Genomic DNA, 52,444 nt, shown 5'->3' with positions numbered 1-52,444 from the left:
TTCTTACTCAGGTCGCCGCGTATGATGCCGCCATGGGCATCCATTATTACTTTTTTGGCTTCAGTACCTCCCCGGACTGGCTTTCTTTGGCTGCGAGGAGGTACACCAGCGAAGCTGTTCCATCCATAGTGGGTTCGTTCGTACTAAAGTCACCTGTGTCATCATGATATACCGCGAGCTGCGACTGGAATTCGGCATACTCATCTTCTTTTTTCATATTAATGCCGAGTAGGTTGCCGAAGATGCTTCCGTAAACGGGACCGTCTACCAGTCCGCCATCCAGCGGGTAATTGTGGAGCACGGTGAATGAAGAGTGCGGATCTACCGGAGTATCGCCATGCGTGGGCAGGCCATAAACCATGGATGTGCCCCAGGGATTGAGTCCGAAGAGCCAGTCGAACGCCGCTTGTTCAAGTTGAAGATAGGAATTGTCTCCGCTCAGTCTGCGATACAAAACGCATTGGATCGCAAAAGCAGTAGTGAGGTTATTGGAACACCAGATAAAGGGAATGCCGCGGTAAAAAGCGTTGTCTTTCGATTTTGCCCATACTTTTTCAATGCCCTCTTTGTAGTAACTGATCAGTTTCGCTTTGTTTGCGGCATCGCTTTTTACCGCCAGCTCGTAGTGGCCGAAGTTATGAAAGGGGTACCATTGGTAATGCCTGGCGGTGTCTGCGCCCATCCAGGGAGTAACTTTCTCCTGTGCGCTATAGTTGAGGGCCTGGTGAAAATATTTTTCGTCTTGTGTAAGCTGAAAAACCGCTGCTGCACCGAGTTCCATGTCGTCTACCCAGTTGTCTTCTTCGTAGAAATAAGGAGCAGAACCTGGCGCCGTTTGCGACACCCCGGGTTTGATCAGGCCATACTGGTAGGCGGTGAGTGACTTTTTTTTCAGCTCCTGTGCCAGGGCATTATCCTGTTTTTCGAAGAGCTGAGCTCCCAGAGCGAAGGCACTGGCAAACTTTCCTGCGGTGGAAGATGTGCCTGTAGCCCTGTTTTTATATTTGTTGTAACCCTGCAGATCTCCGGTAATAAAATAGACAGGGCGACCTTTACCTCTGCCATATCCGTAGTCGACAGCGTCTTGATTGGGCAGGCGGTAACCGGCATGGTCGCGGTCGTCTGCAATCTGATTGAACATCCAGTCGCTCCGGGGGTGCATCTTCATCAGCCAGTCTAGTCCCCATTTGGCTTCATCCAGTACATCAGCTCTCCCATTGCCGCCCTCCAAACCGTTGCTTTGATGCTGGTCTGAAAAAACGTCCTGAAAATCGCGGTATGCGGCAAGCAGGTGATAGGTAGCGTTTGCCGATGTGGTAGAATATTGCAGATAATCGGATGCGTCGTGCCAGCCGCCAACCACGTTGACAGGCGTTTTTTCAGGCATCGGACCATATAGGGAGTAGCCGTCGTGTGTATGGCAGGAGTCTTTCAGGTAGGGGTTGAAGCCGCATCGCTGCTGGCGCATGTAGCGGAGGGCGAAGTCGGCAGTTCCTTTATACACCTGTTCAGAAATATTGAATTCTGGCGAACGTGCGGAGCCGACTTTTATATAATAGGTGCCAGACCTGTCAAAGTCAGAGAAGTCCAGACGGAATGACGTACTGAAGGGGCCATAAGCACCGAAGTTTTTACCTGTCTTTCGCTTGAGTACAGACTTTCCTCCTTTGGCATCTATGAGTTCAAAGAACTTCAAGTTACGGGATCCTTTATATCCCAGAACGGCTACTTTGACTCCTCCGGGGGTGTAACCCAACTGATTTATTCTGATCCAGGAGTTTTCGGGTGCTGCTGCGGAGATATTTGCAAGAAAAAGCAGCATTAAGGCAAAAAAAATAGAAGACCGGTTCATTAGCTTGCAGTTTTATGCGACAGTTTACATTTACCATATAAAATAACGCAGAAAACAGTGCATAAACAAGTCTTCTATCCGGGTTTTACCATAAAAGATAAGATCCTATAAGACCTTTTTGCATTAGATTTTTTCCGCCTGGTATCCTACAGCCTCCAGAGCCGCTACTACTTTTTCCGCAGGAACAGCTTCAGAGATGGTCAATGTCCGTTGGGGATCCTTTAAGTCAACTTCCCAGTTGCTGTCTCCTACTGCATTGTTTAGTGCATCGGTTACTTTTGCCACGCAGGCATCACACTTGATATTGGTTTTGAACTTTGTTGTTTCCATGATATTTATAATAAATTGATTTCGTATTTGTTTGTATTTGCTGCTTTAGAGCTTTGTTGTTTTGAGCCGAAGACTATTGCTGACGACAGAAACAGAACTGAGAGCCATGGCCGCCCCTGCGATCATCGGGTCCAAAAGGAAGCCGTTATACGCATAAAGCACGCCGGCTGCAAGCGGAATCCCGATGATGTTATAAATAAATGCCCAGAACAGGTTCTGGTGGATGGTTTGAACGGTTTTCCGGGATAGCCGCAGCGCCTTGGGGATAGACTGCAGATCTGAAGTAATGAGTGTTATCTTCGCCACGTCCATCGCTATATCCGAACCCTTGCCCATAGCGATGCTTACATCTGCCTGCGCCAGGGCATGGGAGTCGTTTATTCCGTCGCCCACCATGGCAACCACCTTACCCTGCCTTTGAAGTTCTTTAACGAAGTCGGCCTTTTCTGAAGGAAGTACTTCTGCCTTATACCGGGAAATCCCAACCTCTCCGGCTATCGCAGCGGCGGTTTGTTTGTTGTCCCCGGTGAGCATATAGACGTCTATTCCCATCTCTTTCAAGGTTCGGACGGCGTTTTTAGATCCGGCTTTGATTTTGTCAGAGACGGCAATTAACGCCAGAACATTGTCTTCATCTGCGAAGTAAATGACCGTATTCGCTTTTTCATGAAGCGCCCTTGCCCGGTCGGCAAGAAACACATCCAGGTGGATGTGTTTTTCATCAATCAGTTGCCTGTTTCCTGCAAAGTATGCCTCTCCAAGAAAAGTCGCCCGCACGCCTCTTGCTGTAAGGCTCTCAAAGGAGTCGTATGGAATGGCGGTGGCTCCCTTTTCCTTTAGATGTCCGACAATGGCTTCTGCCAGGGGATGTTCAGAGTGCATCTCCAGGCTATATAGAACATTACTTACCTGCTTTTTATCCATGTCAGAGAGCGCGCTCCAGACCACTTCGGTAACCTGAGGCTTTCCTTCGGTGATTGTACCGGTTTTGTCCAGGACCAGCGCATTCACTTTATGCCCAAGCTCCAGACTTTCTGCATCTTTGATCAGGACGTTATTTTCCGCCCCTTTCCCTACTCCTACCATGATCGCCGTAGGCGTGGCAAGACCCAGGGCACAGGGGCAAGCGATCACCAGCACGGTGATGGAGGTGAGCAGGGCGTGGGTAAAGGCATCCTCTCCGCCAAAGATCATCCAGGCGACAAAGGTCAGGATCGCTATGGAGATGACCACCGGCACAAATATCCCCGCCACTTTATCGACCAACTTTTGTACAGGAGCCTTGCTGCCCTGAGCCTCGCCGACCATCTTGATGATGTGTGCCAACAGGGTTTCACTTCCGACCTTTTCTGCCACGAACTGCAGACTGCCCTTCTGATTGATCGTTCCGGCAAAGAGCTTATCGTCTTTCTCCTTCCTGACAGGCACCGGCTCTCCTGTAATCATACTCTCATCAACATAAGAGCTTCCGGACAGGATAAGGCCGTCGACTGGAATACGTTCACCCGGACGCAGGACGATGACGCTGCCTGTTTGCACATCGCCGATCGGCACTTCCTTTTCTTGTCCGTTTTCAAGAACCCTTACCGTGTTTGGCTGCAGCCCCATCAGCTTTTTAATAGCGGAGGATGTATTTGACTTCGCTTTCTCTTCGAGCAGCTTGCCCAGGAGGATGAAAGCGACAATGACAGCGGCCGCTTCGAAATATACGTGCGGGTGTATTCCCCTGCTATGCCAGAACTCCGGATAGACTGTATTAAACACGCTGAAAATATAGGCGATGCCGGTGCTGAGGGCTACCAGCGTATCCATATTGGCCTTCCCATGCTGTGCCTGCTTCCAGGCATTGATATAGAAAGAGCGACCGAACCAGCATAATACCGGCAGGGTCAGCACCATAGAAACCCAGTTCGCATAGGGCATATCCATAAAGAACATGCCTATAAGGAATACCGGAAAGGCCAAAGCAGAGGCCCATATCGTACGCTGACGTATTTCCTTGTAATGCTGCAGCTGCAGGTCGCTCTGAACTTTTGACGGATCTTCTACATTGACGATAATATCATAACCCACGGAGCGAACCGCCTTCTGAAGTTCGAGAGGGTTCGTCTGCGTGTCATCAAATTCTGCCCAGGCGGTTTCATTAGCGAAATTGACTCCTGCATCCTGCACTCCCGGTGCTGTCTTTAAGATCGATTCTACGCTTGACGCACAGGAAGCACAACTCATCCCGGTTACGGGGAATGTCTGTCTGACGACTGATTTGCTTGCTGATGATTGATTCTTCATACCTGTTATCTTACACTACAAAGTTACGAACAGAGCGTGCCGATGGTTTTACATAATTCGTATGAAGCCTTATATCTTATTTTGATCACGACTAAAGAGCGCTTCCGGAAGTTTTTTAAAAAATATTTGAATTGTAATTAACACATTATCTTGATGTTGATTCCCGAAAGGAGTTACACACCTGTTTTTAGCGCTAAAATGTTTTGGAAAACCCAATAAAGCGCTTACATTTGCTCCCGCTGAGAGAGAAACAAAGCGTTTTAAACAGCAAAATATATTTTAAAATATATTTGCAAGAAAAAACAAAGTTAGTATCTTTGCAGACCCTCAACAAAGAGATCATTTAAAGATCAAAAGAGTTGAAATTCGGGGTGTAGCGTAGCCCGGTATCGCGCCACATTTGGGATGTGGAGGTCGTAGGTTCGAATCCTGCCACCCCGACATCAGGGAATAAAATCCGGAAAGATTAAACCTCTAAGTTTTATTACTTAGAGGTTTTTTTTGTGCCTGCCCCGGTAACAATACTTACCAATTCTTCACAAAATAGCGGCGTAACATACTCATAAAGACCTTAGTAACACCCTAAATAATATATTCGCCCTGAAAACTACAATGTCGCACATGATCAAAGTCTGCTGGATAACAAAGGGGCCATCGAATTACCTTACTGATGAATTCTCTGTAAGCTATCTGAAAAGTAAAGATATCGGGTACACGAATAACCTGTTGGCGGCCGATATTTTATTGGCTCCGAGTCAATTGTCACGCCGCTTCAAATTACTGCACAGTTTGCTGTTCTTTAAGAAGAAGATCGTGTGGACGAATGAACCCGCGTTTGATCGTACGTTTGAAAACTTCAGAAGTAAGGGAAAGACGGTAATGAATGCGTACAGTGGCAATGTTTTCATGCATAATCTTCATTTCCTGGGTTCATATCACTACGACTTCGATAATGACCTTGGCATAAATTTACATGATCCGCCCTCAAAACTGATGACGATAAACGATCTGAAGAAAAAGAACCAGAAGTGTCTTTGTGTCTACGGCTACCGCAATCCGGAGGAGGCTTCTATAATCTATCAGGAAGGAGAAATAAGTCTGAACGAAGCCAGACAAGATGCTGCACAATTTCTCTATGACAAAGGGATGGCCGATATAATGGGTAAAGGATGGCCTAAAGGCATTCAGATCATCGAACAGAGCGGTTACGACAGCGGTGAAAACAAATGGTGGATAAGGAAGATCGATATGCTAAAAAAGTATAAGTTCAACATTTGCTTAGAAAATACGGCCTTCCCCTATTATTGTACAGAAAAAATCTGGCATGCGATTGCTGGTGAATGCCTCCCTGTTTATAGTAGCGCCGGCAATGCTATCTACGATACATTTCCTAAAAATTCTTTCGTCGACATGTCTGAATTTGCATCTTTGGAGCAGCTGTATAACTTTTTGAAAGACATGCCGGACGAGGAATATGTGGAGAGGTATAATAAATGTCTTCAGGTGTTAAGGGAATCCTGCCGAAACAGAGTGCAAAATCCCAACATGAAGACCGACATACTGGAGAACTTTGTTCAGGAAGTTCGCGCACTCGCAGGTAAGGCTGATCCCCTGCCGAACGGCAACCGGCAAATGAGGCTCCATTCAGATATCGGTACTTAAGCAGGGCATGATTGCTCCAACCAACGTCACCACAAGCTGTCGGGACAGTGTTTCTATACCGGTTATTTCACAAGCACATGGACAGTGAGAAGAAGGTTGGGGAGAGGTTCTCGCTTGTTGTGTACTTACTTCTGATTAAAGGTCTGTAAATTCAACCATGATTTCGCGATAGTGTCATCATACGAACAACAATAACCGACCAAAAATAAACCAATCATTTATAAAGGCATCCGTCAACATTAGAAGCCGAAACTACTATGCTTTTTAACTCATTGCATTTCCTCTTCTTCTTTATCGTCGTTACACCCGCCTTCTTTCTATTGCCTCATCAGCACAGGTGGAAGCTGCTGCTAGCGGCAAGTTGTTATTTCTATATGACGTTTGTTCCGGTCTACATTTTAATCCTGGGATTTACGATCGTGGTAGACTATTTCGCCGGGATATTCATAGAGAATAATAAGGGCAGAAGAAGAAAATTCTTTTTGGTTTTAAGCCTGATTGCCAATATCGGAGTTCTCGCCATTTTTAAATACTACAACTTCCTCAATGAAAATATATCCCTCTTTTTGGGAAATACCGGCTATACAAACAACATCCCGTATCTGGATATCTTACTACCTATAGGACTCTCTTTCCATACATTTCAGGCAATGAGCTATACCATTGAGGTATATCGTGGTAATCAAAAAGCAGAACGGCATTTTGGAATCTATTCGCTATATGTGATGTTTTATCCCCAGTTAGTAGCAGGACCAATTGAACGGCCTCAGAATATCCTTCCACAACTGCATGAAGAAAAGCACCTGGAATACGAGAACGTAGTAGAAGGATTGAAGCAGATCATTTGGGGATTGTTTAAAAAAGTAGTCATCGCAGATAGATTATCGCTCTATGTGGATGCTGTCTATAATAATTCCGATCAGCACAGCGGAATAACGCTTATCGTTGCCACTGTCTTCTTCGCATTCCAGATCTACTGTGACTTCTCCGGGTATTCTGACATCGCGATAGGCTGTGCCAGGGTGATGGGCTACCGGCTGATGATTAATTTCAGGCGTCCTTACCTTGCGGCCAGTATCAAAGAGTTTTGGTCCAGGTGGCACATCTCTCTCTCCACCTGGTTCAGGGACTACCTCTATTTTCCTCTGGGCGGAAATAAAGTATCTCAGCTAAGATGGTACCTTAATCTGTTTATTGTCTTTATGGTGAGCGGTCTCTGGCATGGTGCTAACTGGACCTTTATCATCTGGGGAGCGCTACACGGGATTTATCAGATCTTCAGTGTATCGTTCAAGAATCTAAACGAACGTAATATACTGGGATATCGGCCCCTGAGCAGTGCCTTTCATGCGCTGATCACTTTTACGCTGGTCTGCTTCGCCTGGATATTCTTCAGGGCTAATGATGTTCACCAGGCATTTGCTATCTGCAAAAGTATTTTCACTTTTAAGCCTGGCGGGTTGTTTATTGGCACCCCGGAAAGCTTCGCCTATTCCCTGATCTGGATTTTGTTCCTACTGGGCGTGGAATACATTTCTGAATACTATTCTGATATCATCAAGGTGTTTAATCATCCCAACCGGGCACTGCGATATGCCGGGTATACTATCATTGTATTGTGCATCATCTTGTTTGGGGTCTTTAACGGAGGGCAGTTTATCTATTTTCAATTTTAGGCATGAAAGCATTCTACCAATTATCGATAAACGGGATTCTGCTGCTGGCTCTGTTCATCGCGGCAGACAGGGGGCTTGGAAAATTAATCGAACATTATTTCTTCACCGAAAAACAGGGAGATTCAGCTGTAACCACTCACGGGGTACTGCACACCCGTGAAGACATTCTTATTTTTGGCAGCTCGAGGGCAAGCCATCATTATATACCTGAACTTATCGGCCAGCAGACCGGTCTGTCATGCTATAACCTTGGTCGCGATGGGATGAAAATGAAGTATTACGAAACGCTCTTGAAAGCGGTTTTAAGCCATCACATACCCAAAGTTGTGATACTGGACCTGAACCTGAATGATTTTGAAGATGAAGATGACGAAGGCCAGCGGCTGACGACTGTATTCATGCCTTATATCAACAAAAACAGAGAAATCCATGATTTGATCTATACCGAGAGCAAAAAGGAATATTCGCTGGCAAATATCTCTGCCCTTTACAGGGTTAATTCTTTACCCTTGTCCATCTTACAGCACCACCTGGAAATCGGACAAAAGCAGTTTAATGGATACGAACCACTTGTGGGTGCGATGCCAAAGATCAGCAGGGCAAGGCGTATTGACAACAAACGTTATAAGGAGTCGGCCGCCAAATTAGTCGCGTTTGAGAATTTTGTTAAAGAAACACAATCCCGCAAGATAAAGCTCCATGTTTTGATCTCTCCCGGAATGAAGATTTACAAGCATAACGCCCTCAAAACGGCAGACAGCATCTTGAATAAATACAACCTGAAAGCGAACAACTATCTGGAGCTGTTCAAACCGGATGCTTATGACATGTTTTACGATGGCGCTCACTTAAACGAGGATGGTGCAAAAGCATTTACGACGACCATCGTTGCGGCACATCTTCTCTAATGTAACGATCTCCTTATGCGGGACGCAGGTTTAGCCTGATTTTTCTTGCTGACTAATCGTTGAAAGAAACCGCGGCTGGTATAAATACAGGAGACTCCAGATAGCCTGACTAAACATTTGTACCATAAAACGGATGAAAAGTGTCCTTTTTACAGATGCACGTCTGTTAAATTTGGCCTTAATTACAACCATTAAGACCTGACAACGTGAAAGAAAAAGCAGTACTTTTTACGATGGCGTTTGCGGCTCTGCTATTAACCAATTGCAGCAGCATCAGCAAGACATCGGAAACCAAACAACTATCCACTTTAAAGGATGCCTTCAAGGACGATTTTCTGATTGGAACGGCGGTTAACGTGAACCAGATTCAAGAAACGAACCCCCAGTTAACAGAAGTTGAGGTGGCGCATTTCAATGCGGTTACGCCCGAAAACATCATGAAAGCGGAGGTATTACAACCAGAAAAAGGAAGGTATGATTTTGAAATGGCCGACCAGCTGGTTGATCAGGCAAAACGACGGAACATGGTTGTCAACGCCCATGCGCTGATCTGGCATAGCCAGTTGCCGCGCTTCGTTAGACGAATGAAAGATGCTGATTCGGTCAGGCACTTTTTCAAAGATCACATCACCACCGTTGCCACACGGTACAAAGACAAAGTTTATTCATGGGATGTGGTGAACGAGGCTTTAAATGAAGACGGCACGATGCGGAAATCGATCTTTTTAGATAAGATGGGCGAAGATTTCGTCGTCGAGGCATTCCGGCTGACACAGGCCGTTTCACCCCAAACGAAGCTGTACTATAACGACTATAACATAGAACAACCAAAAAAGCGAGCTGGTGCTATCCGCCTGATTAAACAAATCCAGGCGGCTGGTGTCCGTATCGACGGTGTAGGCATACAGGGTCACTGGAATGTGAATAATATTCCGATGAAAGATATTGAAGATTCTATTCTGGAATTTGCTGCACTGGGTATTGACGTGATGTTCACAGAGCTTGATATCAGCGTGCTGCCAAATCCGTTCGAGTCTGCAACAGCAGATGTAGGCGCGCGTGCGGAATATAACGCTAAGATGAACCCTTATGCTAGCGGCTTACCTGACAGCGTTCAGAACAAGCTGGCAAAGGGCTACGAATCACTGTTCCGCCTTTTCCTGAAGCATAAAGATAAGATAGGACGCGTTACGTTATGGGGCGTTAGTGATGCCGACTCATGGCTTAATGACTGGCCGGTAAGAGGAAGAACCAATTACCCTCTGCTTTTCGACAGGGAACTAAAGCCTAAGGCTGCTTTCCATCAGCTGATGAATATTAAAAAAGACGTATCTTCAAACCAGCAAACTAACCATGTACAGCTCAAATAGCGAAACCGCGAATTCTGAAAAAGCCAGGAATGAACTACTGCCTCCAGAACTTCAGAAACTATCTGTAGTAGAGAAAATCGGCTATAGTCTGGGAGATCTTGCAGCCAACCTTATTTTCCAAACACTGATGGCATTCCTTGCCTTCTTTTATACGGATATTTACAAGATACCACCTGCCGCTGCCAGTCTGGTGATTTTAATCGGTGGTGTGGTAGGGGCCTTTTTTAATCTGGCGATGGGTGCAATTGCAGACCGGACCAACACGCGCTGGGGGAAGTTCAGGCCGTGGATATTGTGGACGGCTATTCCCTTCGGCGTTATTTCTTTACTTGCGTTCTCTACTCCCAACTTTAATGAGAGCGGAAAAATCGCGTATGCTTTTATCACGTACTTCTTGCTGGTGCTGGTTTACTCTGCCAATAACCTGCCCTATTCAGCGTTGAGCGGTGTACTGACGGGGAGTATGAAAGAGCGGAACAGCCTGGCTTCCTATCGCTTCACCGCGGTAATGGTGGCGCAATTTATCATTCAGGTACTGCTGCTTCCGTTGGCCCTATCCCTGGGCGACGGGGATAAGGCGAATGGCTTCGAAAAGGTGATGTTGGTGTTTGCGGTGACGGGGGTTATTTGTTTCATTATCACGTTCTTCACGACGAAGGAAAGGGTCGTTCCGGCGAAAGAACAGAAAACGCCGATTTTACAAGATCTGGCCGACCTCTCGAAGAACAAGCCCTGGATCATTATGCTGGTTCTTACGATATTGGTATTCATTACGCTTGCGACAAGGGGCGGCATGAACATTTTCTATTTTAAGTACTACCTCTCAGAAGCCAGCCAGGTACAGTTTCTGGAGCTTATCGGCTTTGAAGGTATAATTGGTTGGTTGGGTACCATATTTACGCCCGAAGCATTTGTGGAATTCTCGAAATCAGATAATGCGCCTTATGCGGTTGCGAGTTTAAGCAGCGCATTGAGTACCATTTCGATGATCGTGGGTATTGCCTTTTCTAAGCCGCTTGCGGATAGGTTTGGTAAACGAAACGTCTTCGGCTGGTTTCTGGCAGCGTCGGCGTTCACTTTAATTGCGATCAACTTTTTGCCGACAACCGCCGTGATCGCGGTGTTTGTTGCCCAGATTGGATTTGGCTTCCTTTATGGCATTACGACTCCTTTGTTGTGGACCATGATAGCAGACGTGGCCGACTACAGTGAGTGGAAAAATAACAGAAGAGCTACGGCCATCATATTTTCGGCCATGATATTTGGTCTGAAAGTAGGATTAAGTGTTGGCGGAGCGCTTTCAGCATGGTTGCTGGGCGTGTTTGGCTACATACCGGACGCAACCGCCCAACCGGAATCGGCTATGACCGGAATCCGGTTGCTGATGAGTGTTATTCCTGGCGGCATATTTCTGGCAGCGGCATCCTTGCTGTTCTGGTATCCGATCCGTAAAGAAACGGAGCTGGAGATAGAAAGGGATCTTGCGGCGCGGCGTTCCCAATATGCGGCTGACCAAGTGATTTAAACATAGTTCCTAATTAAAATTAATGATATGCCTGAAGATAATATTGACCATATTGATTTTGTAGAATTAAACAAGTTAGCCATTTCCAGCCCTCTGGTTAAGCATATTTATACAGCAGACCCCTCAGCCCACGTCTTTGAAGGAAAGATCTACATCTACCCTTCTCATGATATTGATGCGGGAGAGGCTTTTGATGATCTGGGAAGCCACTTTGCTATGGAGGACTATCATGTGCTTTCTATGGATAGCCCGGACGGCGAAGTAACCGATCATGGTCTTGCCCTGCATGTGAGGGATGTGCCCTGGGCGGAACGACAGATGTGGGCCCCTGATGCTGCAGAAAAAAACGGAACATATTATTTGTACTTCCCGGCAAAAAAAGCGGATAGCCTATTCCAGATTGGGGTGGCGACAAGCAGTTCGCCAGCGGGTCCTTTCGTTGCCGAGCCGGAAGCCATTGAGGGCAGCTATTCTATTGACCCCGCTGTTTTCCAGGATGATGACGGAAAGTATTACATGTATTTCGGCGGAATTTGGGGCGGACAGCTGCAGCACTACCGTGACAATCACTATAATGCAGCGTATCTGGAACCTGAAGCGCATGAAGTCGCCCTGGGACCACGTGTTGCCTTGCTTACTGACGACATGAAGCAGTTTGCGGAGCCTGTCAAAGAGCTCGTTATCACGGATGAAGACGGAAATGCGCTGTTAGCAGGAGACAATAGCCGCCGTTTTTTTGAAGCCGCCTGGATGCATAAGCACAATGGCAAATATTATTTCACCTATTCGACCGGCGATACGCATCTGATCTGCTATGCCATAGGAGACAACCCGTATGGGCCATTCAAATATTCGGGCGTGATCCTTACGCCTGTTGTAGGATGGACTTCCCACCATTCCATAGTTGAATTCAAAGGCAATTGGTACTTGTATTATCATGATTCATCCTTGTCCAGCGGGGTTACTCACCTTCGCTCGGTAAAGGTAACCCCCCTCGTTCATCAGGAAGACGGTACAATTCAGACAATAAACCCATACAGACAACCGGTTTCATAATAAGATATCTATTAATGAAAGTATTTATTCTCGCAGCAATCCAATGGTTGCTGCTTTCAACCCTTATGGCCCAGGAGGCCGTAATTTCCAGTCCGAATAAGCTTCTGACGCTGCAGGTACATGTCCGGGACGGAAAACCGATGTACGCTGTCACTTACCGGGGAAAAGTAATGCTTGAACAATCGCCGCTCGGTCTGAAAACCAATGAGGGAGACTTCAGTTCCGGGATGACGTATTTGACCAAGAAAGAAGGCTCTGTCAATAAAAAGTACAGTCAGGATAGAATAAAGCAATCGGAAATTGAATACATCGCAAATAGCCTGACCTGTACGTTTGAGAACGCACAAAAGAAACAAATCAGTATTGTATTTCAGGTGAGCAATAACGATGTCGCTTTCCGGTATGAACTGCCCGCTTGGGGAGAAAGGATGTCGTGTGTTGTAGAAAGTGAAAGTACAGGATTTAAATTCCCGTCCTCGACTACTACATTCCTGTCGCCGGTGATGAGTCCCATGACCGGTTTCGCGAGAACGGCACCAAGTTATGAAAGCTCCTATGCGGCAGATGCTCCAATGATCAGGAGCAATCCGCACGATAGAGGGTACGTCTTTCCAGGACTTTTCCGGTTAGCTAACGACGGATGGGTACTCTTGTCTGAGACCGGCGTAAGCAGTTTATACTGTGCATCGCACCTTAGCGAATATTCCAAAGATGGCGTTTATACTATTGAGTATCCTGATAGGAAAGAGAACAATGGATTCGGAAGTTCGGGAGCTGCTATCGCCCTGCCCGGGGCTACGCCATGGAGAACGATCACCCTTGGCGAGAACTTAAAGCCGATCGTTGAAACAACGATTCCTTTTGATGTGGTTGATCCTTTATATGAGCCGTCTCAAAAGTACAAGTTCGGACGTTCTACCTGGAGCTGGATCGTATGGCAGGATGCCAGTATGAACTACGAGGATCAGGTAAAATACATTGACCTGGCTGCTTCTCTTAAGTATGAGTACATACTTATAGACGCACTCTGGGACGCCAACATCGGCAAAGAGAAGATGGCGGAGTTGATCAAATATGCGAACGCTAAAGGGGTGGATGTATTTCTTTGGTATAACTCCAACGGCTCGTTTAATGATGCCCCGCAAGGACCGCGAAATAAGATGAACACCGCAATCGCGAGGAAAAAGGAAATGAAGTGGCTGCAGGACGTCGGCGTTAAGGGTCTGAAGGTGGATTTCTTCGGAGGCGACAAACAGGAGACTATGCGTTTGTATGAAGATATTCTGTCTGACGGAAACGACCATGGTTTGATGATCATTTTTCATGGAGCTACCTTGCCGAGGGGCTGGGAAAGAATGTATCCTAACTTCGTAGGAAGTGAAGCTGTCGTAGCGTCTGAGATGCTTATTTTCGTTCAGAACGTTCGCGAGGCGGAAGCCTATAACGCAACCTTACACCCTTTTATAAGGAATGCTGTGGGAAGTATGGAGTTTGGCGGAACCTTGCTCAATAAGTACCTGGTTAAAAGCAATGAAGGTAGAAATAAACGTTTAACAACTGATGCTTTTCAACTTGCTACAGCCGTATTATTTCAGAATCCTGTTCAGGTGTTTGCCCTTACACCGAATAATTTGACGGATGTTCCTGCTTTCGAAATTGATTTCATGAAGCAAGTGCCCACCACATGGGACGAGACGATTTACATTGACGGGTATCCTGGTAAATATTGTGTTATAGCCCGACGACATGGAAATGACTGGTATATAGCCGGTGCGAATGCAGAAAAGCAGGTGTTCAAGAAAAAGATCAAGCTGCCCATGCTAGCGGGAAAGAAGGTACGGCTATATGGTGACGATAAGAATAAGGAACCTTACACTAAGGATCTTGAAATCAAAAAAGGCGGAGAGCTGGAGATTGAGATGCAACCCTCGGGAGGATTTGTCTTAGCACCTGGTAAATAAAAAGACCCTGGTATCAGCTGATACCAGGGTCTTTTTATTTCTTATTAACGCCCGGATATTTTATCACTTATCCGGAAATAATCAAAGTCTGCAAACCCTCCGGTAGTTTTGGTGCCATAATTGAAGAGTCCGAACCGGTATCCCATAAAGTGGGGCATCGTATAGGACATTTGAAGTGCAGAGCCAATAGCTGTCCATGACTTGCCATCGAGACTGTAATAAAACCAGGCTTTATCTGCTCTTTGCTTGAAGTCACACTCCGCTTTCAGATAAACTACGTTTTGCGTTAAGGAAACTTTTTGAGATTCAGTCGGCTTACTACCCTTTCCTTGAACCATCACAATTGACTTGGTTCCGTTTTCTGATTTCACTCCTACCCAACCAAAATCTTTTTGGAGCAGTATGAGTCCGGCGCAATCACCGTCTTTCAGATTGGAAACGTCAAGAGCTGTTATAGCAGAAGACTCCGGTCCGAAAGTACGTTGAGTCAGCGTATTGCGGGCCATCAGAACGCTGCTGTCAATTCTTCCTGTAGTGAGTCTAAGATGCCCTTTACGCTTGGTTACGGACCACAGGCTATTTTCAGGGTTATGGTTCCATTGCCAAACCAGGGGAAGGGCCCGATCATTCTTCGTTCTATTAAATTCGTCGCTAGCGACGATACCAGGAGAGAGTCCCTTGCTTGCCGGAAGAGCCAGCGTTTCCGGAACCTTACCATTGACCCCTAATACGGGCCAACCATCTTCCCACTTCACCGGGACAAGATATGGAATGCGGCCTACCGCTCCAAAGTCGCGAAAAAGGTAAGCGTACCAGGTACCATCGGGTTTGTCAATCAAGCCGCCCTGAGCAACACCCAGGTCCTGCAAAGCGACCTTTCCTTCCCAGGGACCGGTAAGCCTATCCGCCCGGTGTATCACGACAGTCCGCATTCCGCCACTGGGCCAGGTAATGTTGAAAAGGTAGTACTTCCCGTTTATCTTAAAGAGCTGGGAGCCCTCCCCTAAACCACTGTTTCCGACAGCCTGGCTTGGCTGAGTGGAATCTTTAATAATAACTTGATTTACCCCTCCGCCTTTGATGCCTGACAGATCGTCTTTCAATTCCACCAGTTTCAGTTCCTTGTTTCCGTAAATCATATAGGCTTTGCCGTCATCATCAAAAAACAGGGAATGATCATGCAGGGAGGGGCTGAAAGAAATCTCTTTCCACGGACCTCTTTCAATATCCTGAGTCGTGTAGATATGGGTTTTACCGCTTGTAGCGGCGAATGTAGAGACATAATAAGTGCCCTTGTGGTGTCGAATGCTGCTAGCCCATGACCCTCTCCCATAAGTTGACTTTCCGTTATTCAGGTTCATCTCGTCGTTATCTACCAGTCTGTCATAGGCATAGCTGACCATGGTCCAGTTAACCAGGTCTTTCGACTTCATGATTGGCAGGCCGGGACTCATGTGCATGGTGGTACTGCTCATATAGTAGGTATCTCCGACACGGATCAGGGCAATGTCGGGAACATCTGCATGGATAATTGGGTTTTTAGCCTGTTGTGCGACTGAACTGTAATTGGCGAACAGTAGCAAAGTAAGCAGGCTCAATAGGAGTCTATTCATAATTATAAATTTAAGAAATGCAACGAATTAAATGGAGTAGCCGGGTCATATATAAATCTTGCAGCTGAAGGTTACTTCTCAGCCAGGTGGACAGCTTTGTGCCTCCGCTTAAGCAGAATATATTCAGACGGCAGCATATCAAATTTTGCCTTAAAAGCTCTGGCGAAATAGTTGGGTGTAGCGAAACCTACAGAGTAACATATTTGCCCAACGTTCATATCACTCTTTTCGAGGAGCACCGCAGCCTTATCCAGCTTTACCGAGCGGATAAATTCCACCGGAGTTTCCGCTGTCGTTTCAAGAACCTTCGAATATAGGGACCCTCTGCTCATTCCCATATGCTTGCTTAACTCTTCGACGGAAAGTTGAGGACTCGTCAGGTTATCTTCGATATATTGCAGAATCTTCTCCAGAAACTTTTCATTGTCCGACGCGACAACCGGCTCTGGTGTGATGATTTTCACCTGCTTGCTGTAAGTGCTCTTTAGCTGTTGATTTTGAGCCAGGAGGTTGCGGATCTTGATATGCAGGATTTCAAAATTGAAGGGTTTTGTCATATAGTCGCTGGCGCCTGTTCCGAGACCAATCAGCTGATTATCCTCTCCGGTCAGAGCAGTAAGCAAAATAACCGGGATATGGTTGGTACGCCTATCCGCTTTAATCTTTTTACACAGCTCCGTTCCGCTAACATGGGGCATGCTGATATCGGAAACGACCAGTTGCGGGTGTGCCGACAAGACCTTTTGCCAGCCATCTTTGCCGTTACTAGCCTCCACGACGCGGTAATAGACACTCAGGTTATCTTTCAGATAAAATCTGAAATCTTCGTTGTCCTCAACCAAAAGGATGGTAGGTAAAAGGGTGGTGGCAGTTGTGGCAGTCTCCGAAATCGAATTGTTTAAGGTTCCTTCCTCGGCGATATCGTCGTCTGGAATCGAAGTATCCGGTATTTTGCTAAGCGGTAAATGGACCGTAAAAATAGAGCCTTTGCCGGCAACGCTATTCACCTGGATGGTTCCACCATGTAATTTAACAAACTCTTTTGCGATAGACAAACCGATGCCACTTCCCTGATTGATAACCGAACCATCTGTTTCTGTCTGAAAAAACCGTTCAAAGATGCGCTCCTGTTCTTCCTCTTTCATGCCTATCCCTGAGTCTGACAGGCTAACATGCAAACCTTCGCCCTCCCGGATCTTTAGCGAGATTTCTCCGCCCTCGAGGGTAAATTTGAATGCATTAGAAAGCAGATTGAAAAAGATCCGTTCAATTTTATTGGCATCAAACGTTGTAAAATAAGACCTAACCTCACTGCTGAAGGAGAAATTAATTCGCTTCCTGTCTGCAAGATCCTTGAAAGATTCGGCGACTTCACGAACAAAGGCAACGAAGTCTCGCTCGGTGACGTGAAGTTTCTGTTCCTTTTCTTTGATGTTACGAAAGTCGAGCAACTGATTGACAAGGTTAAGCAACCGGCGGCTGTTACGCTTGATCATTTGTAATTGCTGATTCCGCGGTGAGTTCGTCTCCTGCTGTATCAACTGTTCTACAGGTCCTACAATTAGAGAGATTGGGGTGCGAAACTCATGACTCAGGTTAGTGAGGAATTTTATTTTCAGCTGGTCGAATTCACGGAGACGCTCAGATTCGCGTCTTTCCTGCTCTATCATCTGCTGGACCCGGATTCGTTCCTGCTCGCGAGCAAACCGGTCTTTTAGTTTCCGGATCCCCATGCGGCGAACGTAGACAAGAACCGAACCGATCACTAACAGATAGAAGGCGTACGCATAATATGTTAGCCAGAAAGGTGAGTGAACTACTATTTTGATGGATTTCACGGGCGTGGTCCACTCTCCCGTATCACTCGTTGCCTTTACGTAGAACACGTACTCCCCGGGATCCAGATTCGTATATATCGCAGTGTTCGACTGCCCGACCACATTCCATTCTTTATCAAAGTTCTCAAGCTTATAAGAATAGCGGCTTTCGCGAGGTGATGTATAATTCAACGCAACGAAACTTAGTGAAAAGTTCTGTTTATAATCGAGGTTGATCACTTCGGCGACCGATATATCTTCCTTGACGGGCGAATCTTCTGAAGGCTTAACGGTTTGATTTGATATTTTCAGATCCGTTAACACCACTTTTGGAACACTCTTATTAGCATATAAATCTTTGGGATGGAAGTAGTTAAACCCGTCAGTCCCACCAAAAAACAGCCGGCCGTCTGACAGTCTCAGTCCGGCACCCATTACAAAAGGGCTGCGTTGTACACCGTTATATGAAGAATAGTTTTTGAAACGCTTTGTAGCAGGATCAAAACTACTGATTCCTTTATTGGTACTCACCCAGACCTTGCCATTCTCATCCTCCAGGATCTTGTACACAACACCATTTGAAAGGCCGTCATCTTCGGAAAAGGTCACTACTTTATTAGCGTTGAGATCATAGCAGCTAAGACCTGCCATACTTCCTATCCATACCCGGCCATCCCGAGCGGCAGTTATACAATTAATATTATCAGTTGGAAGATCGGTGTTGCCTTTGTTCAACAATTTAGTATACTGGTTCAACGGGTTGTAAACGGCGATTCCGGATCCGTTAGACCCGATCCATATATTCCCTTCCCGATCCTCCTCAATAGCTCTGATATATCCGTTCAATTGAATTCTATGGCGGGCTATTCCAAGTTTGTTAAAATGAATAAAATTCTTGCGATCTCCATCAAAACAATCTACACCCTGACCGTTTGTACCTATCCAGACATTTCCGCGACTGTCGGCTTTCATGCAAAATATATCACTTCCGCTGATGTTATGCGGTCCGTCTCCAGACTTTATGTGTCTTGACTCTCCGGTTTTAGTATCGAAAACAAATAAGCCATTCAAATATGTTCCAATCCAAACTTCAGAACCCCTCTTTTCCATCGCCAGAATAGACAATGCGTTTGGAGCAAACTCGCCCAATGAAATATGTTGAAAGACCCCTGTCTCCGAGTTGAAAAGGTTGAGCCCTCCTCCATCCGTTCCGACATATACACGATTACGTCCCGCTTCAACAAAAGAGGTTACAACAGAAGCACTGAGACCCGCCGGGTCAAACCTGTTACTTTGTCTGAGGTTAAAAAACGCAAGATTTTTGTCGTACTTATTAACACCACCACGAAACGTTGCAACCCAATAAACCCCCTGCCTATCGATAAATATAGACTTCACCGATTTTCCAATCAAGCTGAAGCGGCTTCGACCGTCATGTTCTACCCTGGAAATGTCTCCTGTTGCAGGATCCAGGATATTTAAGCCATTTTCTGTACCAATCCAAAGCTTTCCATCCTGTTCCGGAGCGATGGCATACACAATGTTGCTGCTGAGAGAATTCTTGTTTGATGGTACATGATGATAATTAATAAATTCTTTCCCATTCAATTTCAAGACACTCAAACCGCTGTTTGTGCCCACCCAAATATTGCCTTTAACATCTTCAGAAATTGCAGAGACGGAATTTCCGGATAAGCTTGAAGGTTCGTTGCTATGGAGAAAGCGCAGCAATACATCTTGACGTGGCTGATAAAGGTATAAACCCCTTCTGGTTCCAAGCCACATGCGGTTGTGGCGGTCACGGAACATACTCATGATGGGCTGACTACGAATAGCTTCACCGTCTTCTTTCCTTTTGAACTTTATGGGAGCCATTAGTCCGGTCCTGGAACTCAGAATATACAGACCACCATAACCCGCTACCCAAACATCCCCATTGCCATCACTGCTGATGGAGGTGATAGCCATGTTTTTCGTTTCACGGTAATTTTTAAAGGAGTCCATTTTCCGATTGTACAGCACCAGGCCTGAACCTGTTCCTATCCACAAATTCCTGGAGCGGTCTTCATGGATAGTCAGAATTTCATTTGAGGCAATACTCGAAGAGTCGTCGCCTTTGTGCCGATATACCGTGAACTGCTGACCGTCGAATCGGTTCAGGCCATCATCCGACCCAAACCACATATATCCAAAGCTGTCCTTATGGATTGTATTTACCACATTGGAAGACAGCCCTTCCTTGCTGCTGAGGTTAATGAAGTTCAGGTTAGTTTCCTGAGAGAACACCCGGAAGGGCGTCAAAAACAAAATAATTAACCGGAGCAATAAACCTAAGGTCCTTGTAGTCATAGAAACATGGCCGTTATCATTTATTACTTAGCCCGGGATGTTTCATCATCACCACTATACCCAAACCACTTGAATGCAGCTGAATTCTGGGAACTCTTCCCTTCAGATGTGGCATACATCGCAAATAAAGAACCGACAAAACCTCCAGCTTCCAGGGTACTTAAATATTTTCCGTCCAGCCCGCCCTGTAGCAGATTCCATTTGTTCTTTTGAGTCGAAAACCAGAACGAGTACTTATCTTTGTCAGCGCTTATTTTAAGGAATAGCGGATCAGTCGGTTTTGAAAGAAGCTCTTGCTTGACCAAAATCATGCTTTTGCTCACCCGATCGGCCTTAAACAACTGAACCACCGCCTTACCCTCCGAGATCGACTTGCAGATATAGTAGAAATGCGTTTCATTTTGAAATATGAGCATGCCCGCCTTCTCGTTCTCTGACTTAGCAGTAAAATTCAACTCTGTAGAGGCTTCACAGGTCAGGTGTTGCTGACGCTTGCCTATAAACGCCGGATTCCCTGCTCCCATAGCTGTTTCGGGCAACAATTTCATTGTCAGGTAACCTTTTTTTTCTTTCAAACTATACCATGACGTGTCGAGGGTTCGGAGAAAAAGAAACTGGGAATGGAGACTATCCTTGAAATCAATCGTGTACTTAAAGTTACCATTCATGGGTAATGCCCCTGGGAACTTAACCTCTTTCCAGCTTACCGGATAATTGTACAGAACCTCTTCGTGGTCAGGATTGATCACCGGCCATCCTTCGATCCATTTTACGGGGGCTATAAACGTTTCCCTTCCTGTATTATAGTAGTCGCCTTCATAGGGTCTGACAGCGATAAATATCGCATAGGTCTTGCCATCCGGACCTTCAACAAGATCAGCATGTCCTGTGGATGTGATCGGATTTTTCCTATTCGGATCCAGGTGGCGCTGGGTAAGAATAGGATTCTTTTCATAAGGGATATATGGACCTTTTACATTCTTGCTTCGAAGGATAACTTCGGAGTGATTTACGGCTGTTCCACCCTCAGCTGCCATCAGGTAATACCATCCTTCTCTTTTGTAAATATGAGGTCCTTCAATCCATACCGGCTTGGTGCTAATATCAACACCTCCATTTACCAGCAAGGTTTCCTCTCCCTTCACCTTTAAATTGATAGGATCAAATTCAAACATTCTAAGCGTTCGGTGGCCGTCGTATAAAGGCTTATTCTCCGGTGGATTACTGTTATAGATGATATAGGCTTTGTCTCCTTCGAAGTACAAAGAGGGGTCTATACCGTGCACTTCCTTAATCCAGACCGGGTCGCTCCACGGCCCTGCGGGATTCTTTGCGGTAACGACGAAGTTGCCTCCGTTATCTATATCGGTACAGGTTACGTAAAACAAACCTTCATGATAGCTGATAGAAGGCGCAAATAGCCCCCTGCTCACGGTCTCTCCCATGAAATCCATTTGCGAAGGCCGGCTGATTACATTTCCAATCTGTCGCCAGTTCTTTAAATCCTGGCTATGCAATACCGGTATCCCCGGGAAATAGGAGAATGTTGAATTAACAATATAATAATCCGGCCCCACTTTACATATAGCGGGATCGGGATAAAATCCTGCCAAAATGGGATTAGGTAAGGTCATCTGTGCGAAACCCTGATGAAACAGACATATCAGGAAAATCAGAAACAAGGAAGAAAAACGGTTCATAAACGACAGCGTGTCTTTGGTTAATTAATAGTCATAAATGTAGCTTTGCCGTCGAAATTATGCTGGTCATTATTGTAGGAATAAGTAGTACAAATGTTCAACATGAAGCGTTTGAAGCAAATATATACTGTCACTATCAAAAAACTGACGGCTGAGAAGCTATTTCTGCCATTAACTAGTCCGCGCAACCCTGCGATTACGCGCTGATCACGAGAAGAAAAAGTTTTAAGACCGAAAATCGAATCACACTCTGGAAACTGAACCGATCTATTTCAGCACGCCCAATTCTTTCCCTACCTCTGTGAAGGCAGCAACAGCCTTATCCAGATTTTCCCGTGAATGAGCCGCCGAAAGCTGGACCCTGATTCGGGCTTTTCCCTTAGGCACCACCGGAAAGAAAAATCCAATAACGTAGATCCCCCTGGATAGCAATCTGCTGGCAAACTCCTGCGCTAGTTCAGCGTCATACAACATAACCGGAACGATCGGATGTTCACCGGGGGGTATATCGAAGCCGGCTGTCGTCATTTTCTCTCTGAAGTACAAGGTATTCTGTTCCAACTGATCACGCAATGCTGTTGTCCCCGACAACATATCCAATACGGCGATGGAAGCTCCGACAATAGACGGTGCTAAAGAATTTGAGAAAAGATACGGCCGGGAGCGCTGTCTGAGCATTTCAACAATCTCTTTTTTAGCAGATGTAAAGCCACCCATCGCGCCTCCGAGGGCTTTTCCCAATGTACCGGTTATAATGTCTACCCTACCCATGACACCACGGTATTCATGAGTACCACGGCCAGTTTTGCCAATGAATCCTGACGAATGGCTTTCGTCTACCATCACCAGGGCCCTATACCGGTCTGCCAGATCACAGATCTTATCGAGTTGCGCAATAGTTCCGTCCATGGAGAAAGACCCGTCCGTAACAATAATGCGGTGCCTGCACGCTGAGCTTTCCTGCAAACATCTTTCCAGGTCCGCCATATTATTGTGGCTATAGCGAAAGCGCTGCGCCTTACAAAGTCTTACGCCATCGATAATAGATGCATGATTGAGCGCGTCAGAAATTATGGCATCCTGCTCATTAAATAGCGGTTCAAACACGCCGCCATTTGCATCAAACGCAGCCGCATACAGTATCGTATCTTCCGTTCCCAGGAACCGGGCTAGCTTATGCTCAAGCGTTTTATGAATATCCTGGGTACCGCAGATGAAACGTACCGATGACATGCCATAGCCGTGTTCATCAATTGCCTTTTTTGCAGCTTCGATCACCTTGGGATGCGAAGAAAGCCCCAGGTAATTATTCGCGCAAAAGTTAAGTACTTCTTCTGATTCAGTCGTGCTGATCGCAGCACCCTGTGCCGTGGTAATGATCCGCTCATTTTTGAACAAGCCAGCTGCTTTTATTTCAGCCAGTTCTTTTTCTAAAACTGGTTTTAGGGTTTCATACATATCGTTAATGTTAGCTTTCTAAACAGTTATTTTAATACCTCTCAGCATTTCGTCTACCATGTCTTCCAGATCAAACTCTGGTTTCCAGCCCCAGTCTTCTCTTGCCATATGATCATCTATACTTCCAGGCCAGCTTTCAGCAATCTGCTGTCGGAAGTCCGGGGCATAGGCAATCCTGAACTCCGGAATACGTTTTGCGATAGCCTGCGCAATCTCCGCCGGCGTAAAGCTAAGCCCTGCCAGATTATAAGACGTACGTACAGTGAGATTTTCCGCATTCGCGTCCATCAGTTCCATCGTAGCTCTGATCGCGTCAGACATATACATCATCGGAAGCAGTGTATTAGCCTCCAGGTAACACACATATTCAGCGGTTTCCACCGCTTTATGAAATATGTCGACCGCATAATCCGTAGTCCCTCCTCCCGGAGCTGCGAGATAGCTGATAAGGCCGGGAAAACGCAGGCTGCGCACATCCAGCCCAAACTTCTTATGGTAGTAGTTGCACCAGTACTCGCCCGCACATTTACTTATGCCATATACGGTTGTCGGTTCGGTTACGGCTTGCTGCGGACAGTTCTCTTTAGGCGAGTCAGGACCGAAAACAGCGATACTACTTGGCCAGAAAACTTTTTCAACACCCGCCGCCACGGCTACATCAAGGACATTCAGCAGCCCCTGCATATTGATTTGCCAGGCCAGCTGAGGTTCCTTTTCCCCTGTGGCCGAAAGCACCGCTGCCAGATGGTAAATTTGTGATATATCCTCATGCGCTACAATCTGTGAAAGAAGGGCTTTATCAAGAACATCTAGCTGAACATACGGGTTTCCGGGACCGGCATGACTAGCAGCACTTAGCCTGTCTCCGGCTATCACCTGAGCGCTTCCATAACGTTCGCGAAGCGCATGGGTCAATTCACTTCCGATTTGTCCGCATGCACCAATCACCAATATCTTCCCTGTTCTGTTCATGACTATCTTTTTTAAACATCCGCAGCTGACAATTGTTCGGGTGTCTGTTGAGCACAAAACTGATAATTGCTAGTATTTAATCCTATACCAGACATATAATTTAGAATATTTTTCTATTATTACCTCCGCATTCGCCCAATTATTCTGATTTTTAACATTTCCAATCAGCAATATCAGAAATTTAGTCTCTATGACCCTCGACCCTACAGACCTTAAAATACTTGAACTGTTGCAGAAGGATGCACGGATGACCATTAAGCAACTCGCTTTGGTGCTGAAACGATCACATACTCCGGTTTTCGAACGAGTAAAGCGGCTGGAGGAAAAAGGATATATCAAACGCTATGTGGCAATCGTAGACCGCAGGATGATTGGCAAAAATCTAATCGCATTTACGCATGTTCAGCTCAAGGAGCATTCCCAGGAGATACTCAGCAACTTTGAAGCGGAGGTCATCAAATTTTCGGAAGTAATGGAATGTTATCACATGACAGGAGCTTTCGATTTCATTCTTAAGATCGCATTGAAAGATATGGACGCCTATCACCAGTTCCTGATGGGTAAGCTGTCCAAGCTGCCGAACATCGGAACCCTTCAAAGCTTGTTCGTGATGTCGGAAGCGAAGAACGAAACCGCTTATGAGCTTGGGGATTCTAGCAGTTAACACACTTCCAGACAAACATTTTAAGATTTTTCAGGGTTTATCCTTTTCAACATGAAAAATTTTAAAGTCGTCCTTACTGCATTTATACTCTCCATTTGCCTGATTTGCAACCTGCACGCTCAGATAAATGCGCCAGTCGACTCCCTGAAAGCCGATTCCCTTCATAGCACTACTGCTGCAACGATTCCAACGTACGCTTCACAGTATGACGTAGGCGACCTGATCCGCGACGTACTCCGCCCGGGCCGGGAGCCTAAACCAGTCAGTGAGAAATCTGGAATCACCATGATGCCCAATGTGGCCTATAATCCCAGCATCGGCGCCCAGATAGGCATTAAGGCGGTTGCGGGCAAAGTTCTGGGCAGAGAGAAGAACACCCTGATGTCGGTAGCTGCTACATCAGCATCCGCCACCACCAAAGGAATTTTATATTTCTATATCAGCCATAATGTATTCACCTCAGGCAACAAATGGAACCTTCAGGGCAGCCTGGTGGCTGCAAAGACGGTCACTCCAGACTTCGGGATGGGTATTGGTGTGCCTGCCGGCAATAATGAACTTGATGAAATCCTGTCCAACCCTGAAAGAACCGGATATGTCCTTCACGCCGAATTTTATAATTTTCGCGAGAAGGTCTATAAACAAATTGTCAAAGGATTGTTTCTCGGAGCCGGGGTCTCATTTGACATCCGCAGAAACGTCATAGACAAAACCACGTCGAATGAATTAACCCCATACAATATTTACAGTGACCGATACGGGTTTGATCGCGACGGTTATACTTCAAACGCATTATTATTCAGTGCACAGTACACGAGCCGCGATAACCAGAACCGGGCTTATAAAGGCATACATGCAGACCTGGGCATCCGCGCCAATCAAACCTGGATGGGAAGCTCCAGAAGCGCTTTACAGCTGACATCAGATTTCAGAAAATACTGGAGCTTGTCGCGCCGCAACCCTGAACACGTCATTGCCTTCTGGAATTTTGGCTCTTATGTACTCAGTGGCAAGCTCCCCTATCTGGAACTTCCGGGTACAGGCAAAGACCCAAGCGGAAGAAGTGGAAGAGGCTATACGATCGCTTACTTCAAGGGGCCCAAGTATATCACCTCAGAGGTGGAATACCGCTTCCCGATCACAAAGAATAAGTTCCTCAGCGGCGTTACCTTTTTCAATATTCAATCGGCAAGTGACGACCTCGGCACCAAGCTGTTTGATAAATGGCAACCCGGTGGCGGAGCCGGACTCCGGGTCCTATTCAACAAAGCTACGCGGACGAATCTATGTATTGATTATGCATTTGGCAGATATGGGAGAAAAGGGCTGTTTCTGGGTTTGAATGAAGCCTTTTAAATACTCATTTCACTGATCGCCTCTGTAAGCACTTTCCTTTATCTTTGCCGGATGAAGTCTGGCATTTACAGCTCGAAATATTTTATTGGGATAAGCTTATTACTGCTTCTGATCTTTACAGGTATAGCATTAGTGCTTAAAGATAAATTCACCTCGCGAACCGAAAGGATCAGCACAGACTTTGCAACACAAATATTCAAGCTTCAGTCCCTCGTTCTCCGGGATGAATTTAATAACATTCTGGAGGGTCATCAGACGGCCAAAGAACTTGTCGCCCAGATCAAAACCGACGCCGATCTTGAACACGCTCTGCCTGGCTTAAGCAAGCTTCTCACGGGGGGCCCAAAGGTGAGTAACGGCTGGTACGCAATAGTCAGGAAGCAGGACACATTGATTCGTTGGATAGACAAAACGACTGGAGAGACAAAGGCCGCAGACCCGCGTCTGGAGAACTGGATCCTTGAATGCATCAGAAGCAGCGATACTACCCGCAACAAAGGCGACCTGATCCAAGTAGCCGATGCTTTGCATTGGGTAGAGGCGTCCATGCATCCGATTCAAGGCACGGTAACGCTCTTTTTTGGAATTGACATCCAGCTGTCCGAACTTCAGCAACATCTATGGACCGTAAATGGAGAAGGCAGGGCAATTGCAACAATCGTAGATAACCGAGGCTACTACATCAGCAATCCTGAAGAAACACTCGTTGGCACCAAACTTCCTGATTCCCTTATGAAATTTAGCGGGCAAACCATGCTTGCTGACAGTGTGAGCAGCTACGAAGCGAACTACTCGAGCTTTCTGCAACTTCCTGTGATCCGATACTATACCCCATTCCGCGTCGGATCCATGAACTGGACAATGATTGTAGACACACCACTTTTTCTGGTTGTTGAGGACACTCAGGCAATTGAACGATACATACTGATCATTTTCGTTACCAGTGCGCTGATCATTCTCTTTTTTGTCGGCATTTCGCAAGCCAAGTGGCAGCAAGAATTCATGTTAAGACAGGAAGCAGAAATGAGCAAACAACGTCTCACACTGGAAAAACAAGCGCTGCTCTTAACCACAGAAAAACAAAAGACGGAAAACGCTCTGCTTCAGCTCGACAAGCTCAAAGAAAAAGTAGACCCACACTTTCTATTTAACTCCCTCACCTCGCTGAACGGTCTAATTGAAGAGCAACCTGAATTGGCGAAGTCTTTCGTAGTAAAGCTTTCGAGAGTCTATCGTTACGTACTGGACCCTCCTGAAAGCGGACTCGCAGAAGTATCTCAAGAGATGAGATTTGCAAACGAATACTTCTTCCTGCTACAGATCCGCTTCGGAGCGGCACTCGCTCCTCTCAGCATAGACATTCATAAAGACCACACGAACACGTTGTTGCCATTTATGAGTATTCAGACGCTCATCGAAAATGCTGTAAAACATAATGTCGTTTCAAAATCCGCCCCCCTTCAGATCGACATTAAAAGCAACCATGAGGGAATAATAGTCACCAATAACCTTCAGCTTCGCCAGGACCAAAAGACCTCTGGCAAACACGGACTTAAGTACCTCGAAAAGACATTCACTTTTTTCAAAGTGTCTGGTTTTAAATACGGAATAGAAGGTGATAAGTTCGTATGCTTCCTGCCGCTGGTTAAACTCCAAAATACCCTCGCTCCTTAAATCTGCACTTTCACTCCGCGAATCAACGGTTTCACGCCAGGTAGTTTTAATAACTGCATATTAAGCATGATTTTGGAGTATGATTCTGATTACGAACGTCCTCAAGACTGTACTAATAACCCTCCTTTTATGCTCGTTTAATACGCCGGGATTCACACAAAATCCAAAAAAGACACCCAGGATAAAAAGCACCAAGGCCGCGACCGACACCGTAAAGAAAAGCGATGCAGACAGCACCGCAAACAAGGGTCTGAAAAACTACAAGGAATTACTTAAAAAAGCTATAACCTCAAAGGGGTTATTCAAGGTTCACCAAATCGACACCGATTACTATTTTGAAATTCCGCTTTCGCTGATGAATAAGGACTTTTTGGTCGTTAACAAGATATCCACCGTACCACTGGCCCTCAATGAATCAGGAGTAAACAAGGGAATGAACTTTGACAACAAAGTCATACGCTTTTCCAGGAACACCCTTGCCAACACTATTTGGGTAAATACTATCGTCCCACAAGTCGAATCAGCTGAGGAAGACGCGATAACCCGTTCTGTCCGCGATAACTTTACCGGCTCGGTTATAGAATCGTTTAAAATTGAAGCGTACTCTTCGGATTCGAGCGCAGTGGTGATCAAGACAAACCGGGTATTCGATGGTACGGAAAAGAGCTTTAACGATGTATTTACAGACATTGGATTGGGTACATCTGCAAAGGCATCATTGTCAGGGATCGAACGCATCAAAACCTTTCCTGAAAACATAGTGGTACGCGCACTTCTCAGCACCAGGGTTACAGAAGGTCAAAGTAGTATTCCGGTGAGCGTTACCGTAACGACCAATCTGGTATTGCTACCAGAAAAGCCCCTACAGCCCCGTTTTGCAGATAAGAGAGTCGGGTTTTTCAGTGTTCCCCGATGGTACTTCTCCGACACCCAGCACAAAATGGAGAAAAGAGAGCTGGTGACCCGCTGGCGTATGGAACCTAAGCCTGAAGACAGGCAGCGTTACCTCCGCGGAGAACTCGTTGAACCTGCCCGGCCGATCATCTACTATATTGATCCCTCTACCCCACCCGTGTGGAGAAGTTATATCAAGGCCGGTGTAACCGACTGGCAGAAAGCTTTCGAGCAGGCCGGCTTCAAAAACGCTATCCAGGCAAGAGAGGTTACAGACACGACCGACTATGACGGAGATGACATACGCTATTCGGAGATCACCTATGCTGCATCACCGAAATCAAATGCGATGGGCCCCTCCGTCGTGGATCCCCGCACAGGAGAAATATTGGAGGCAGATGTGATCTGGTGGCACAACGTGATGACCTCGCTTCAGTACTGGATGCGTATTCAGACCGGCATTATTGACACCGGCGCAAGAGGCAACAAACTTTCGGATGATCACATGGGAAATGCAATCCGGTTTGCTTCCTCACATGAGATCGGACATACCCTGGGCTTGAAACACAACATGAGCGCTTCAGCTGCTTTTCCGGTAGACTCGCTAAGATCCGCCAGTTTCACCAACCGTATGGGAGGAACTGCCTCATCCATCATGGATTACGCCCGCTTCAACTATGTTGCCCAACCAGAAGACAATGTAACAAATATTACACCGCAGATTGGCGTTTATGATAAGTATGCTATTGCCTGGGCGTATCGCTGGCTGGATGTCAAAGACCCTCGGGAAGAGCTACCCATTCTGCGCGACTGGATCCGCAAACATCAGCATGATCCACTCTATCATTTCGGCGAACAGCAGTCTACGCTGAATGTCGTTGATCCGCGCTCCCAGTCAGAAGATCTCGGCGATGATGCAGTTAAGGCAAGCCGCTATGGCCTGGCTAACCTCAAAAGAGCAATCCCTCAGCTGATGGACTGGTCGGCTTCAGACGATGAAGACTTTTATCAAACGGGCAAGCTCTACATGGCGGCATTGTATCAGTGGCAGACCTATGCCGAACATGTCATCGCCAATGTGGGAGGCTACTATCTGGAAAATCCGGTCAAGGGCGACGGTAAAGACGCTTATACCCCTGTACCAAAGGACAAGCAACGCAGCGCGGTTAATTATGTCAAAGAAGAAGTCCTGCGGATGCCTGCATGGCTTTTTAATGCCGAGCTCCTCAAGAAAACCTTTCCTGTCAAAGATACACCGCTTGGCCCTTTCGAATATGGCCCTTACAATATGCAGCGCGAATACCAATACAGTTTGATCTACAGCCTGTTGAGCAATGAACGCCTGCTGCGGATGCTTGAAATGGAGGTAATGAAAGGTGAGAAAAACGTCTATACCACTTCCGAATTATTCAAAGAGCTCAGGACGGAGATTTTCAGACCAACCACAAAGGGAAACGCGCTGAGCATTGCAGAAAGAACATTACAACAGAACTATATTGACGCACTTCTCGTAAGCACAGATAAGATGCTGGAAAAAGTAACGAAAAAAGGCCTGCAGTCACCAGAACTGTCACACCTGCCCCATACCTGCAATCTGGGAGTCGAAACGAACAGTCTGCGCAATATCTATGTAAGCTCCATGACCCGCACATCCGCTGTATCAACAGCAAAGCGCGGAGAACTTCTGCGGGTACTATCCATCCTGGAGAAGAACAGCAGATCCTCCCATGAGGCAACAGCGAATCACTATCAGGATCTCATCCTCCGTATTCGCCAGAACCTCCAGTTAAATCAGAAACTTTAATCATCAATCACACATAATGAATAGATTTTTACTCATATTGCTCCTTTTACTGAGCTTTTCGCATGCCGGCTACAGTCAGAGCCGAAGCACCGTAAGCGGTGTAGTACTAGACGCCGAAGGGCTGCCGCTGCCAGGCGCCTCCGTATACGTCGACAAATCAAGTATCGGCCAGGAGACCGGCACTCCGGGAGTTATTCAGAATTCTGCCATCGGAACGACAACCAATGTAAAGGGCGAGTTCACCCTCCAGGTACCTGAAGGCACCACCCATTTGCGGGTAAGCTTTCTGGGATTCAACTCCGTTCTTGTCAGCATAAAGAATAAGACCAGCGTCAGGGTGGTTCTGAGCAGCAATGACAACAACCTGCAGGAAGTGACTGTCAACGGCTATACCAGCATATCAAAGAGAAAAAATACGACAGCGATAGCAGTAGTCGATTTCGAAAAGATCCGCCAGGTGGGTGTCTCCGGTATTGACCAGATGCTCGAAGGTCAGGTTGCAGGTGTTGCCGTTACTACTCTAAACGGCGGACCTTCTGCGGCTCCTAAGATTCGAATCCGCGGAACGGTTTCCTTGAATGGCAGTCAGGACCCTCTATGGGTGTTGGATGGTATTCCTCTTGAAGGGACCAATCTCCCGAACGTGTATGATAAGGATAACATTGACGAATTGCGCAATTTACCTATTGCTGGTTTAAACCCCGATGACATAGCGGACATTACGATATTGAAGGATGCTGCAGCTACAGCGATATATGGTGCCAGAGCGGCTAATGGGGTTATCGTCGTCACTACCAAGAGAGGAAAACAAGGACCTGTAGCCGTCAGTTTTAACGCCAACACCTTCATTACCGATCGTCCGGACCTCAGCAAACTGAACCTGATGAATTCCAATGAGAAAGTTGATTTCGAACTTGGTTTAGCAGGGCGCACAGACCTTGATTACAGACTAAATCAGGGATCTGTTGCCCGTATTCTTAACCAAAGCAATGAGCTGCAAAACTATCAGAGTAATGGATTCGGAGCGCTTAGTACTGCAACACAGCAGGCTATCAATGACCTTCGGAATAACCATACAAACTGGGGCAACGAGCTCTATCAAACATCTGTAAACCAGCAGTACGGATTGAGCTTTTCAGGTGGTAATGACCAGGCAACCTATTTTCTTTCTTCGGGCTATTACAATGAAAAAGGCGCTACAAAAGGAACGGGGCTTGAACGGTATAATGTTACTCTCAGAACAGACTACAAGCTGTCTGACAAACTAACTTTAGGGGCAGCAATATTCGGATCTCAGTCAAACAGGAAAAGCTACCTGACCGAAACCGCTGCATTTACTAATCCGGCAAAATACTCACGCAATGTGAACCCCTATCAGCCGGTCAGAAATGCGGCAGGGGCTTACGAATACGATCTTGATATTTTCGGAACAAGCAACCTGACAGGGGACGTTTACATCCCGTTCAACATGCTTGAAGAAAGGGAGAACACGAAATATGCTCTCGATAATAAAAGCATAAAAGGGCTTGTAGACCTTAACTACAAAGTGTACAAAGATTTGAAGCTCAGATCAGAACTGGGTATCCAGATGGAGGAAACCGCCATCGAAAAATTTGGGTCTCCACATTCATACTTTGGCCGAAAATACAGAGAAGACACCAGATACTATAACTCAGCATCAAAACAGTATCAATATTTCCTGCCTGAAGGCGGAATCATCCAGAATCAGCAAACGTCATTCTTTCAGTACAACTGGAAAACGATGCTGGAGTACTCAAAAGTAATTGCTGAGAAGCATGAGATTGAAGCGCTCGCCGGAACGGAATTAAGACGGAACAACAACAGCGACATCTTGACGAAAGGTTTCGGATACGATGAAAGGACCTTGACTAACCAGAACATCGTGTTTCCGAGTGCCGACCTTGCCGACAACGCAAAATACCGCACGTATCAAAAGCTGGAAAACGAGAACGCATTCGCATCCTTTTTCGGAACTTTATCTTACACATATGATCGTCGGTATACGCTTTACGGAAGCATAAGATATGATGGATCAGACCTTTTCGGAGTAGACCCTAAATACAGGTACCTCCCTATATACTCGGTTTCCGGAGCATGGAATGCCAAAGAAGAAGCATTCTTCAGGAACGTGTCATGGCTATCGAATTTGAGAGTACGTAGCTCATACGGCCTGCAAGGCAATATTGACAAGAACACCTCTCCTTTTGTTGTAGGAAATTACGACAAAGGCTCGATTCTACCGGGGGGTAACGAAACCAACATTAATGTCACCAGCCCTCCCAATGACAAGCTACGGTGGGAGAAAACAAGCACATTCAATGCAGGTCTTGATCTGGGAGTATTTAATCATGCTATTCAGTTTACCCTCGATTATTATAACCGAAACAGTAAAGACCTTATCGGTACAGAAGCGCTGCCACTTGAAACAGGATTTGAATTCACGCAGTCAAATTTTGCACGTGTCAACAATAAAGGCCTTGAGCTTTCTATTTCAACAAGAAATATAAGCTCCAACAAGTTTAGCTGGTCAACGGATTTAAACATAGCTCATAATAAGAGTAAAGTACTTCGTGAGAAGGTTAGGGATAACCAATATACGCCGTCTCGTGAAGGCTATCCGGTAAATGCATTATTTGTTATCAAAACTGCCGGCTTAGACGCAAACGGCATACCGCAATTTGTTCAAAAAAATGGAGATGTGGTTTCTTTAGAGGCATTCTATAAACTGTATGACCCATACGCAGATTTCTTCCCGGGCCTACTTAGCCAAAGCGCGCTAACTGCTACAGAATACCAAGGTCTGTTCAGCTATGCGGGAGACCGGGACCCGAAATATGTTGGCGGTCTGATCAACCGTTTCAGGTATGCCAATTTTGATCTTTCCGTGTCTGCAATATTTAATCTTGATCGAATGGTACAAGGAGAAGCGCCTTACAACCCCGCACTCGTTGACCGCGGCCAAAATTACTCCAGAAATATTCTGAACGCCTGGACGCCTCAAAACACCGGTGCTACTTTACCACAAATTATCGGAAGCTATGCAGGTGATGGAGAACGCTGGATGGCATATAACTGGCTAAACAACGGCGACCAGATTTCTTCTTATAACAACCTCGACATATTTGCCAGAAAGATCAGCTATGTTCGGATCAACAGCATCAGATTGGGTTACACATTGCCTGCCGCGGTTTCCAGAAAAGTAAAAGCTAACACTTTGCGCTTCAATATAGAAGGCAGAAATCTGTTCGTCTTCGGAAGCGACTATAAGGGCTATTTCGATCCAGAGACCTACGGTAACATTTACACGCAGCCCATTTCAAAAACCATTTCATTCGGCTTAAACGCATCATTCTAACGACAAAATAATGAAGAAACAATTTTCTATATACATGCTCCTGCTGTCTATGATTGCCTTCAGCAGCTGCGATAAATATCTTGACATCGAGCCTACGGGCCGGGTTATACCCACCACAAGCGAAGACTTCAGAGCTCTCTTGTCAACAGCCTACAAGAACTTCTCTGATCACAAATCTTTATTAGCCATAAGAACAGACGAGATCTTACTTGATGAGTATAGCTACGACTACTCGAGTCTTCGCGATATCTATAAATGGAATGATAACAACCCCGACGCAGTAACCATAGAATTCCCTTACCAGCGTCTGTATACAACCATCTTCTATGCCAACGAGGTTATTGCCCAGGTAGAGAACCGGGTCGGGGTAAATGAAGAAACCGCACAGATGAAAGGTGAAGCCTACTTATTAAGAGCTTACTGCCATTTTGAACTGCTGAATATGTATGCCCAAACCTACAATAAAAATACAGCGGGAACCGATCGGGGCGTTCCCATATCGTTACAGATGGACTTGGAGGAAAACTATGTCCCTGCAACTATCGAAGAAGTATACGCCCAGGTCCTGACTGATATTGAGGATGGAAAGAAACACCTTAATGTTGAAAATTTCCCTACCGGAAAGAACTATCGTTTCACTACCCGCGCTGCACTGGCATTAGAGGCAAGAGTAAACGAGTTCAAGGGCGACTGGAACGCAGCCTTGGCAGCATCCGAAAAAGGCCTTCAAATGAATAACCAACTCGAAGACCTCAATATAGCTGGCTCGTTGCTACCTAATCATTACATGTCTGTTGAGAATATCATGTCAATGGAAAAAACATTTAATGTTATCCTGTCAACGTCAACCTATATTTCTGACCATCTCATCGGCGCGTATAACAAAGAAAACGACCTTCGTTTACCTAAGTACTTCAGCTTTTCCAGCGGCACCTACAAGTCAGCCAAAGGGCAATCTGATGAGCTGAAGATCTCCTTCCGAAATGGTGAGCTTTATCTTATAAGAGCAGAAGCAGCACTTCAGTTAGGCAATACAGACCTCGCTCGGGAGAGCCTTCTGACCCTAAAATCAAAGCGTCTGAAGCCTGATTACTATAACACTGAGGAGACCAGGATTCGTAGCTTATCTCCCCAGAATTTAATGGATGAGATCATTGCTGAAAGAGAAAGAGAATTGGCTCTTGAAGGCCATCGCTGGTATGACCTGCGCCGATATGGACAACCAGCTCTAACGCATGAAGTCGAAGGCGAAACCTTCACCCTGCAGCACAACGATCCAAGATACACACTTAGATTTCCGCGCTCTGCTGTTGCAAGGAACCCGAACCTTCAGTAATAGAAGTACCCACATCAAAATCCCCGTCCGGCCAACCGAACGGGGATTTTTTTTTAAATTTACAGATTACAAATCTGGCATGACGGTATTGATTATTGAAGATGAGGAACTTGCTGCTAATACTCTCGCAACAATGCTGGGGCTCATCAACCCTGCACTAAAAGTACTCGCTATTCTCGGCACAGTCGAATCTGCAGTTAATTGGCTGCAACAACAACGTCCCGATCTGATCTTCATGGATATACACCTTGGCGATGGCGAAAGCTTTGCCATCTTTGAACAGGTCCCGATCAATAGTCCCGTGATCTATACCACCGCTTACGACCAATACACACTCAAAGCTTTTAAAAAGCAAGGCATCGATTATCTGCTCAAACCATTTGATGAAGAAGATGTACGCGCCGCTCTCACCAAGCTTGAAGGTCTGAGGCCGAAGCAAGAAACCCTCAGGCATCCTGGCACGAGAATGAATCCGCTACCTGCAGGCTTCCGAAACCGCTTCATGGTCAAAGTAGGCCGGCTGATCAAGACCGTTCCTACCGATGAAGTGGCTTATTTCATGGCAGATGACAAGTACCTTTTCCTGATAACTCACGATGAAAAGAAATATATCATTGAGGATACTATCAGCAATTTAGAACCTCAACTGAATGGTAAAGATTTTTACCGTATCAATCGTAAGTTCATCATTCATATTTCCGCGATAAAAGAAATGTACAAACTATCCCGGAACCGCATCCGCATCATACTATCACCAAAGCCCGAAGATGTGGAAGTAGTGGTGAGTGAGGAACGCTCTGAGTCATTCAAAGACTGGTTGAATCAATAAGCGCTACCTTGTCAATCAACTCGCTTCAATCCTCTTTTTGTTCTTCTCCGCAAACTCGCTCGGCGTTTCCTTAAACTGCTGGTAGAAACACTTCGAAAAGTAAGAATGCGAGTTAAAACCCGCCATATACCCCACTTCTGATATCGTGTATTCCTGCATTGACAGCAGCTTTGCAGCATGTTTCAAGCGGATCAACCGGATAAATTCATTAGGAACATATCCGGTAAGCGACTTCACTTTTTTGTACAGGCTCGATCGGCTCAGACCAAGTTCCTTGCCAAGTTCTTCAACAGAAAATTGCGTATCTGAAAGATGAGTCTCTATAGAACTGATCAGATTAGACATAAACTTTTTGTCCCTGCTCTCCGAAATAAACGTTTCCGCTCCTTCGAAGGGTTGCTGGGCGAATTTCTGCCTTAAGCTCAGCTGGAGATCAAGCAGGTTTTTGGTAATGAGCGACACCTGTTTCCACTTAAAAGGCTTGGAGATGTAAGCATCGGCTCCGTTCTCAAGCCCCTCAATTTCTGCCTCAGCATTCGTCTTCGCCGTAAGGAGAATTACCGGAATATGACTGTAATTAATATCTGTTTTTATGGTTCTGCAAAGCTCAAAGCCATCCATCTCCGGCATCATCACATCTGAAATAACAATATCAGGCGTATGCTTCCTCAGCTGCTCCAAACCCTCCACACCATTTTTCGCCTTAATTGCCTGATAACCCTCATTTAACAAACTTTCATAGATAAATGATCGAAGTGCTTTATCATCTTCCACGACCAGTACGGAAGGTTGATCATTCGGAGGGGTCTCTTCAGCGTCTGCGTCGGCAAACAAGTCTGCAACGTCTTTCTGCTTTAATACTAATGGAATCCTGACGGTAAAAATGGTGCGAATGCCCGAATCACTTTCAACCAACAGCTCACCACCATGTTTCTCCGTAAGCGATTTCGCCAGGGCAAGCCCTATCCCGGCTCCGCCCAGGTTACTATAGTGGTGATTATCGGATGACACTTTAAAAAACTTCGTAAAGATGTTATTTAATTGATTCTGCGGAATACCTATACCATCATCCTCAACACTTATAGCTACAAACGCATCACCTTCGCCGCTGTTATCCACCTCATGAACACGAATTTCGACCCGGCTCCTGGTAAACTTAAATGCGTTAATCAAGAGGTTGCTCAATATCTTTGTCAGCGCCTCCGGATCTGCGTAAAGCTCCAGCTTTCGTAAATCACTCTTCAATACAAAGCTGACCGTATTCTTGTAGGGTATGGAGCTAAAACGCTTATGAAGTGCGCCTACAAAAGACACCAGCTCCATTTTTTCGACATGAATCTCATAGATATCACTTTCAATTCTGCGAAAGTCGAGTAATTGATTAACCAAATTCAGGAGCCGGTCAGAATTTTCTTCCATAATTTTGAGCTGACCGGCAGTATCCGGATCTTTCTCCCGCGCGCTCATCAAACGTTCCAATGGCGCAATGATCAGCGACAGTGGCGTCCTGATTTCATGAGCCATAGCAGTAAAGAACTCAATCTTCTGCTTGTAGAAATCCTGCTCGCTTTTCGCCTTCAAGCGCTCCAGTTTTCTTTCGTTATTTTTTCTCGACCGGAGAATGCTGTATCTTCTTACGGTCAAAATTGCGGCAATCAGCAGAACAGCATAGATGATGTACGCTAAAGTCGTCTTATAAAAGGGCGGCTTAATGGTCACCTGGATACTGCTAACCGACCTTTCGCTTATTGCCCCACCTTCCATCTCTGCCACCTTAAATACATAGTCCCCCGGAGGCAGATTGGTATACGTAGCCTTGCGCTGCTGACCCACCAGGTTCCAGTCCTTATCGAAGCCCTCCATTTTATAAGCGTACCGCGCTTTTTCAGGTGCTTGATAATACAATGCAGCATACTCGAAGCTGATTACCGACTGGTCGTACCTCAGGGTTATGTGTTTAGTAAAGTTGATCGCTTGTTCAAGAGGACTGTTATCTTCTTGAACATCAACATCTTTGTTGAATAATTGAAAATTAGTAAATGTAATTACCGCCGCGTCATTACTTCTTCTGATACTATCCGGATAGAAAGCGTTGAAACCCTTTATACCTCCAAAGTAGAGTTTGCCTGAAGAACTTTTATAGTACGACTTATAATTATACTGCTGGCTTTGCAGGTTATCCCACCTCCCAAAATTCCGCTCTTTCTTTGTCTTCGGGTCGAACTCATAGATTCCGCTATTGGTGGACAACCAAAGCTTGCCTTTGTCATCTTCCACGATTCCGAAGATCACCGCGCTTTTGATCCCGTAGTCATCACCGTACACCTTAAACGTCTTCGTTTTCTTATCAAAGAGGTTCAAGCCTCCTCCATCAGTACCTACCCAAAGATTGCCTTTTCTATCATCAAAAAGAGTAATCACCTTATTGCTGCTAATGGAACCCGGCTTTTCAGAATACGAATACCTTTGAATGATCTTCGTATCAGGATCGAGGCTGAGAAGACCATTATCGTACGTAGCAATCCAGAGCAGGTTTTGTTCCGAATCCTGACAGACCTGGTATATGCACATTTTATCGAGGTTACCGCCTCTGATCCTTAAAAATTTATCCTTTTCCGGGTCATATACATTGAGGCCTGAGATGGTCGATACCCAGATACGCCCTTTACCGTCTTCATCAATCGAGTAAACACTATTGTCGCTCAAAGATGAGGGGTCTGCAGGATCGTTGGTATACCGCCTGATCTTGCCGGTACGTGGGTTATAGATATTCAGGCCGCCAGTGTACATGCCGATCCAAACATTGTTGTTCCGGTCTTCATACAGTGCATGGATGTTGTGATAAGACAATGTATCCTGGTTGGCCCGGAAAGGATATTTGTGGAATGTTTTACTGGCAGAGTCAAAGTAGCTCAGGCCTCCGTCTTCGGTGCCGATCCAGAAATTGTCCTTGCCGCTCTCTAAAAAAGCACTTACCGCGTTTCCCGACAAGGAATTCTGCCCGCCTGACGAATAATAATACTCAAATGCAGGCAGGTCCTCATTGTGGTAATTCACACCCCCAAAAAAAGTACCTGACCAAATACCGTTTTTATTGTCCTTGAAAACGGTGTATACCGCATCGTCACTGATACTGTACGGGTCGTTACTCCGATGCTGATATGCCGTGAATTTCTTCGTGGAGATATCCAATACATTAAGGCCCTTTTCGGTTGCGATATACAGCACACCCGGCTTCGGCTGAAAAATTCCCCTTACCAGATTATCACTGATTGAGTTCCCCGCCGTCCGCTTAAAAACCGTAAAAGAGTTCGAGCTGCTGTTGAAGAGATTAAGTCCGCCCGACATGGTTCCCACCCAGATTCTTCCCTCCAGGTCTTTATAAAGATCAATAACAGCGTCATGGGAAAGGCTTCCTTTCTTCCCATCCGCCCTGTACCTGTCTATCCGCGATGACCCGCTTCTTAAAACATCTATACCCTTTCCATACGTGCCCAACCAGATGTTACCATCATCATCCTCCACTATCTTTGAAACTTCATTCGATGAAAGCCGAAACGCCGAATCCTCAAATGAGCCGTAATGCTGCAATCTTCCCGTCTTGTACTGATAACGGTATGCGCCCTTCTCTTTGGTGGCAATCCAGATATCGCCATTCTTAACCCGCGTTATATCATTAATAAAAATCTTGCCCAGAGGTTCAAAGAGCTTAAACTTCTGACTTTCCAGATTAAATAGGTAGACTCCTCCGTCTGTTCCTATCCAGAAAGTCTTGCGGTCATACTTAAATATCTTACGAATAAAATTGTTGCCAATGGAGGATGGATCATCTTTATGGTGCTGATAAGATTTGAATTCATATCCGTCAAAACGGTTTAAACCGTACTTGGTTCCGAACCACATATATCCCTGCTCGTCCTGCTCTATGTCCCAGATGGTGTTTGAACATAGCCCATCTGCCACAGTGTAATTCCTGAAATGGATTTTCTGCGCGTTCAATCCACCGGCAAAGGCCAGGTAACAAAGCAGGAACAGGGCCGAAGCCCTGTTAGGAAATGTGATCATGGTTCGGATTTATCATTTAATATAAGAAATTATTCCTGGTTCAATTTACGGATAATCTCTATTTCATCATTCCTATAAGGCGTACCATCTGGATTAAAAATATCATGAAACCATTCAAGAGGCTGTGAACCATCGGGTAGTGGTGTATCCCAGGCATATATAGTATTAGATTTGCCAGCTACGAAGCCCCAGTTTACCGCCCCTATGTTTTCTTTCTTTAACATGGGCATGATATTGGCAAACCGGCTATTACGGGTTCTTGCCATATATTCGGTGCAGATCATCGGACGGCCATGAGATTTTAACAGGTCCACGACACGCTGATGCCATGCCGGATCCTCATAGTTATGGTAAGTAATGATATCTGAATTCAGCGCTTGAAACGCATTCAACTCCTCGTATTCCCATGCCCATAATCCTACGCTCAATGGCTGCGTCGGATTGACATCTCTGGCCCAGCCAAATACACTCTTGAGTAGCGGAAGAGACGTCGTGAGCTTCCCCGAATTACCCGGTTCATTATAGAGGTCCCATAGCAGTATTCGCTGATCTTTAGCGAAGTGTGTCATCACATCTTTTACGTACTTCTCCAGGGCCGGAAAATTCTGGGGATCCTTTGAAGCCGGATCGCCGGGATCTTGCACCCAGCCTGAATTATGCACTCCCGGTTTAGGTTCGGGCTGTTTGCCTTTGAAACCCTGCTTATTCCAGCAGTCGTCGAAGAAAACAAAAATAGTCTTGATCTTGTGTTGGTTAGCAATTTCCAGGTAGCGGTTCATCCGCTCCTTGAAGCCTTTCTGATCCTGCTGCCAGGCAATACTATGCAGGTAAACACGCATAGTGTTGAAACCGATCTTTTCTGCCCATCCTAACTCGCGGTCGATAGTTGCTGGATCAAATGTCTCTTCCTGCCACATTTCCAACTGGTTGATGGCTGTACTGGGCAAGAAATTTGCTCCCGAAATCCATTGATGTTGTGCATACCACTGGTTCGCCTTTTCAACACTCCAGACTTTGCCCGGGCTTGCTTTCGCTTTACTGTTCTGGGCATTTGCAGTTCCTGCAGAAAGAATAAAAAGAACGAGGAATAATTTGTATCTGAGTAATTTCATTTGTTAAATGTTAAGTTATCTAATCGAGTTTTCTGATGACGGACTTCTTAAAACCTCGCCTTCCTTTACCGGCTTACCGAAATCTGGCGTACCATCTGCATGCCAACCGAACTTCTGAGCTCGAGGAGAACGGTGTCTGCCACAACCCTGCCCGGGTTCAGAATTCGCATGATACAAAATCCAGTCCTCGGTCCCGTCGGGCGACTTAAAGAATGAATTGTGTCCCGGAGCATAAACCTTATTTTCAGGCGATTGCTTAAAAACAGGTTCCGGTTTTTTTCTCCAGGAGGAGGCTCTCATCAGGCTTTTGCCTTCCAGGGTAAGCATACCGAGCGCATAAAAATCAGTCCAGCATCCACTTGCTGAATAGATAAGAAACGTTTTACCATTCGGATTCCGGAGTATCTGAGGCCCCTCATTAACATTCACGTGCGGCGGGTTCGCCGCATCGTTAAGATCGCCATGCTTCTCCCACTCGTATAAAGGACTGGATATCTTTACCCGCTTGCCTTTTATGGTCCAGGGGTTCCTCATCTTAGCGATATAGATTTCCTGAGTATGGTTTACGTCCCCTTCCCATCCTGCCCAAACCATATACAGCTTATTCTTATGTTTAAATACCGAGCCGTCAATCGCCCATTTGTTCGTGCGGTCACCAATCTTTCCTTTCAGCACCCAGTTGCTGTTCATCGGATCGTCGGATGCATTCTCCAGCACATACATCCGGTGATTATTATTGTTCCCGTCGTCAGCTGCGAAATAGACATACCACCGGCCATCGATAAAATGAATTTCCGGCGCCCAGAGTTGTTTAGAATATAGCGTTCCCGGAGGAGGAACAAAAATTGTTTTCTTCTCCGCATCCTTTAGCTTCGCCAGGTTATCCGTTTTCCAGATGACGATGCTGTCCTGAATGGTATGTGTATAGTAATAGAAGCCATCCTTGTGTATGCTCCATGGATCGGCGCCCGAAGGAAGCAAAGGATTAGTAAATGTCTGTCCGAAGGAGACCCCCCAAACAAAACTGAGTGTCCAGATTAATAAAGTTAGTTTTCTTCTCATTGTATTCATTATTCGCCCGAAGGCACCGTTATTTTTAAACCCGCAGCCACAGGCTCACCGAAGTTTGGCGACCCATCAGGCTGAAATGTCATTTTTTGCATCCGGATATTCCTTTTCCCGCCGCAGCCCTCTCCCCTATTGGAGTTAGCATGGTAAATTAGCCAGGTTTCTTTCCCATCAGGAGATTTAAAAAAGGAATTATGACCAGGACCGTAGGCATTACTGCTGGGTTTGGAAGTAAAAACAGGGCTGCCACGTTTCTCCCAACTGGAAGTACTCATGGGATCGCTTCCCGGCTTCAGCGTCAGCAGACCCAAAGCATAGTCATCAGTACCACAATAACTTGCCGAATAGATCAGATAATAATTTCCTTGTTCATTTCTTAAAATTTGCGGTGCCTCGTTAACCGGAAATCCGTTTCGTTCCCATCCGAGAGTCGGCTGACTAAGTACGCTAACCGGTCCCTCCAGCGTCCAGGGATTGCTCATTTGTGAAATATAAATCATTTGAGTAAGATCTGCGTTGGTTTTATCAGGTCTGCCGCACCAAATCAGATACCGGTTGCCGTTATATTCCATCACCGTTGCGTCTATCGCCCAGAAATCAGCATTTGCATTATAGATCTTGCCTTTTTCTACCCAGGTACCGGTAGTAGGGTCGGCGCTTTCATTCTCCAGAACCCATGTGCGCTGACTCAAATCTGTCCCATCTCCTGCAGTAAAATAAATATACCACTTGTTGTCAAGAAAGAACAGCTCGGGAGCCCAGACATTTTTCGAGTTAGGAGCATTGGCCACAGGTGTGTAAACGACCTTTGAAGTAGCCGTAGCCAAACTTGACATCGCTTCCGTCTTCCAGAGTCTGATGTCGTTACCGGTTGTCTGCAGGTAAAAATAGGTGCCGTTTCGCTGGTATACCGATGGGTCTGCCCCTGACATAACCGGATTGGCGAATGTCCCGACGGCAGAGGGCGGAACGACAACTTCTGTATCGGTATCACCCGAACCTTTGCAGGTAATACTCGAGACGGCCAACCAGAGAAACAGGTATCTGATAAAGATCCTGTTGAGGTGCTGTCTTTCTTTTTTTTGGATAATATTCATAATGATCTATGTTCAAATCCGGGGAAGGCGATTTAAAAAAACCGTCCTTCCCCGTTCTATTTTCTAAAAGCCTGAATTTTGTGTCAGATTCGGATTTAAATCTATATCTCGTTGTGGAATAGGATAATATTCATTTTTGCCTGGAATGAAACCTTCAAATTCAGGATCCCGATTTGCCAGGGCAGGACTTAGATCTCCCCAGCGCAGCAGGTCAGCCCACCGCCATCCTTCACCAGCAAGCTCCACAATCCGCTCGTGTTTCAGCTGGTTCAAAAACTGCTCCTGGTTGAGTCCCGGCCTTGCCGAAGTCAGCGTCGGCAATCCTGCCCTCACACGAACTTCATCAACATATGGATAGGCTTCCTCAGTACGGCTGAGTCCGTTCAGACATTCTGCATACATGAGTAATACATCCGCGTACCTAATGATCCGATAATTGTTTGGGGAGCGAAATCCTTCCTCGTTCTTCCAATGATCGTTCAACAGCTTTCTGAACCAAACCCCATTGGCATTTGGTCCGTTGCCATATCGGGAAGCGAACGTTTGTCCGTAAACCATAGAAAATTCGGGTCCCCGGGGATCCATATTGTTGAATATAAACGAGGCAGCAAGCCTTGGATCGCGTGCACCGGTAGTAGTAGATTCCTGAAGGAACTCGTCAATCAACCACCGACGGGCTGCACCATCATTGAATCCTACTGCCGGCGGACCAAAGAACTGTGCGATAGAAGTACCTGTATTGTTTACCCTTGACTCATCTACATCGTCGTCTGTGTTTTCTGCTTGATTCTCATTGAACTGGATCTCGAATACCGATTCACTGTTATTTTCTTTAGTAACAATGAAATTATCACGATAATCGGCAGTGAGTGCATATAGCTGTCTGCCCGGACCGGTTACCAGCCAGCTGAAAGCATCCAGCGCCAATTGATAATTTCGCTGCTGCAAATGAGTCTTTCCAAGAAGTGCATAAGCAGCACCTCTGGTGGCCCTCCCGAGGTCTGTACCGGTATACCGCTCCGGAAGATCGGGAATAGCCTCATTGAGATCTTGAGCCACCTGGGCGTATGCTTCCTGAGTGGTGGCATTTGCAGGCTTATCTGTCGTCTGGGAAGGCGTTAATTGAAGCGGTGGCCTTCCGTAGTATAGCGTCAGGTTGAAATAGAACAATGCTCTGAGGAACTTTGCTTCAGCAATTATGCGCCTCTTGAGGGTCTCATCCATTTGTATTCCCGGAACGTTTGCGATAACCTGATTTGCTCTGAAAACACCAACAAATAAGGTTTCCCAGGTGAGGGCTGTCAAACCTTCGTTGTAGTTCGTCTGATTAAACCTCATCAAATTATTCAGTCCGCCATCTCCCCCTGAACCAAAGCCTTCATCTGACTTCAAAATTCCATGATAATAGATCCATCTTGAATAAAGAGCTGGTGTGCGATAGAACGTTCCATAAGCCGCATTAATTCCTTTTACAGCGTCGTCTGAACTCTTCCAGAAGCTCTCTATAGTTGGTGCATTAGGATTTGCGGCGTCAAAGTCCCGCTTACAACCTGCGCTAAGCACAAGTAGTATCGAAAATGTGATTATAATGTGTTTCATGTGATCTGCGTTTAAATTAAAAACCTACACTTAGTCCGAAAGAAATAATTCTCGATGATGGATAGTTTCCGTTATCCACACCCGGTTCAAGGGTTGTATTAGCACCGACCACGTCAGGATCCAGCCCAGTGTATTTAGTGAAAGTGACCAGGTTCTGGCCGTTTACATATATTCTGGCATTACTTAAGCCTGATCTTCCCAACAGTCTTTCCGGAATATTGTATCCGATTTCCACATTTCTCAGGCGCAGAAATGATCCGTCTTCTATCCAGCGGTCTGAGTTGGCCCTGGCGTTTTCATTAATTCCCCGGTTCTGGACACCGGCCGCAAACTGATAACCGAGGCGTGGAAAGTCCGTATTCGTATTAGTTGGAGTCCACGGATTAATGTCACGCCTGTAATTCGAGTTTCCATAACTGTCGAGTTCTCTCCTGACGTCATTATAGAGTTTATGACCGAAAGCGCCATACCACTGCATAGAAAAATTAAAGTTCTTATATGCTGAGTTGAAGATAAGACCTGTTGTAAACTTAGGCCATGGACTACCGGCATATTGTCTGTCGAAATCGTTAATATCATCGTTTGTACCATCGTCTACCAGGTTCACATACCTGACGTCTCCCGGTTGCGCATACGCTTGTTGCGCCCTATGCGCCGCAATCTCCTCCTGACTCTGGAAAAGACCATCCGTTTTCAGCACATAGTATTCGCCGATGGAGCGACCCACTTCTGTACGCGTGTTTCCGGAGGTAATATATTCTCGCGGAGCCCCCGTATCCGGATCGATCCCCAGGTTTCCGAAGCCCAGCACTTTATTTCTGATCACGCTGACATTAGCAGACAGATCCCACTTAAAAGCCTGGTTGCCGGGCTTCGGCCGGTAACCCACTTCAAGTTCCAAACCCTTATTCTCGATCGAGCCGATGTTTACGATCGGATCTCCCTGCAGATTTCCAAGGTAGTATGGCAGGGGCTGCCCCGTAAGCACATCTCTGGACTCAGACCTGAACGCGTCAATTGCGATATTCAGACGGTTGCCGAAGAGCGCCGCATCAAGCCCTAAGTTGGTTGTTTCTTTCTCTTCCCAGCGCAATTCCTCGAAGACTAACCTGGCTTGTGTTGCTCCGGGGAAAACCTGTTGGTCAGGTCCAAACACAACGCTTGGCGCCTGGTTCAGAAACGGCGTAAACTGGTATTCGCTAAGCGTATTCACACCGAGAACGCCCCACGAGCCGCGGATTTTCAGATCTGAGACCCAATCTACATCAAAGAACTCTTCCTCCGACAGCCTCCACGCAAGCGCTACAGACGGAAAGGTTCCGGTGCGGTACTTTGGAGAAAACCGTGAGTCTTTATCCGTCCTGAACGTCAATGATGCCAGATAACGATCGTTATATGTATAATTCAGTCGTCCGAGATAGGAAGTCAGCAATGCTTTATATAAGGTTCCTGAGGAAAACCTGTCACCCGGATTACCGCTGGTTGATGACAGGGTTGTATAATAATTTCCGCCAAACTGGGCGAGGCGGACACCTGAACCAAGTGTATTGTCGCGCTGGGTGGTCTGTTCTGTATATCCGATAACCCCGTTCAGGCTATGCTTGTCAAATTTGAAGTTATAGTTCAGTGTATGCTCAAACAGGTAGCTCAGATATTGTGAGCGGTTGTCGGTAAGCTGGCTAAGGTCAGGCGACTGGTTCTGGTACCAGGAACCCTCCCGTCTTACGGTCTTGGACTTATCAAAGCTGCTCTCTACACCTGCGTTAAACTTGTAATTCAAGCCGTCCATGATCCTGAAGTCGAGAAACGCATTCCCCAGAATCTTAACAAAGTTAGACCTGACGGAAGTAATGTCGGCGATTGCTACATGATTCCTCGAGAAGTCGTTAATAAACTCGTTGGATCCGTATCCCCAACCTCCCGGGTTGCTCGTGCTGATCAAAGAACTGTTCCTGACAGGGATAGCCGGCACAGCCGTCCACATATCATACCAGGGGTTGCCTACAGCGAACCCTTCCTGAACAGGGTTTTTAAGCGTTGAAGTGGATATAGCCAGGTTCTCTCCGAATTTAAAACGGCCCTTTGTCGATTCAGTGTTCACCCGTAAAGATGCCCGGTCGAATCCCCGCGCAATGAGAGTTCCTTCATCTTTAAAATATCCGGCGGATACAAGATAACTAGACGTGTTGCTTCCCCCAGATATACTTGCGTTATAATCCTGAACGGAGCCGGTACGCAACAACTCATCCGACCAGTTGGTATTTACAGATCCGTCATAATTGGCAATACCAGGCTGCGGCGCGATATTGGAGTTTGCATAGGCTAGTCTGTTTGTTTCCACATACTCCGCCGCTGACATCATGTCGTACTTCTTAGGAATCTGAGAGATGCTGTACCGGGACGTAACGGAAATCTTTGGCGCTCCCTCTCTCCCTTTTTTAGTCGTGATAAGCACAACCCCATTCGCCGCTCTCGATCCGTAGATAGCTGCAGCAGAAGCGTCCTTTAAGATTTGAATTGACTCGATATCGTTTGGATTAACCGTTGTGTTAGGATCCGCAAACATCCCGTCTATTACATAGAGCGGACTTGAAGTACCAAACGTTCCCAAGCCGCGTATATTGACCACAGCCTCCTGTCCGGGTGCTCCACCGTTTCTCACGGAAACCCCTGCCGACATACCCTGCAAGGCTTCAGGCATGGATCTGCTTACCACACGCTCCGTATTCTCTGTATTCACAACGCCGGTAGCACCGGTAAGATCGCGGCGTCTTACAGACTGGTACCCGATCACGACAACTTCATCAAGTGAATTAGATGCAGGAACAAGCGTAACGCTTATCTGGGTTCTTCCTCCTACGTTGACTTCCTGTGTAGAAAAGCCAATATAGGAAAACACGAGAACCGCGTCCTCCGCAACGGTTAATGAAAAATTACCGTTAACATCCGTTACAGCTCCTACACCCGTACCTTTAACAGCTATGCTGACTCCGGGAAGTGATTCACCGTCATCGGCTTTGACTGTTCCTCTCACAACGATGTCGGCTTGATTGGCTTCTAAATGCGAAGACGCATTCACAAGTCCATAATAAAAGATAAAAAAGACCGAAAGAAGCGGTATCCTATACACGCTCAGAACTTGGGTCATCAGGTCTGATAGTAAGTTTTTGTGTTTCATAAGCTTTGGTTAGTTCTTCTTAGGCATTACGCTATACAAGTTTATAGAAAGCGCATTTCAACGATTATAACATTTGGATATTAAGCTGTAAAAATTGATTCGTATAGCTAATGAAAGCGCTCAGACTGTGGTTTATAGGTCATTGTTCGTAAATATCTGCCAACCTGTGATATGGAAAAAAAGCGAATTGATAAGACCGGTGGCCGTGTAGCAGGCACTTAACCAATCGCGATCGCCAACAAACTATTGCAATGAAGTTTTGCTGGTCCAGATTTTTCTTAGCAATTTCACCATCGGTACCAGACACGCAGGGTATCAGCAAATCAAAGGACAACATGGAACTAGGCTTAATTACGTTCGCGGATATGCAACCTGAGAAGCTGTCAGGAGGCTCAGTAAACGCACACCAGCGAATAAAAGATTTACTGGAAGAAATTAGGCTGGCAGATGAATTGGGCTTAGACGTATTCGGCATAGGAGAACATCACCGACCGGATTATGCAGTATCAGCACCGGCGGTAGTGCTTGCTGCTGCCGCTGCGGTCACCAAAAACATCAGGCTGGCGAGCGCCGTAACCGTCCTGAGTTCAGATGATCCGGTACGGGTGTATCAGGACTTTGCGACCCTTGACCTTTTGTCTGACGGCAGGGCAGAAATTATGGCAGGCAGGGGATCATTCATTGAGTCCTTTCCTTTATTCGGCTATGACCTGAACGATTACAATGATCTCTTTACCGAAAAGCTCGAGTTACTGTTAAAGATCAACGCAAGTGAAACGGTATCCTGGGAAGGAAGGCATCGAACGTCTATCAATAATCTCGGTGTATACCCAAGGGCCAAACAAGAGGCTCTTCCCATATGGCTTGCTGCAGGAGGAACACCAGCATCTGCTGTACGTGCTGCCACACTTGGCATGCCGCTGATGCTTGCCATTATCGGCGGGCGACCAGAGCAGTTCGTGCCCTTTGTCAAACTTTACCGGGATACCGCAATCAAAATGGGAAGGGACATCAGTAAGCTTCAGATAGGAATAAACAATCATGTGTACATTGGAGAGGACTCTCAGAAAGCCGGGGATAGCTTCTATCCATATTATGCGGCAATGATGAACAGGGTCGGCCGTGACCGTGGATGGCCTCCTCTGTCACGGCAGCAGTTCGACTATTCCAGATCTGCTGAGGGTGCTCTAATGGTCGGAAGCGTACAGCAGGTTATCGATAAGATATTATATGAGCATGAACTATTCGGAAACACCCGCTTTCTTGCACAGGCAAGTGTAGGCAACGTTCCACATAGGATGACAATGAAGTCAATTGAACTTTTCGGCACGCAGGTAGCACCGGCAGTCAGAAAGGCAATTTCCGCAAATGGTGGACGGGAAAAATGATGGAGTTATTGATTCCAATCCTGCATCATTAGAGAACTGACAATTTTTTGGCGCTTTTCCCGCTTATTTGATACAATTCAGGCCCTTAGAAAAAAAAATAATCATTTACCTTTGCTTCCCGGGATTACAGACCTGTCCGTTTCCCCTCCTTTAAAAACTTTTTATTTAATAATCACCTCAAACACTTTAATAACGTATGGATGTATTGATTCAAGAATTTATGAAGAAAATCGAATTACGAAACGCTAACGAACCCGAGTTTTTGCAGTCGGTATTCGAAGTGGCGGAATCGATAATTCCATTTGCTGAGGAACATCCAAAATACAAAAAACACAAAATTCTTGAACGAATAGCAGAACCGGAAAGAGCGATCATCTTCCGCGTACCCTGGCTTAATGATCAGGGTGAAGTGGAAATAAATCGCGGATTCAGAGTCCAGATGAACAGCGCTATTGGACCCTATAAAGGAGGACTTCGTTTCCACCCATCGGTGAACCTGGGCGTATTGAAGTTCCTCGCCTTCGAGCAGGTATTCAAAAATAGCCTTACAGGTCTTCCTATGGGAGGCGGAAAAGGAGGATCCGATTTCAATCCTCGAGATAAGTCAGACAACGAAGTGATGAAGTTTTGCCAAAGCTTCATGACCGAGCTATACCGCCATGTTGGTCCGGATATTGATGTTCCCGCAGGTGATATAGGTGTAGGTGCACGTGAAATTGGTTTCATGTTTGGCCAGTACAAGCGTATAAAGGGCGAATTCACCGGTGTATTGACCGGTAAGGGACATGAATGGGGTGGCAGTCTCATCCGCCCGGAAGCAACAGGTTACGGTGTTGTTTACTTTGCGCAGCAGATGCTCCATACCAGAGGCGACTCGATGGAAGGAAAGACCGTTATCATCTCAGGATCAGGAAACGTAGCACAATATACTGCTGAGAAATGTATTGAAGTAGGTGCCACGGTGCTGACCATGTCTGACTCAGAAGGATACATCTACGATCCGGCAGGTATTGATAAGGCAAAACTTGCATACATCATGGAGTTGAAAAATACGAGAAGAGGCCGGATCAGAGAATATGCCCTTAAGTACGGATGCGAGTTTTTTGAAGGTCAGAAACCATGGAATGTAAAATGTGATGTAGCATTCCCTAATGCTACGCAAAATGAACTTGATGGTGTAGATGCTCAAACTTTGGTAGATAATGGCTGCTTCTGTGTAGCAGAGGGCGCCAATATGCCGTCTACTCCGGAGGCTATCCACGTGTTCGAACAAGCGAGGATCTTGTACGCTCCAGGAAAGGCTGCGAACGCGGGCGGTGTTGCTGTTTCAGGATTAGAAATGTCGCAAAACTCCTTGCGTTACTCATGGAGCCGCGAAAAGATTGACAGCAAACTAAAGCTCATCATCGAGCAGATCCACCATGTATGTGTGAAATACGGCCGTGTAGACAAAGATTATATCAATTACGAGAAAGGCGCAAACATTGCTGGCTTTGTTAAAGTTGCTGATGCTATGATTGCCCAGGGAGTGGTATAACTTCAAATACTTAACATAAACGTTATTGGGGCTGTATCTGATGAAGGTATAGCCCCTTCTTTTGTAAAAGGAAATAATCTACGGTTTAGAAGAAAACGATACGCGCTTCCCTATCGGGAACCCGGCCTGGCCGCCCTTGTCTGCTGTTCGCTTCCTGGTAGTCTTTGCCTGCGTTTTTGTTGTTGCCGTTGGTGCTGTCTCTTTCCGTTGTTTCCAGTCCCTCAGCAGCCTGTTGCCTTCATAACACATTATACTAAAGGACGCTGCCCGTGTTTGCTGTTCTTCGTTAAGTTCCATGTTCACCGGCCCCGAAGGGTACGCTCCCGCTTCTTCAGCCGCGAAAGCAGCGATAATCCCGCAGGGACTGAATGCCTTGCTGTTCAGCAGTACATAGCCTTCCTCCATCCGCGTTTCGCTGTAAGCCAGCAGTGATACGCTCAGCATCAGGAGCTGGTCTGCTTCAGCCTGGGCGTCGAAGCGGATCTCCTGCGCCTCCAGCTGTCCGTATTTGCGCAGCTCCACATCCCTGACTTCCAGGTATTCGAAGTACTCCTTGCGGAAGTTGAAGCCGATCAGGCTATACCGGATGCGGTACTTGCTCACGGCCTTGCTGATGCCTGGCGGTACCCGAAGGTCCGTTTTGGCGTTCTAGGCCCCCATGAAAACACTGATCCGGCCCTCCTGGTCCCGCTCCACCCGCTGGCTGACCTGCAGGACCTCGCTGATCCGGCTGTGGATATGGAAGTCCATCCCGATGATGCTCTCCAGGTCCGCATCGTGCAGGTCTCGATGGCCCACGCTGCCTGTCAGGCTGCCCCGGATGCTGCGGTACACCGCCTGGGTGCAGCGGGCCGCCGCCGCCCCGTCGCGGTGCACATAGGCCGGCTCGAAAGCCTGGCGGATCACCGCCGCCGTGGTGCTGGAAAGAC

At 46.3% G+C, this 52,444-nt stretch carries 31 protein-coding genes, 1 tRNA gene and 1 pseudogene; 17 read left to right on the top strand and 16 right to left on the bottom strand.

Translation table 11 applies throughout. The annotated features are described in order from the left end of the window. Window positions 1-46: 46 nt before the first annotated feature. The 3 genes from ACKI5J_RS16335 to ACKI5J_RS16325 form a co-directional block, all read right to left on the bottom strand. Window positions 47-1,852, bottom strand: coding sequence for a glycoside hydrolase family 9 protein (locus ACKI5J_RS16335; RefSeq protein WP_407430556.1), 1,806 nt, complete (start codon window positions 1,850-1,852; stop codon window positions 47-49). 123 nt (window positions 1,853-1,975) lie between these two features. Beyond that, window positions 1,976-2,182 carry a heavy-metal-associated domain-containing protein gene (locus ACKI5J_RS16330; protein ID WP_407430555.1) on the bottom strand — a complete coding sequence of 69 codons (207 nt, stop codon included), beginning with the start codon at window positions 2,180-2,182 and terminating at the stop codon, window positions 1,976-1,978. 45 nt (window positions 2,183-2,227) lie between these two features. Next, on the bottom strand, window positions 2,228-4,471 hold the full coding sequence (locus ACKI5J_RS16325; protein WP_407430554.1) for a heavy metal translocating P-type ATPase: 2,244 nt from the start codon (window positions 4,469-4,471) through the stop codon (window positions 2,228-2,230). 367 nt (window positions 4,472-4,838) lie between these two features. Here ACKI5J_RS16325 and ACKI5J_RS16320 point away from each other — a divergent pair. The 8 genes from ACKI5J_RS16320 to ACKI5J_RS16285 all read left to right on the top strand — a co-directional run bounded on the left by ACKI5J_RS16320 (window position 4,839) and on the right by ACKI5J_RS16285 (window position 14,629). Next, window positions 4,839-4,912, top strand: a tRNA-Pro gene (locus ACKI5J_RS16320). Between the two features lie 180 nt (window positions 4,913-5,092). Then, window positions 5,093-6,133 carry a glycosyltransferase family 10 domain-containing protein gene (locus ACKI5J_RS16315; RefSeq protein WP_407430553.1) on the top strand — a complete coding sequence of 347 codons (1,041 nt, stop codon included), beginning with the start codon at window positions 5,093-5,095 and terminating at the stop codon, window positions 6,131-6,133. Window positions 6,134-6,390: 257 nt separating this feature from the next. Then, a complete protein-coding gene (locus ACKI5J_RS16310) occupies window positions 6,391-7,809 on the top strand; it encodes an MBOAT family O-acyltransferase (RefSeq protein WP_407430552.1) in 1,419 nt (472 codons plus the stop codon). 2 nt (window positions 7,810-7,811) lie between these two features. Next, window positions 7,812-8,717, top strand: coding sequence for an SGNH/GDSL hydrolase family protein (locus ACKI5J_RS16305; protein WP_407430551.1), 906 nt, complete (start codon window positions 7,812-7,814; stop codon window positions 8,715-8,717). A gap of 206 nt (window positions 8,718-8,923) precedes the next feature. Continuing rightward, window positions 8,924-10,087, top strand: coding sequence for an endo-1,4-beta-xylanase (locus ACKI5J_RS16300; RefSeq protein ID WP_407430550.1), 1,164 nt, complete (start codon window positions 8,924-8,926; stop codon window positions 10,085-10,087). Beyond that, a complete protein-coding gene (locus ACKI5J_RS16295) occupies window positions 10,071-11,612 on the top strand; it encodes an MFS transporter (RefSeq protein ID WP_407430549.1) in 1,542 nt (513 codons plus the stop codon). The genes ACKI5J_RS16300 and ACKI5J_RS16295 overlap by 17 nt, the downstream gene beginning before the upstream one ends. A 27-nt stretch (window positions 11,613-11,639) precedes the next feature. Continuing rightward, a complete protein-coding gene (locus ACKI5J_RS16290; RefSeq protein WP_407430548.1) occupies window positions 11,640-12,668 on the top strand; it encodes a glycoside hydrolase family 43 protein in 1,029 nt (342 codons plus the stop codon). Between the two features lie 14 nt (window positions 12,669-12,682). Next, the gene (locus ACKI5J_RS16285) at window positions 12,683-14,629 is read left to right on the top strand and encodes a glycoside hydrolase family 97 catalytic domain-containing protein (RefSeq protein WP_407430547.1); all 1,947 of its coding nucleotides are present in this window, start codon (window positions 12,683-12,685) and stop codon (window positions 14,627-14,629) included. Between the two features lie 44 nt (window positions 14,630-14,673). Here the strand turns inward: ACKI5J_RS16285 and ACKI5J_RS16280 are convergent, their stop codons facing one another. The 5 genes from ACKI5J_RS16280 to ACKI5J_RS16260 form a co-directional block, all read right to left on the bottom strand. After that, window positions 14,674-16,242, bottom strand: coding sequence for a glycoside hydrolase 43 family protein (locus tag ACKI5J_RS16280; RefSeq protein WP_407430546.1), 1,569 nt, complete (start codon window positions 16,240-16,242; stop codon window positions 14,674-14,676). A gap of 71 nt (window positions 16,243-16,313) precedes the next feature. Further along, window positions 16,314-20,408: a two-component regulator propeller domain-containing protein gene (locus tag ACKI5J_RS16275; protein WP_407430545.1), complete on the bottom strand. Its 4,095-nt coding sequence runs from the start codon at window positions 20,406-20,408 to the stop codon at window positions 16,314-16,316. A 23-nt stretch (window positions 20,409-20,431) separates the two neighbouring features. Continuing rightward, a complete protein-coding gene (locus tag ACKI5J_RS16270; RefSeq protein ID WP_407430544.1) occupies window positions 20,432-22,108 on the bottom strand; it encodes a glycoside hydrolase family 43 protein in 1,677 nt (558 codons plus the stop codon). 267 nt (window positions 22,109-22,375) lie between these two features. Continuing rightward, window positions 22,376-23,566, bottom strand: coding sequence for a glycine C-acetyltransferase (kbl, locus tag ACKI5J_RS16265; protein WP_407430543.1), 1,191 nt, complete (start codon window positions 23,564-23,566; stop codon window positions 22,376-22,378). Window positions 23,567-23,584: 18 nt separating this feature from the next. Then, on the bottom strand, window positions 23,585-24,538 hold the full coding sequence (locus tag ACKI5J_RS16260; protein ID WP_407430542.1) for an NAD-dependent epimerase/dehydratase family protein: 954 nt from the start codon (window positions 24,536-24,538) through the stop codon (window positions 23,585-23,587). A gap of 190 nt (window positions 24,539-24,728) precedes the next feature. Here ACKI5J_RS16260 and ACKI5J_RS16255 point away from each other — a divergent pair, with 190 nt between their 5' ends. From ACKI5J_RS16255 to ACKI5J_RS16225, 7 genes are all read left to right on the top strand, one after another. Continuing rightward, window positions 24,729-25,202 carry an Lrp/AsnC family transcriptional regulator gene (locus tag ACKI5J_RS16255; RefSeq protein WP_407430541.1) on the top strand — a complete coding sequence of 158 codons (474 nt, stop codon included), beginning with the start codon at window positions 24,729-24,731 and terminating at the stop codon, window positions 25,200-25,202. A gap of 51 nt (window positions 25,203-25,253) precedes the next feature. Beyond that, window positions 25,254-26,558 carry a BamA/TamA family outer membrane protein gene (locus tag ACKI5J_RS16250; protein WP_407430540.1) on the top strand — a complete coding sequence of 435 codons (1,305 nt, stop codon included), beginning with the start codon at window positions 25,254-25,256 and terminating at the stop codon, window positions 26,556-26,558. Window positions 26,559-26,609: 51 nt separating this feature from the next. After that, the gene (locus tag ACKI5J_RS16245) at window positions 26,610-28,232 is read left to right on the top strand and encodes a sensor histidine kinase (RefSeq protein ID WP_407430539.1); all 1,623 of its coding nucleotides are present in this window, start codon (window positions 26,610-26,612) and stop codon (window positions 28,230-28,232) included. 79 nt (window positions 28,233-28,311) lie between these two features. Further along, complete coding sequence (locus tag ACKI5J_RS16240) at window positions 28,312-30,930, top strand: zinc-dependent metalloprotease (RefSeq protein WP_407430538.1); 2,619 nt, start codon at window positions 28,312-28,314, stop codon at window positions 30,928-30,930. A gap of 16 nt (window positions 30,931-30,946) precedes the next feature. Further along, complete coding sequence (locus ACKI5J_RS16235; RefSeq protein ID WP_407430537.1) at window positions 30,947-34,306, top strand: SusC/RagA family TonB-linked outer membrane protein; 3,360 nt, start codon at window positions 30,947-30,949, stop codon at window positions 34,304-34,306. A 10-nt stretch (window positions 34,307-34,316) separates the two neighbouring features. Continuing rightward, window positions 34,317-35,642, top strand: coding sequence for a RagB/SusD family nutrient uptake outer membrane protein (locus ACKI5J_RS16230; RefSeq protein WP_407430536.1), 1,326 nt, complete (start codon window positions 34,317-34,319; stop codon window positions 35,640-35,642). 79 nt (window positions 35,643-35,721) lie between these two features. After that, window positions 35,722-36,471 carry a LytR/AlgR family response regulator transcription factor gene (locus ACKI5J_RS16225; protein ID WP_407430535.1) on the top strand — a complete coding sequence of 250 codons (750 nt, stop codon included), beginning with the start codon at window positions 35,722-35,724 and terminating at the stop codon, window positions 36,469-36,471. Between the two features lie 15 nt (window positions 36,472-36,486). On the opposite strand, the gene ACKI5J_RS16220 is transcribed toward ACKI5J_RS16225, so the two are convergent. From ACKI5J_RS16220 to ACKI5J_RS16195, 6 genes are all read right to left on the bottom strand, one after another. Further along, complete coding sequence (locus ACKI5J_RS16220; protein ID WP_407430534.1) at window positions 36,487-40,536, bottom strand: two-component regulator propeller domain-containing protein; 4,050 nt, start codon at window positions 40,534-40,536, stop codon at window positions 36,487-36,489. Between the two features lie 29 nt (window positions 40,537-40,565). Further along, window positions 40,566-41,648, bottom strand: a complete 1,083-nt coding sequence (locus ACKI5J_RS16215) for a glycoside hydrolase family 2 TIM barrel-domain containing protein (protein ID WP_407430533.1) — start codon at window positions 41,646-41,648, stop codon at window positions 40,566-40,568. 15 nt (window positions 41,649-41,663) lie between these two features. Continuing rightward, window positions 41,664-42,710: a family 43 glycosylhydrolase gene (locus tag ACKI5J_RS16210; protein WP_407430532.1), complete on the bottom strand. Its 1,047-nt coding sequence runs from the start codon at window positions 42,708-42,710 to the stop codon at window positions 41,664-41,666. Window positions 42,711-42,718: 8 nt separating this feature from the next. Next, entirely contained in the window at window positions 42,719-43,813 is a 1,095-nt protein-coding gene (locus ACKI5J_RS16205; protein ID WP_407430531.1) for a family 43 glycosylhydrolase, read from the bottom strand. A gap of 63 nt (window positions 43,814-43,876) precedes the next feature. Beyond that, a complete protein-coding gene (locus ACKI5J_RS16200; protein WP_407430530.1) occupies window positions 43,877-45,412 on the bottom strand; it encodes a RagB/SusD family nutrient uptake outer membrane protein in 1,536 nt (511 codons plus the stop codon). 16 nt (window positions 45,413-45,428) lie between these two features. After that, the gene (locus tag ACKI5J_RS16195; RefSeq protein ID WP_407430529.1) at window positions 45,429-48,590 is read right to left on the bottom strand and encodes a SusC/RagA family TonB-linked outer membrane protein; all 3,162 of its coding nucleotides are present in this window, start codon (window positions 48,588-48,590) and stop codon (window positions 45,429-45,431) included. Between the two features lie 335 nt (window positions 48,591-48,925). On the opposite strand from ACKI5J_RS16195, the gene ACKI5J_RS16190 reads away from it, so the two are divergent. Both ACKI5J_RS16190 and gdhA read left to right on the top strand, forming a co-directional pair. Further along, window positions 48,926-49,978 carry an LLM class flavin-dependent oxidoreductase gene (locus ACKI5J_RS16190; protein ID WP_407430528.1) on the top strand — a complete coding sequence of 351 codons (1,053 nt, stop codon included), beginning with the start codon at window positions 48,926-48,928 and terminating at the stop codon, window positions 49,976-49,978. 196 nt (window positions 49,979-50,174) lie between these two features. Further along, window positions 50,175-51,515 carry an NADP-specific glutamate dehydrogenase gene (gene gdhA / locus ACKI5J_RS16185; protein WP_407430527.1) on the top strand — a complete coding sequence of 447 codons (1,341 nt, stop codon included), beginning with the start codon at window positions 50,175-50,177 and terminating at the stop codon, window positions 51,513-51,515. A gap of 78 nt (window positions 51,516-51,593) precedes the next feature. Here the strand turns inward: gdhA and ACKI5J_RS16180 are convergent, their stop codons facing one another. Beyond that, window positions 51,594-52,118 carry a hypothetical protein gene (locus ACKI5J_RS16180; RefSeq protein ID WP_407430526.1) on the bottom strand — a complete coding sequence of 175 codons (525 nt, stop codon included), beginning with the start codon at window positions 52,116-52,118 and terminating at the stop codon, window positions 51,594-51,596. A gap of 45 nt (window positions 52,119-52,163) precedes the next feature. Continuing rightward, window positions 52,164-52,444 (bottom strand): annotated as a pseudogene (locus tag ACKI5J_RS16175) (hypothetical protein); the annotation flags it as partial.

The organism is Arcticibacter sp. (assembly GCF_045629565.1).
Lineage (GTDB): Bacteria > Bacteroidota > Bacteroidia > Sphingobacteriales > Sphingobacteriaceae > Arcticibacter.
The sequence above is the reverse complement of the archived record's forward strand: the minus strand, read 5'-3'. Positions and strand labels throughout refer to the sequence as shown.

Coding starts and splice junctions, on each gene's coding strand:
- ACKI5J_RS16335 (WP_407430556.1), bottom strand. CDS start 1,852: ATGAACCGGTCTTCTATTTTTTTTGCCTTAATGCTGCTTTTTCTTGCA.
- ACKI5J_RS16330 (WP_407430555.1), bottom strand. CDS start 2,182: ATGGAAACAACAAAGTTCAAAACCAATATCAAGTGTGATGCCTGCGTG.
- ACKI5J_RS16325 (WP_407430554.1), bottom strand. CDS start 4,471: ATGAAGAATCAATCATCAGCAAGCAAATCAGTCGTCAGACAGACATTC.
- ACKI5J_RS16315 (WP_407430553.1), top strand. CDS start 5,093: ATGATCAAAGTCTGCTGGATAACAAAGGGGCCATCGAATTACCTTACT.
- ACKI5J_RS16310 (WP_407430552.1), top strand. CDS start 6,391: ATGCTTTTTAACTCATTGCATTTCCTCTTCTTCTTTATCGTCGTTACA.
- ACKI5J_RS16305 (WP_407430551.1), top strand. CDS start 7,812: ATGAAAGCATTCTACCAATTATCGATAAACGGGATTCTGCTGCTGGCT.
- ACKI5J_RS16295 (WP_407430549.1), top strand. CDS start 10,071: ATGTACAGCTCAAATAGCGAAACCGCGAATTCTGAAAAAGCCAGGAAT.
- ACKI5J_RS16290 (WP_407430548.1), top strand. CDS start 11,640: ATGCCTGAAGATAATATTGACCATATTGATTTTGTAGAATTAAACAAG.
- ACKI5J_RS16285 (WP_407430547.1), top strand. CDS start 12,683: ATGAAAGTATTTATTCTCGCAGCAATCCAATGGTTGCTGCTTTCAACC.
- ACKI5J_RS16280 (WP_407430546.1), bottom strand. CDS start 16,242: ATGAATAGACTCCTATTGAGCCTGCTTACTTTGCTACTGTTCGCCAAT.
- ACKI5J_RS16275 (WP_407430545.1), bottom strand. CDS start 20,408: ATGACTACAAGGACCTTAGGTTTATTGCTCCGGTTAATTATTTTGTTT.
- ACKI5J_RS16270 (WP_407430544.1), bottom strand. CDS start 22,108: ATGAACCGTTTTTCTTCCTTGTTTCTGATTTTCCTGATATGTCTGTTT.
- kbl (WP_407430543.1), bottom strand. CDS start 23,566: ATGTATGAAACCCTAAAACCAGTTTTAGAAAAAGAACTGGCTGAAATA.
- ACKI5J_RS16260 (WP_407430542.1), bottom strand. CDS start 24,538: ATGAACAGAACAGGGAAGATATTGGTGATTGGTGCATGCGGACAAATC.
- ACKI5J_RS16255 (WP_407430541.1), top strand. CDS start 24,729: ATGACCCTCGACCCTACAGACCTTAAAATACTTGAACTGTTGCAGAAG.
- ACKI5J_RS16250 (WP_407430540.1), top strand. CDS start 25,254: ATGAAAAATTTTAAAGTCGTCCTTACTGCATTTATACTCTCCATTTGC.
- ACKI5J_RS16245 (WP_407430539.1), top strand. CDS start 26,610: ATGAAGTCTGGCATTTACAGCTCGAAATATTTTATTGGGATAAGCTTA.
- ACKI5J_RS16240 (WP_407430538.1), top strand. CDS start 28,312: ATGATTCTGATTACGAACGTCCTCAAGACTGTACTAATAACCCTCCTT.
- ACKI5J_RS16235 (WP_407430537.1), top strand. CDS start 30,947: ATGAATAGATTTTTACTCATATTGCTCCTTTTACTGAGCTTTTCGCAT.
- ACKI5J_RS16230 (WP_407430536.1), top strand. CDS start 34,317: ATGAAGAAACAATTTTCTATATACATGCTCCTGCTGTCTATGATTGCC.
- ACKI5J_RS16225 (WP_407430535.1), top strand. CDS start 35,722: ATGACGGTATTGATTATTGAAGATGAGGAACTTGCTGCTAATACTCTC.
- ACKI5J_RS16220 (WP_407430534.1), bottom strand. CDS start 40,536: ATGATCACATTTCCTAACAGGGCTTCGGCCCTGTTCCTGCTTTGTTAC.
- ACKI5J_RS16215 (WP_407430533.1), bottom strand. CDS start 41,648: ATGAAATTACTCAGATACAAATTATTCCTCGTTCTTTTTATTCTTTCT.
- ACKI5J_RS16210 (WP_407430532.1), bottom strand. CDS start 42,710: ATGAGAAGAAAACTAACTTTATTAATCTGGACACTCAGTTTTGTTTGG.
- ACKI5J_RS16205 (WP_407430531.1), bottom strand. CDS start 43,813: ATGAATATTATCCAAAAAAAAGAAAGACAGCACCTCAACAGGATCTTT.
- ACKI5J_RS16200 (WP_407430530.1), bottom strand. CDS start 45,412: ATGAAACACATTATAATCACATTTTCGATACTACTTGTGCTTAGCGCA.
- ACKI5J_RS16195 (WP_407430529.1), bottom strand. CDS start 48,590: ATGAAACACAAAAACTTACTATCAGACCTGATGACCCAAGTTCTGAGC.
- ACKI5J_RS16190 (WP_407430528.1), top strand. CDS start 48,926: ATGGAACTAGGCTTAATTACGTTCGCGGATATGCAACCTGAGAAGCTG.
- gdhA (WP_407430527.1), top strand. CDS start 50,175: ATGGATGTATTGATTCAAGAATTTATGAAGAAAATCGAATTACGAAAC.